The sequence below is a fragment of the Paraburkholderia megapolitana genome, from assembly GCF_007556815.1.
In the GTDB taxonomy this organism is placed as follows: domain Bacteria; phylum Pseudomonadota; class Gammaproteobacteria; order Burkholderiales; family Burkholderiaceae; genus Paraburkholderia; species Paraburkholderia megapolitana.
This window is the reverse complement of the sequence record NZ_CP041743.1, coordinates 288358-346028: the sequence shown is the minus strand read 5'-3', so window position 1 is coordinate 346028 and position 57671 is coordinate 288358. Positions and strand designations below refer to the sequence as shown.

The window sequence follows — 57671 nt, the reverse complement described above, 5'->3', positions numbered from 1 at the left end:
CAGCGAAGTCGCTTCCCTGTCCACCTCGACATCGGCGGGACTCGACTCGTTGACGACCGCCCTGAGCAACACCAGTAACGATGTCGCTGCGCTGTCGAAGAATCTTTCCAGTAACAACGAGAAGCTCGGCAATTCGACAGGAGCGAACAGCAGCACGCTCGGGCAGAACTCCGTTGCCTCGGCGCCCAATAGCACGGCGCTCGGTGAAAGCGCAAAGGCAACCGGGGCTAACAGCACGGCGATTGGTCAGAATTCGTCCGTATCGGCTAACGATGGAACCGCGATCGGCACAAACTCGTCGGTGACAGCACCAAACGCTGTCGCGTTGGGAAGTGGCTCGGTTGCCGATCAAGCCAATACCGTCTCGGTGGGGGCCCCAGGCAACGAGCGACGGGTCGCGAACGTTGCGCCTGGCGTCAATCGAACCGATGCCGTCAACATGGGGCAATTGAACGCCGTGCAGGACCACGTGAATGGCGTCGCGCGTAAAGCGTATTCGGGTGTCGCCGCCGCGACTGCGCTGGCGATGATCCCAGGAGTAGACCCAGGAAAGACGGTGTCTGTGGGAGTCGGGACCGGTGTCTACCAGGGCTACGCTGCGCTTGCCATCGGATTTACTGCTCGCGTCACGGGCAACATTAACGTGAGAGGTGGCGTGAGTTCGGGCGCAGCAGGAAGCGTGTACGGAGCAGGCGCTTCCTATCAGTGGTAAATGGCACTGCGTACATGAGCTAGGTGAGTCATGTACGCACGTATCGAAATAGCCGGAGCGGATGATGGAAAAACTGGTTGAATTGAAGCTCGAATTGAAAAAGATCGAGTTTGAAATAGATCTGGCAAGAGAACAGGAGGCAAGGTTAATTGCTGAACGTGTCGTGGCGTTGCTGGCGGAGTACGGCATCACCATCGACAACAAAACCGATGCCCCGCGACGCGCACGACGTACAGGAACCCGCGTGGCCCCGAAATACTGGAACCCAGCGACGGGTGCGACCTGGTCTGGTCGCGGGCGCGCTCCGCTCTGGATCAGCGGGGAAGACAGGAGTCAGTTCCTGCTCCCGGATGCGCAAAAACCGGAATGAACGGCGTTCGCGCCACGCAGCAGGTAAAACGACGATGAACCGATTAAATTTGCAGCCACGGTCCGCGCACCAATGAACAATCCGCCGACAAGTCCAATTGCCCCCGCTCGCGAACCGAACCTCGTGATCAACACCGCACCGCCCTATGCACTCGTGCGATCGCGCCACGGGTTCATGCTGGCTAACCGCAACGACATTTACATCGGTCAGGCGCTGATCCGCTACGGCGAATATGGTGAGATCGAGACTCAATTTCTGTCGCAGATGGTCAGAGATGCGGGTGTCGTTGTCGAAGTCGGCGCGAACATCGGATCGCACACGGTGCCGCTGGCAAAACTCGCTGCGGCTGCTGGCGCCGAGGTGATTGCATTTGAACCTCAGCCGTTTGTCTTCCAGAATCTGTGCGCCAACCTGGCATTGAACAGTATCGGCAATGTGCGTGCGTGGCCGGTCGCATGTGGCCTCGAAGCCGGAACAGTCTGGTTTCCGAGCCAGACTTACACGCAGCCAGGCAACTTCGGCGGTGTGTCGATGCAGTCCGAAGCAACATCGCCCGATCTCATGGCAGTTCCGTGCGTCCGGCTTGATGACGTGCTCGGCGACAGGGACGTTTCCCTGATCAAGCTCGACGTCGAAGGCTTTGAACTGGCAGCGCTGCAGGGTGCATGTCAGATATTGAAGCGATCCCGACCGGCGCTGTACCTCGAAAACGATCGCGTAGAGAAATCGCAAGCACTGATCGAATGGCTATGGGCGCAAGAATACCGGTTGTGGTGGCACGTATCCCCGCTATTCAATCCGAAGAATTTCCTTGGCGAGGACGAGAACGTCTATCGCAATCTGTCTTCCTTCAATATGCTCGCACTGCCTCGTGAGTCGGATATCGTCGTACAGGGATGCACGGAAGTTACTGACGCCGGGCATCATCCGCTGCGCGAGGATTAACGCGTCGTTGTAAGCAGGACCCGCATGTAAAAACACCCCTTCGAAAAGGGGTGTTCATTTCAACTACCCGCCCCACACCAGCAGGACAGACAGCGCAGCCGAGTCATCACTTGTACGTCGCGCTCAGCTTCGTAAAGTCCAGGCTGCCGAAGCCCGTGTCGTCATCCCAACCAGCCTTCGCGGCATAACCCTTGCCACCGTAACCGTTGTTACCCGAAGTCACGTCATGAGTGTTCGACGCGTCCTTCACGAAGGTCTGATAGAAACCCGACGTAGGCAAGCCCAGGCTGTTCTGGTGAGCCGATTCGACCCGCGCCCATCCCCCGACGAAAATCGGCGACGCCAGGCTCGTGCCGCCAACCTGTTGTCCCGCCTGACCGTTGATGACAATCAAGGCACCCGTCCCGGAAGCAGCATCGAACGCGACGTCCGGCACTACGCGCTTGGTGACCGTCTTGCCCAATGCGGTGGTTTGCCACGTCGGCGCCGTTTCATACTGGCTCACACCGCCGCCTGTCGCCCAGATCCGCACGGAGTCGTCCACCGGGTCGCCGAACTGGTCGGTATCGGCAAATGCCCAGCCTTCGTTCCACACGGTTTCGCCAGCCCACGTGGTCTTGTTCGTGGTCGACAGCGTCGTGCCGCCGACTGCAACCACATACGGCGAACTGGCCGGCGACGACACGCTGTACTTCGACAGATTGATGGTTGTTTTCACCGTGCTGCCATCGCTGCTGGTGCCGATGTAGCCGGGCGCGCCCTGCGGCGAAGTCGACCACTGATACACACCCGCATCTCCCGACGACACCGAGAAGATCTGACCTTGTGCAACAGCCTGCTTGAAGACCGCGTCGTCGGCGGCGAGCGAGCCGTCCGAATTCGCCGACGCTTCATCGAGCCCGAGCGAGACGTTGATAACCTTGGCCAGATTGTCGGTCACCGCCTTGTTGTAAGCGTCCGTCAACGTTGCATCGGTCAGGCCGCTATCCTGGCTGTCGCCGTTGATCGCCGAATAGAAGATCAGTTGCTTGACGCCGCCGGATGTCCCGATGATGTCCTGGCTGTCCAGATCCCATTCGCTCGGGTCGCCGTCATCAGCCAGCGTGCCTTTGCCACCTGCGACCACCTTGGTGTTGACGGTCGCCAGCTTCGCGCTCGTCGTGAAGGTTTTCAGATCGGCGATCGTCTGGGTCAGATCGCCCCAGGTGATGATGCCCACCGTGGTGTTGGTCGCAGCCGGCAGACCGGCCGCATCGTAAATCTTGGCGAAGTCGGTCGGCTGGTGCGCGACCTGACTGCCCGCAGCCGCTTTGGCCTCGGTATTCACCTCAGCATTTGCGCTCGCAAGCGCAGCATTAGCCGGCACAAAACGGCGAATCAACCGATGCGGCACGCCTGCGTTCTGCAAGCCGAGCACCGACTCCACGCTTGAACTCAACGAGGACGGAACCAGTGCCGCCGAGTCGTTGGCGAAAACCTGTTTGCCGCGGTAGTTAAAGCGCTTCAGATTCGTGTGAAAGCCGCTCTGTGCGTTATTGGCGTTGCCGTCCGCAGAAATCAGCTTGTTATTCTCGGACACCGAGATGTTCGTGAAACCGCTTGCCTTCAGATGTTCGACGACTGCCTGGACCTGAGCGTCAGTCGGCGCGTAGCGGGCCTTGAACTGCTCCGGCGTCAGATACTGCCGGTAATTCGGGCTACCGGGCTGGTTGACCTCGCGCAGGAACGTATCGAGCTGGCTGTCATTGCGGCCCTTCAGGACGACCGTAACGTGCAGGGGTTGGCTGATTTCGAGCGGCGTCACCAGAGTATTGGTGAGTTCGTTCGCTGCATCGCCGAGTGCATAACCGGTGGCCGCAGATGTGGTGCGGGCTTCCGATTGCGCTACCGCGCCGGCGGGATGTGCCGCGGGCAACAGGAAAGCACCGGTGCGGGTCGCCACCCAGCTATCCGCTGCGTGCGCGGACATCGGCACGAGGGTTGCGGCAATGGCGAGCGGCAGCAGCGCTTTGGCGAAATTTCCGGAAAATGCACTATTGATACGCACAGCTTTCTTCATTGTTTCAACTCCACGATGGTTGACGAAGAATCGACGTGCCGATCCACGGCTACGATGACGTAACGCGCATAAAAGGCATGGGAAGTACTCAATCTCAGGAATAGCAACGACAAATACCCGGCGCCTCAACTCGACATAGGCGTTCTCTCCTGTTGAATATCGATTGCGAGTTAAGAGATAAATCCTCTGATTATCAGGGTAGTGAAAAGCAATTCACTTATGCTTATATCGATTAATTTTCGTTTATCAAATTCAGATTTGCATATGCACAATGACGGGCTTGATGGGTAATCAGGTCAATGCGCAAATCAACGCGCAAGCCAATGCGAAAAGCTTTCCCGAATACCGTCTATCCGATGGCGATTCTTAATGCATTGTTCTGTGTGCAAGCCTCGCCAGCAAGTGCGGCGATTAATAAACGGATGACCGATGAAATTTGAGTGATTAAAAGATATAAGGCGAGAAACTTACTGTCAAACTTTTTTTGATGTAATTTGTAATTTGTTGAAGTTTGATGTGCATTAAATGGAAAGCATTTTGTAATTAATGCGAAATCGCTGAAATGGATATCAGGAAAGCAGGTGAATTTGTTAAATCCGTGCCGAAATGATATGCCCTGGTAATTTTGCCGGAGCTAGACAATCACCACACCGCGCGGATTCATCTCCCGCTTGAGCCAGAAGTTCGCGCCCGACACTTTCGTGTACAGATCGGGCGGGATGCAAGGCGCCCGGTCGTGATGCGCGACCTTCTGCCGGACTTTGTGCATGCCAGGCATGCCGAGTAGGGCGTCGTAATCGGGTTCGTCGTAGACGACGTTATCGAAATCGTGCGTGAAGTCCGGCTCGCCGAGTGCTTCATAGAGGCGTTGCATGGTTCTACCGGGTTCGCGCGACAGATGTTCATACGGCACGACGATCAGCCGCTTCGCATCGTTACCGAACCACGCCTCGCGCAGATTGCTCCAGGCAAGACCGATCAGACCGTTATCGGGATTCATCAGCACGTCCGAGCGCGCATAGACCGAGGCGCCAGGTTGAAGCCGGAATATCCGCGATAGCTGCAGCGGATTTTTCGCCAGCATCTGCTCGATGCTGTCGATAATCCAGGCTACGTCGCGCACGCAGCAGATCACACGCGACTGCGGATACAGCTCGCCGAGCAACGGCAAGCGACCGGTCCAGGTGCGATTGGTGTCGAATACAACCTGGTCGGACGGACTGTCAGCGTAGTAGCTGTCGAACACGCCGCGCAGCATGCGGGCGCGTTTTTCGGCGTCGAAGAAGGCACCGAACTCGGGGTCGCACATCTTTTGATGCATCGCGCCGCACAGCATGGCCACCGGGCTCGTCATGGCCGCCGTATAGCGAGGGTTCTGTCGCAGCAGCGCGCATAACAGCGTCGAGCCCGAACGCGGCAAGCCTGAGATCAGATGCAGATGCTTGACCATGACACTCTCTTCGAGACGACAACCTGACGACGCTAAACCGAGAACGCAGTCGGACCCGCGAGCACCGTATACACGTTGTCGAAGAAATAGAACACGTTGTACTGCCCGGGGGTAGACCTGCGGTCAACAGCACGGCCGAACCCACACCGCGTGGAGCGTTCGTACGCAGCAGTTCGTTGCCTGCACCCGGCATATCCGTTGCCTTGAACACACCGAACCAGTTCAACGGCCGGTGATTCCACGGCGGCGTCACGTAGTCCACCCGGAGCGTGCCGGCTGCGACAGGCTGCAACGCAAACGATGGTTTGAACAATGCCGGATTGCCGTTAGCAGGATCGGTCCTGAGCGCACCCGATTGCGCCTGCACGCCTCCAGCCACGCGCCTCAACCACGCAGTGTCGCCGGCTACACGAATGCTGACGTCATACCAGCCCGAAGAGATCGTGCTGCCATTGAGCGTGTCCGACGAACCGAGCCACGTCACCGATTGTTCAGCCCCTGCAGCGACCGTTATCGCGACTGGCTTGTTCTGGTAATAGGCGTTGTCCGTCAACTGGAAGACGCAGGCCACGGTGCTGTTGCGGTTATCGAGTGTGATCTGCAGATTGGCTCCAGCGACGTCGTAACAGACCGCGACCTCGGGCGCCTGCGCAAGTTGTCTCACGTTGTTCACGTTGCCGCGGAACTCACGCAGAAAACCGTTCGGACCATGCACGGCCCAGTCGTACACACCATCGCTGCCGATCGACACCGGTGTGGCATTGAGCGACTTGCCGGCTTCGATCGTGTAGTGATACGTGGTTTGCGCATCCGCCATCGGCATCCAGTACGCGATGAACGCGGCGCCGACTGATCCGGTATTGGCGAACGTCAACGAGAACTGTCCGCTTGCCACCTGCGCGTGGACGAAGAACTCGTAGCCGAGCCGGCATGCGGTTTGTGTCGGCGGTCCAGGCAGTGCGGGAAAGGTCTGCGGCACCGGCACGGCGGCGCTCACGGTGCCGTTCTTGAACGTCGTCGTGGTATTGAGCGTGCCCGTCGCGGCCGGTTGACTGAAGTCGAACGCCTCGGTCAGATCGCCGCACACAGCGCGGCGCCAGTCCGAGATCAACGCGCACTTGCTCGCATCCGCGGACGCCAGGCCCTTCGCCGTCAGCCATTGTTCGAGAAAGCGCAGCACGGAGCTGTGATCGGAAGTTTGCGAGCTGACCTTGCCGCCCTTCGTCCATGGCGAGACGATCAGCATCGGCACACGCGGTCCAAGGCCGACCGGAACTGAAGACATGTTTTCGGCGGCGCCCGCATCGGCCAGCGTCATCTGTCCGTAGTGCGCGCTGATCGGCGGAACGGGGGGAGGGACGTGATCGAAGTAACCGTCGTTCTCGTCGTACATCAACATGAACACGGTCTTCGAGAAAACGTCCGGGTTCTCGTTGACGAGGATGTTCAGCAGCCGCGCCGTGAACGACTCGCCATCGCCTGGTGACGCGCTTGGATGCTCCGAGAATTTCGTCGGCGCCACGATCCACGAAACGCGCGGCAGACCTGGCTTGATCGTGCCTGGAGCGGGGTTGTCGGGCTCCATACCCGCCGCGACGTCGCGTGCAAACTCTGCGACTAAAGCATCTCCAACGTTAGCCGTCGATGCCGCGAAAACGCGCCCGCGTTGATAAAGTGTCTGGAAATAGGGATCTTTCGACTTGTCGATAGTCGTCCCGGTGTTATCGATGCGGAAGTTCTTGAAGTACTGGAGATAGTTGTCGCCGAAGTTCTCGTCTTCCTGATAGAGCTTCCACGTGATGCCGCTGTCCGACAATGTTTCGGCATAGGTTTGCCAGTCCGCCACACCTGCCGCCACCGCGGTCGCTCGCGCGGCGGGGCTTTGTCCATACATGGCGGGCGTGATCTTGCTGTTGTTGTCGTCGGCGATGTCGGCGAAATAGCCACCGCTCTCGACGTTGTAGCTGTCCGGAAAGTTCATCGGCGGCGGACACGTGCCCGACCACAGATAAAACCGGTTCGGATCCGTCGCGGAAAATACCGAACAATGGTAGTCGTCGAAAATCGAGAACGCATTGGCGAGCGGGTAGTAAAAGGGCAACTCGTTGGCGGTCAGAAAGCCCATCGATTGCCGGCTTTTCGTCGGTACCCATGTGTCCCAGTTCTTCCACGTGTCCTGCGATTGCTTCCAGCTGTGATTCAGGTCGTTCATATACTGGAAGGCGACATTGCCCGTCTTGTTCAACGCGAACGGCAACACGTATTCGCTGGACTGTATGGTGCGGTTGGTCTGATACCAACCCGAAGGGGTCGTCCACAGCGACACATCGACATGGGCCGAGAACGACAGCGAGCCCGGATTGGTTCCTTCCGCCTGGTACCACACATAGTTGCCGCTCGGAATCGACGTGGGGCGTGGATCGCCATAGCCACGCACCCCTTTCATCGCGCCGTAGTAGTGGTCGAACGAGCGGTTCTCCTGCATGAAGATGACAACGTGCTCGATGTCGGCGAGACCCGGCGTTCCGGTCGGATTGCTGGCCGGGACTGCCAGAGCATTCTCGATCAGTCGAGGCCAGAACGAACCCGCTGCAACCGAACCCAGCGTGGCGGCACCGAGGCGAAGGAAGTTGCGTCTGTCTTTAGAGGTCATCGCTGTCGTCAGGTAAGAGGTGTCATGACTGCCGGCAGGACACGCCGGCAGCCGTCATGCCGTGCGCCGCCGATGCGCTACGCGGCAGCGGGATCGCTGCTCAGTTCGCTGCCGCTTTCCAGGCGTCCGGCGAAGCGGCGCAGGAACGTGGGCTGTACGTCGACCGTGACGCTGAAGTCGTACCAGTTCTGGCTTGCCGAAACGGGCCAGTCGGTACCCGCGGTGCTGCCGGCGGCCACCGTGAAAGTCCATGGTCCATCGGTGCGATACGCGTTCGATGTGACGGTGAACGTGCAGGGTCCCTGGCCGCTGTTCATCAGCGTCAGATACACGGCGCTATTGGCCACGTCGTAGCAGACGCGGATCTCGGGGTTCGCCGCGTTCACCGCGGCAGTCGCCGCCACGTCGCCGGCAAACGCACGCAGGAAGCCGTTCGCGCCGTGCAAGGCGATGCCGTACTTCGTGCCGGTCAGTGCGGTACCGCTCCAGCTATCGGAAAGCTGTGCGCCGGCATCGACTGCATAGCGACGCGGCGGATTGGTCGGCGTCGCGAGGTCGTATGCCGAGAATGCTGCTCCAACGCTGCCGCCGTTGGCGACGATCAACCAGAACGTCGAACTTGCCGGGTCGACACGTGCGCTTGCGTGGAACTCATACGGCAATGCACGTGAAGGACGTGTGCCCGGTTCCTGTCTCGGCATCGACTGGACTGTCGGCACCGTGGGGTAGGGCAGCGTGCTGCATTGCAGGTTGGCCTGCGCGACGTACTCGCTGGTATCCGGAATCGATGCTTTGGGCCACACCGCATCCGGATTCTTGAAGTTGAAGGCCGAGGTCAGATCGCCGCAGATCGCGCGACGCCACGGGCTGATGTTGGGACAGTGAACGCCGAAGCGCTGCTCGATAAACTGGATCACCGAGGTGTGATCGAATACCTGCGAACAGACATACCCGCCTTTCGACCACGGCGAGATCATCATCATCGGCACGCGGAAGCCGAGGCCGATCGGTTTGCCGGCATAGAGTTCGCCCGTCGTGGACATCGTCGCCTGTGCGGCCGATGCGGGTGGCGTGGGCGGCGGATCGTGATCGAAGAAACCGCCTTGTTCGTCGTAGTTCAGCAGGAAGACGGTTTTCGACCACACGTCCGGGTTGGAGACGAGTGCGGTCAACAGGCGCGCGGTGAGATCTTCGCCGGCTGCGGGGTGATAGTCGGGATGCTCCGACAGCGCGGCCGGCGCGACGATCCACGACACTTGCGGCAACGTACCGGCGGCAACGTCTGCCGCGAGCGCCTGGGCGAGATCGTTCACGACGGCGATGCCCTTCTGGTACAGCGGGCTCGTGGTCGGCGCCGTCTTGAAGCTCTGGAACCAGGCGAAGCCGTTATCGTCGAAGTTGTCCGACTGCTGGTACACCTTCCAGCTGATATTCGCCGCCTCGAGTGTTTCGGCAACCGTGGGCCAACTGAAGCCGGGCGTCGGCTCGGTGTTGTCGAGCGTCGGGTGCTGACCGACGGACAACCCATTGCTGCCGCTAAACAGATGCAGACGGTTCGGATTGGTCTGCGTGAGCGTTGAACAGTGATACTGATCGCAGATCGTGAATGCATCGGCGAGCGAGTAGTAGAACGGCAAGTCAGCGCGCGTGTAGTAGCTCATTCCGAGCACCGGGCTGCGCGCGGTATTCCACGCGTTATACAGCCCGTTGTTCCACATCGCGATGTCGGTGGGGTAGTCCATCGTCGCGGCTTCTTCGCAGGTCGCGCTGGTGGTCGACGTGTCGACATGAAACGGCAACATGTAGCCGCCGTTGCTCGTCGGTTGCTTCCACACCGGGTCGCCGTTCGGCAGCGTGATCGCCATCCGGTCGTTGAAGCCACGCACACCGCGCAACGAGCCGTAGTAATGATCGAACGCGCGGTTCTCCTGCATGAACACGATGATGTGCTGCACGTCGTTGAGCGTGCCGGTCGTGTTCGATGCGGGTGTCGCCAACGCGTCACGGATCACGGCGGGCATCATCGAAGCCGCGGCTGTCGCGCCGAGCGAGCCTGCGGCGAACTTCAGAAAGTTACGTCTTGGATTCGAAACCATCGGAGCACCTTGTGGGGTTCGGGTATGGCGAATTGCTCTGGGTTGTCCAGTTCTCGACTCGCGGCTTACGGCTTACGGCGCGCAGTGAAGTACGGCCTTCGTATTGGCCGGTGTCGACGCGCCCGAAGGGGCCGATCCGCCCGCCGGCGTCGATGCACCCTGAGCGGGCGGTGTCTGTGCCGACGATCCAGGACCCGTGCTTCCAGATGTCGACTTCGAATCGCCGCCGCACGCGCTGAGCAGCACCGCCGACGCACAGAGCACCGCTCCCAGCAAAACAGCAGAGCGCGCACGCGTGATAGTCATTGAATAGAAAGCGTTCATCAGTTCCCTCCGGATCCGGGTACGAGCGTCGACAGCGAATGCGTCGAAGCGCCGAGCGATAGAACCTGTGCCGAGGTCAGCACCTTGTTCCACATCGCGATGTCGTTGAAGGTCATCGTGCCGAGGTTGCCGCCGCTGTCGGTGGTTCGCGTGTAGTAGTTGCCCGTCGCGTCCTCGTTAAAGCCGATGGTCGAATAGACGCCGGCAATCTTGCTCATGTTGAAACCGCTCATGCTGAGCGTGGCGGACTCCATGCCGTACGTCGGGTCGTAGATGTAGCCAACTGCGGTTTGCGCGGTCGTGTCGACGGTCATGGCGACGTAGACCCACGCGTTCTTCGTGAAATTGAGCGCTGCATCGGAGCGGCTGGAGCCGTCGGAGATATTGAATTTCAACTGGCTGCCGCTTTCTTCTGCGATGTTGAAACCGGGGTTGCCGCCCGACCACCAGTTCTTGTTGCTGATTACCGGCGAGTCGCTCTGACCGTCGTTCGAGTAGAACCAGAAGCCAAACGAGAACTGCGGTTTGTTGCTGACGTCGTCGGTGAGCTTCATGCCGTTCCCTGCGTTCGGCGTGCTGATTAGCGATGCAACCTGCAACGCGTTGAAGCCGAAACTGTCGGGAACGAACGAGGCTGTCGTCGTCGATGTCGCGTTGAATTGCGCGAGCGCCACGCCCGGAGCGATCGCGTCCGCGAGCCCCTTGTCGAACGAGAAGAAGTGGATCAGGCCCGAACCGAGCGTCGGGTCGAGTACTACCGACTGCACGTAGTTGATCTGCGCGAGCGTGGAGACGGCCGCGCCGTCCGCGGCCAGCGTGTAGTTGAACGAGTAGGCGCCACTGGTCGTTTTACCGAGCTGAGTGTCGGCATACGACTGCGTGTTCCCCGACAACGTTGCGAGCAATGTGCCGTCGCGGTACAGCAAGAGCTGTGAAGGTGTGACGGGCGGCAGGGCCCACGACAGATTCAGGCTGGCCTGATCGCTGCCCGGCGTTGCCTGCAGCAGGCGAGGGCCGATCTTGCCGATGAGCGACGTGCCGTCGATCGCGTAGAGCGCGGGGTTTGCTACTGCACCGAACCAGCTCAATACGGTTGGTGTGATATCGGCCTGCGTTGCGCCCGCCTGCAATTGCGCGAGTGTCGGCTTCGCAGCGATTGTGCCTGTCGACGCAGTGGTCGAGCCTACCGTCAAAGGCTGATTCGACGCGATGAAGGCCGTCTCGTTCGACAGCAACGGAAGGCCGCTTTCCGAGCCGGTAGCGTCGAGCCCTTCATCGGTTGTCACGATGACGAGCCAGTTTTCGTTGACGCCGTTCTGCTTCTGACGCGCGGCGATCGCAGTCTGTAGTTGGCCGATTTCCTGATCTGCCGTGGCAAGCGCGCTCACATAACCAGCCTGTAGACCGGCGCTCTGCGCGGCGACTGCCGGTCCGCTCAGATTGGCGAAAATCAGATCGTCGTTGCCGGTCAAAATCGCCGCAGTCGCGGCCTTGACGACACAGCTATCGACCCCCGCGCAATCGACCGATGCATCCGCATCGCCGGACAGCAACGCATCGAGCGTGCTCCAGCTCGCGATTTCAGCAGTGCCTTGCGCGTTGGCCAGCTTCGCGAGCTTGAAGACGGTATCGGCTGCGATGGTCTGCGTCGCATCGTCCTGGCGCACGCCGTGCCGGTTGGCCCATGTGCCGGTCAATACGGTGGCCCAGCCGGGCGCCGCGAGCGTGGCCTGTTGCGTGGGCGTTCCCGCGATGCCACCTGCGAGCGCCGGCACGATGGCCATCTGCGCGAGATTAGGCGCCTGGTGCTGGGCGAGCGCCTGTTGCAGCGCGCTGTACTGCACGCCCGACACACCAATCACGAGCGCTTTCTGACGTGCCTGGCCCGTGGGTTGCGAGGTCGAAGTACCGCCTGCCGGCGGTGTCGTCGTCGATGCACCGCCGGGCGCAGCCTGACCGACCTGACCTGACGGTGCCGATGCGCCAATGTCTCCACCACAACCGCCGAGCAGGACAGCGCACGACAGCGGTCCTAAACTCGTGATTATCCAGATAAAAACTTTTTGTAAGTGCCGGGACATCAAACGCTCCGCTACGTTGTTCGCCGGTGATGGATCGTCCCGACGCGAGAACCGGGACAAGCGAAAACATACACACTCGTTGCAACAAATCACCACAAAATGCACAAAAACAACACAGATTTTGGCGACATGACAATGTCACGGTCGGTGATGTAAGGATCGGTAGGCGCTTGAGCGAGCCGCGGACATACCGGATGACGGGGCTTATGAAGACCGGCGCAACGCACAGGGAGACGCGATGTCGATAGAAGATGGATACGGCGACGACTGGATTGCGGCGGCAACCCATGTCCGCGATTTTTCGTGCGATGCGGTGTTCCTCATCGACGACGGCCGTTTCGTCGTCTCCGGCGGCGATTTGTCCGACGATGAGCGCGAGCGTCTGAGCGAACCGCTGCGCGAATTCGGCCTGGCGTCGCCGGCGCACACACATCTATCGACCGGCGATCTGCTGGGTCGCGAAAGCCATCTCGCGCGCTATTACGAACAACTGATCGCCATTGCCAGTGCGCACGGAAAGGCACGAGAGGTACAGACGGGGGGATTTCCTCACTTCGCGGTGAAGCCGGCGTTCATTGCCGCGGGACAGGACCTGACGAGCTTTGTCTGGATCGATTGGATCGCGGAGACGGCGGAGGCTCTGGAGGCACTGGCAGCGTCTCGCGGTCTCGTGCAGCGGGAAGTGTGGGACTACCTCGATCAGGGATGGGCTGTGCGCATCGTGTCTCGCGGCGAGATGACTTACCTGCTCGAGTGGAACTGGGAGGACGATGAAGACAAGCTGGCAGGCTACGGCTTCGCCACGGACGAACTTGCCCGCCAGGCCGCGGCCGCGCTCGAACGTCTGTCGATCATCCATCGACGGTTGATCGAATTGATGGGCCACGATTACTGGACCTATATACGGCCGCCTGCTGAAACGCGCGCGAGGGTTACGCCATCGGCATTCGGCAGGAAGGTGCTTTCGTTGATCAGGCTCCCGCATGCGAAGCGGCGGAGCCGCTGAACCACGAATAAGCTTGCCGGGTTGACTGCACCCATCAATACACCGTGCGAAACTACCGCTCGCTCCCACCACAAAACCAGTAGCCACCATGTCCGTCGACCTGAGTCTGATTGAGCGCAGCGCGTGCGAAGTCGTCGATCTCTTACGCGAAGAAACAGTGAGTCCGCATGACCTGCTCGATACGCTGGCCGCGCAGATTGCGCGCGTCGAGCCGCAGGTCAATGCGCTGCCCACGCTGTGTTTCGAGCGCGCGCACGCGCATGCCGATGCGTTGCTCAAGAAGCCGGTTAGCGAGCGCGGTTTGCTGTGCGGCTTACCGGTACCGATCAAGGACTTGACCGATGTGGCCGGTGTGCGCACGACGCGTGGCTCGCGGGTCTATCGTGAGCGCGTTCCGGAGACCTCGGATGCCGGTGTGACGCTACTCGAAGCGCGCGGCGGCGTGGTCTACGCAAAGTCCAACACGCCTGAGTTCGGCTCGGGCGGACATACCTATAACAGCGTGTTCGGTATTACGCGTAATCCGTGGGACTTGTCGCGCTCGGCGGGCGGGTCGTCCGGCGGTGCAGCTGCGGCGCTGGCATCGGGCACGGCCTGGATCGCGCAGGGTTCGGATCTCGCGGGCTCGCTGCGTACGCCTTCTTCGTTTTGCGGCGTAGTGGGCTTGCGTCCGACGGCCGGGCGCGTCGCATACGGCCCGGCTGCCAATCCTTTCGACACGCTCGGTATTCACGGGCCGATGGCGCGCAACGTCACGGATGCAGCGCTGCTGCTCGACGCGATGTGTGGCGAAGTAGTCTCCGCACCGTTGTCGTTGAGCGAGCCGACGACCTCGTTTCTCGAACACGCACGCCAGCCGCAGCGTCCAGCGCGCGTCGCGTTTAGCGAAGGACTTGGAATTGCTACCGCCGAGCCGGAAATTCTCGCAATCTGTCGCCAGGCGATGGATCGATTGACCAACGCAGGCATCGGCGTGGAGCAGAGCGACATCGATCTGAGCGCGGCGACGCACGCGTTCCACGCACTGCGTGGTGTGGCCTACGCGGCGAACTACGAGGATGTGCTCGCCCAGCATCGCGATGTGTTGAACCCGAACGTGATCTGGAACATCGAGTTCGGCTTGCAGGTGGATAACCGCGCGATGGTCTCGGCACACCGCACACGTGGCGAGCTGTTCCACAAGATGAATGCGTTGCTGCAACACTACGATGTGCTGATCTGTCCGGCTGCGATCGTGCTGCCGTTTCCAGTCGAAGCTCGCGATATCCGCGACGCGGCCGGCAAGCACTTCGAGACGTATATCGACTGGCTCGCAATCAGTTATGCGGTCACGCTCACCGGCATGCCGGTCATCGCGATTCCATGCGGAATGAGCGCGAGCGGGTTGCCCGTTGGCATTCAGATCGTGGGGAAGGTGCGCGGGGAGGCAGCGCTGCTGTCGGCGGCGCGGGCGATTGAGGAGGTGATTGGTACGTGGGCTGTCGGGAAACCGGAAACGGCCTGAACAGGTTCCGGGCGCGCGAGCCTAAAAAAGCTCCCGCACCCGGTGATACAACATCCCAATCTCAAGCGCCGGCCCCCGCAACGCCGGCCCACCCGGAAAGCGCGCATGCCGGAGCGCGGCGAACAGATCGAACGCAGCGCTGTCACCCGCGATCGCCTGAGCAACGACACATCCCGCGATACCGGTCAGCGCGACACCATGCCCTGAAAACCCCTGCACATAGAAGTAATTCGGATCGATCATGCCGAAGTCGGGCGCGCGGTTCCGCGTGACATCGACGAACCCGCCCCACGCGTATGCCGTACGCACATCGGCGAGTTGCGGAAAGACCGCGAGCATCCGTTGACGGATCGCCTCGGTGAGTTGCGCCGGCGACGCGCCAGTCGAACTCGCACGACCGCCAAACAGCACCCGATGATCGGCGGACAAGCGAAAGTAATCGAGAAAGAAATTGTTGTCGCAGATCGCTTCACGCCCTGCGATCAACGCATTCGCGCGCGCTTCGCCGAGCGGTTCGGTGGCAACGATATACGACGCGATCGGCGCGATGCGCGCCGCGACCGCCGCCGGCAGCACACCGCCGAGCGTCGCATTGCCGCAAGCCGCGACAAAGCGACAGCGCACTTCGCCGGCCGAGGTACGCACGCGCGGTTGCGCGCCGCGCACGACTTCGAGCACCGGTGAATGCGCAAATAGCTGAGCACCTTCGCGCCGCGCGGCATCGGCGAGACCGAGACAGTATTTGAGCGGATGCAGATGCCCGGAGAGCGGATCGTAGACGCCGGCCAGATAGCGCTGCGATGCCACGCGCGCGCGGATCGCATCGGTATCGAGCCAGCTGAGCTGCGTATAGCCCCAACGCTGCGTGGCAGCGTCCATCCATGCACGCAGGTCCGGCACACGCTTGGGCCGCGTCGCGACAGTCAGATAGCCGGGCGTGAAATCGCAGTCGATACCATAGCGCTCGATGCGCTCGCGCACGAGCCGCACACCTTCGACCGACAGCGCCCAGGCAGCGCGCGCACCGTCGAGCCCCAACTGCCGTTCGATCACCTCGTCCTTGGCAAAACCGACCAGCGTCTGGCCGCCGTTACGCCCCGACGCACCCCAGCCGGGCCGGTGCGCATCGAGCACGATCACCGACAGCCCGCGCGCACGGCATTCGAGCGCCACCGACAAACCCGCATAACCCGCACCGATCACGCATACGTCGGCGTCATGCGCGCCTTGTAACGACGGATCGTCGGTAGCGGGGCGCGGGGCGCTGGCTTCGTACCAGGAGTTGCGGATCAACGCGTCCGCACGCAGATCGAGACTGTCAGCCATCAAAGCAGATCCTTCATTCGATACCAGGCCATCGCGAGCACGAGAGCCGGGGTGCGCAGTGTAGCGCCGCCCGGAAAATCGCGGTGGCGAATCTTGCCGAACAGATCGAAGCGCGACGCCTGGCCGTCGATCGCTTCCGCGATCAGCTTACCGGCGAGCCCGGTCGTATTGACACCGTGCCCCGAGAAGCCCTGGGCGAAATAGATGGTAGGTTCGATGCGGCCGAAGTGCGGCGCACGATTCATCGTGATGTCGACGAGACCGCCCCATGCGTAATCGATCTTCACGTCGGCGAGTTGCGGAAACGTCTTCAGCATGTCGCGGCGCATCGCTTCGCCGAGATCGCGCGGCGCACGCGTCGAGTAGCTGACCTTGCCGCCCCACAGCACGCGACCATCGGGAGAGGGGCGGAAGTAGTCGAGTACGAAGCGCGTGTCGCAGATCGCGGCCTGCGCGGGCATCAATGCCTGTGCTCGCGCCTCACCGAGCGGTTCGGTTGCAACCACGTAGGTGCCGACCGGCATGATCTTGCGCGCGACGGCCGGTGCAAGCGTATTGAGGTAGGTGTTGCAGGCGAGCACGACGAACTGGGCGTGTACGGTACCGCGCTCCGTCTGCACAACATGGTGGCCGTTTTCGCGGCGCAGCGCGGTGACACAGCTATCTTCGAAAATGCGCGCCCCTGCAGCACTCGCGGCGCGTGCGAGACCGAGTGTGTAGTTGAGTGGATGCAGATGGCCGCTATCGGGATCGAACAGGCCGCCGAGGTAGCGCGACGACTGCACGTATTGCTCGAGCGCGTCGCGTTCGACATAACGCAGCCGGTCGTAGCCAAAGCGCGTCGCGGCATCGTCGCGTGCGCGGCGCAATTCGTCGACGTCGCGAGGCTTGTTCGCGGCCGTGAGGTAGCCCGAGGTCAGATCGCAGTCGATGCGGTGCTTCTCGACGCGCATACGAACGATATCGAGCGTCTCCTGGCCCATCGCCCAGATGCGCTGCACGTCTTCTTCGGGCAGGTACTGCGCGAACGCGTCGATACCGCATGCGAAACCGGCAATCAATTGCCCGCCGTTACGTCCGCTCGCGGCCCAGCCTACTTTCGATGCTTCGAGTACCGCAACCGAATGGCCGCGCTCGGCGAGATTCAGTGCGGTGGAGATACCGGTCAAGCCACCGCCGATCACGCAGATATCGACGGCAATCGTGCTGTCGAGCGGCGCATGGCGGGTCGTGTCGTTAATGGTTGCCGCGTAGTACGACGCGACATGGGGTTGCTGCGAAAAACCAGTCATAGGCAAGAAAAACCAGAGAGGCCGAAACGCGCTGCGATGCAATCATGCGCTGCCTGCACCACAGCACGCCTCGGCCCGAACCATTAGAACGCGTAGATCAACTGCGTGCCGAGCAGATCGTTGGACTTCGCATACGAGCCGTCGTTGCGCAGGAACACCTGCTTGTTGGCCCAGTCGTGCCGGTATTCGACCTTCACCGTGAGCTGTTGAGTCGGATAGAACAGCAGATCGAGCGCGACGTCCTGATGGATGGCACCCTTGCACTCGAAACCGAGGCCACCACCGGCCTTCGAACTGGCCAGGCAATCCGCGCCGATGCCGAAGCCATCCGCCGTATCCATACCGTTCGCGTTCAGCGCGACACCGCCACCACCGCCGCCGTTCTTGCTGTCGACGAGTGCGTCATAGCGCGCGGTCACGCCCATGCGTCCCACCACCGGCATCGAGAACTTGCGGTGGGCGAGCAGCGAGATGCCATACCACTGTGCCTGGCCGCCGTTGTACGCCGCGTTCTGCTGCTGGCCGTAATCGAGTTCGGCGTTGTACTGCACGTCGGCCTGCGTATAGGTCGCGTCGGCTTCACCGAAGAAGAACGCGCCGAACGCATTACGCGACTGCCCACCGACACCGTAGACGAACGAGCCAGGAACCGGCTGGCCGTTGGCATCGGTTGCCTGCGCCGATGCCAGCGTCTGGCGGCCGATATTGAACGAACCGCCGATATCGAGCGCACTCGACCACGTGTAGTCGACGCGCGCAGTGAAGGTCGGGATCTTGTTGCTGCTGGTGATCGGGTCGCCGAGCGAATTGGTGCCGACCTGTACCACCGAGCCATAGGTCCGGTATTGTTCGTTGCCGAGCATGAACTTCCACGCCCACGGGCTGCCGTCGCCGGTGTAGTTCAAGCCGACGCCGATATAGCTGCCCGGGTCGGAGAAGTCATACAGCAGATTGTGCGTGAGCGTCAGCATCTGGTTCGACTGCTGCACTTCATAGCCACCGAAGCTCGGCATCAAACCCGCCACGACGGTCGTCGTCGCCGTGACCGGCACGGTAATGACAGCGGTGTTCAGCAGGTTGTTGCCGATGTTGCCGTGCTCGTTCTGCAACAGCGTGATGCCGTTGCCGCGGTTCGGCATCAAGGTAATTTCGGCGGACGGCGCCATTGGCCCGACACCGAAGGTCTTCTTGATGTCGAGGTACAGATCGCCGAACGTGCTGTTGAAGTAGTTGTAGCTGCTTTCGTGATTCGCGAACAGGAACGACGAGCTGCTTGCCGCGCGGTTATAGATGTACGTCGGATCGATGTAGCCGGTGACCGACAGACCCGCAAGCGGTCCGGTATTGGCCGCGTCGACGAGCGAATCCACCTTCAACTGCTGATTCGCGATCTGCTGTTTCATCGAGCCGACTTCGTCGTTGGTCAACGTGGCCCGAGCCTTGCCGTAATCGGGCGACGAGACGTCGACCGGCGCGACCGCTACCTCGGGTGCGGCGGCTCCGCCTCCCGTCGCTACCGCAGGCGTGCCAGGAGCCGCCTTCTTCCCCGCGACCTGCGCACGCAGTTCCTTGACTTCTTTTTGCAGCGCATGCAACTCGGCCTGCATCGCCTTGATCTGATCGCTGGTCGAGTCCGCGAACGCGACGCCTGGCAAGGCCCCCGCGACCAGCAGACAGATAAGTTTCTTCTTCATCTATTTTCTCCTTGTTAGTCGTATTGCAAGGCACTGCTGCTTATGCGCGGGCCGCGTCGAGCGGTTTCCTGACGGCGGCGGGTTGAGGAACGTGAGCGTCGGCGTCGCTGGCCATTGCAGCGGCGAATGCCATCTGCGTGTCGCGGGTGCGTTTGCGATCGCGTGCGAGGATCCACTGGTTGGCAGCGATCACACCGATCGTGACGATCGTGATGAAGATCGTTGCGAGTGCATTCATTTCCGGATTCAGGCCGAGACGCACACGCGAGAACACCACGAGCGGTAGCGTCGTCGAACCGGGACCGGAGAGGAACGCGGACAGCACGAGATCGTCGATGGAGAGCGTGAACGACAGCAACCAGCCGGCCATCAGCGCTTGCGAGATCAGCGGCAGCGTGATCAGGAAGAACACCTTGAGCGGCGTTGCGCCGAGATCGAGCGCGGCTTCTTCAAGCGATTTGTTCAGCTCCTTCACGCGCGACTGCACGATGATCGCGACGTACGACACGCACAGCATCACGTGGCCGATCCAGATCGTGAAGATGCCGCGGCCCTTCGGCCAGCCGAGCATCTGTTCGAGCGCAACGAAGAGCAGTAGCAGCGAGATGCCCTGGATCACCTCGGGAATCACGAGCGGCGCGTTGATCATTCCGGCGAACAGCGTGAAGCCGCGAAACCGCCCGAAGCGCGCAAGCACAAAGCCGGCCCACGTACCGATCACTACTGACGCACACGCGGTCAGCAAACCGATCTTCAGCGACAGCCACGCCGCGGTCAGCAACTCGTCGTCCTGCAACAGCGCGCTGTACCACTTGAACGAGAAACCGGACCACACCGTGACGAGCTTCGACTCGTTGAACGAGAACACGACGAGGCTGATGATCGGAATGTAGAGAAACAGGAAACCGAGCGTCAGCACGCCGGCAGACAGGGATTTGTTCGGCCGGATCATTTCGCGCCCTCCAGTTCCTTGACCTGGTAGTACTGGAATACGGCCATCGGCACGAGTAGCAGCAAGACCATCGCGACCGTGACGGCGGATGCCATCGGCCAGTCCATGTTGTTGAAGAACTCATCCCACATCACCCGGCCGATCATCAATGTGTCGGCACCGCCAAGCAGTTCCGGAATCACGTACTCGCCGACCGCCGGAATGAACACCAGCAGGCTGCCCGCGATGATGCCGTTCTTCGACAGCGGCAGCGTGATACGCGTGAATGCGGTCCACGGTTTGGCGCCGAGATCGTAGGCGGCTTCGAGCAGCGTCAGGTCCATCTTCACGAGGTGTGCGTAGAGCGGCATCACCATGAACGGCAGGTACGAATAGACCATGCCGATATAGACACCGATGTCGGTGTGATAGAGGCGAAACGGCGAGTGAATGACGCCGAGCGCCATCAGCGTGTGATTGAGCAGGCCGTCGTCCTTCAGGATGCCGATCCACGCATACACACGGATCAGGAACGACGTCCAGAACGGCAGCATCACGCCCATCATCAATATGTTGCGCGTGGCGGGCTCGGCGCGCGCGATGTAGTAGGCGATCGGATAGCCGATCAGCAGGCAACAGATCGTCGACACACCGGCCATTTTTAGCGAGCTGATGTAGGTCGCCACATACAGGTCGTCCTGCAGCAGGAACAGATAGTGTCCTAGCTGCAGCGCGAAATGCACGACGCCGTCTTTTACCGTCAGCAGTTCGGTGTACGGTGGAATGCCGAGGCGCAGGTCGGCAAAGCTGATCTTCAGCACCAGCACGAACGGCAGCGCGAAAAACAGCGTGAGCCAGATGAACGGCACGCCGATTACGGTGGTGCGACCCGACGGCAACAGGCGGCGAAACCACGCACCGATCGACGTGGACGAAGCGTGCGCGCCAGGGGCGAGCACGGTAGTGGAGGAGGGAGTGGTGGTTTTCATTGTGTGAGCACCACGCCGCTATTAGGCGACCAGTAGACGAACACATCGTCGTTGTAGTCCGGCGCGCCTTCGTTCATCAGATGCGAGCTAGACAGGTTCGATACGACGATCTTGCCGCTCGGCAGACGCACGTGATACAGCGAGTAGCTGCCCATGTAGGCAACGTCGGACACCACGCCGCGTGCCCAGTTATGCGGCGAGGACGGCCGCTCGCGCGAGACCTTGATACGTTCCGGCCGCACCGAAATGCCGACCGGCATGCCGAGCGGCCCGGTAATCCCGTGGCTCACGTACATGCGCGTTTCGAGGTCTTCGCTCTCGACGAAGATGTGATCCGGCTCGTCCTCGACGACGTGACCCTCGAACATATTTGTCGTGCCGATGAATTCCGCCGAAAAACGGCTGTTCGGAAATTCGTAGACCTGCGTCGGCGAGCCGATCTGCACGATGCGGCCTTCGCTCATCACGGCGAGGCGGCCGGCCATGGTCATCGCTTCTTCCTGATCGTGCGTCACCATCACGCAGGTCACGTCGACTTTCTCGATGATGTTGACGAGTTCGAGCTGGGTCTTCTGACGGATCTTTTTGTCGAGCGCGGACATCGGCTCGTCGAGCAGCAGCAGCTTGGGCCGCTTCACCAGCGAGCGCGCCAGCGCCACACGCTGCTGCTGGCCGCCCGACAACTGATGCGGTTTGCGCTGCGTGTACTTGCTCATCTGTACGAGGTTCAGAACGTCTGCGACGCGCTCTTTAATCTCGTTCTTCGGTGTGCCTTCCTGCTTGAGGCCGAACGCGACGTTCGCCTCGACGCTCATATGCGGAAAGAGCGCATACGACTGGAACATCATGTTCACCGGACGGCGATACGGCGGCAGCGCAGCGAGATCTTCGCCGTCGACGAAGATGCGCCCCGAGGTGGCTGTTTCCAGTCCCGCGAGCATTCGCAGCAGGGTAGATTTCCCGCACCCTGAGCTACCGAGCAACGCAAACAGTTCATTCTTCGCGATACTCAAATTGACATTGTCGACAGCAATACTGTCGCCGAACTTCTTCACGACGTTTTCGATCCGGACGAATTCATCCGATTTCGTTTTTGTCGCAACCGTTTGACCGGCCGCCTGAGCGGCTTGAATAGGAGGCGTCGATATCATGGTGTAACCATTCGTTGCGGATCGCGGGCGCGACTCCCCCTGCGCAAGACGCAACAGCGGCTCGCAAGGTGCCATAAAGATGCCTACGACCTGGAAAACATGGGACTGCGCGTTGGTCGCGCAGGCTAACTGCCTGTTGCCTGTTTCGAACGACACAGGGATCGAGCGACCCCTGTGTCGCGGTTATCGTCAGCGTTCAAGCACGTTCGTGGAAAAACCGTTGGCCACCGCTCTCTCAGTGGCCTGTCTTCAATTGCGCCCACAGGCGGTTCTGCAGCCGCAGGATGTCCGTCGGCATCGGCCGCATCAAGGTCATCTTGCTCAGCACTTCGTCGCCCGGATAGACGGTGGTGTCCCCCGACACGCCCGGCGTCACAAACTGGCGCGCGGACTTGTTGGCAGTCGGATAGAACACTTCGTTGGTGATCGCGGCGTTGACCTTCGGGTCCTCGATGTAGTTGATCCACTTCATCGCGGCTTCCGCGTGCGGCGCATCCTTCGGCACGACCATCACGTCGAACCACAGCAGGCCGCCTTCCTTCGCGTTCGAGAACTTGATCTCATACGAGCGCTTCGCTTCCTGGGTGCGGCGGCGCGCGATACCGACGTCGCCGGACCAGCCGAGTGCAACGCAGATGTCGTTGTTGGCGAGGTCGTTGATGTAGCCCGATGAGTTGAATTGCGTGATGTAGGGGCGGACCTTCTTCAGCACTTCGAACGCGGCCTGATAGTCGGCGGGGTTCGTGCTGTTCGGGTCTTTATGCATGTACTGGAGCGTTGCAGCAAACACGTCGACCGCCTGGTCGAGGAACGATACGCCGCAGCCCTTTAGTTTGGACAGGTTGGCCGGATCGAGGACCAGCGCCCAGCTGTCCACCGGTGCATTCGCGCCGAGCGCTTTCTGCACGGCCTGTACGTTATAGCCGACGCCATCGGTGCCGTAAGCCCACGGCACGCCGTACTGATTGCCGGGATCGGCATCGGCGATCATCTTCATCAGGACGGGATCGAGATTCTTCAGGTTCGGCATCTGCGCCTTGTCGAGCTTCTGATAGACGCCCGCCTGAATCTGCTTGGCCATGTAGTTCGACGTCGGCACCACGATGTCATAGCCGGAACTGCCTGCCAGTAGCTTTGCTTGCAGCGTGTCGTCGCTGTCGTAGTTGTCGTACTTCACATGGATGCCGGTCTCTTTTTCGAAGTTCGGAATCGTGTCCTTCGCGATGTAGTCGGACCAGTTGTAGACGTTCAGTTCGGTATCGGCGGCGCGGGCCGGTGGCGGCAGCACGGTGCAAAGCCCGGCAATAACAGCCAGCGCGGCCCCCGCGACCGCAAGACGAGGAGGACGTCCAGATTGACTAGCGCTCATGGTTTTTCCTTTGAAGGTAAGGACCCGGCAGAGCGCGTGTCGCGTGTGGGGTGTGGCGCGCGCATGCCGGGACGGACTGCCGTTACGAAACACCTACTTGCTGTGCGGTTGAGTCGAGAGCCTTCTTCGCCGTCGACACGATCTCGTCGATTTCCTGCTTCGTGATGACGAGCGGCGGCGACAGCAGCATCCGGTCGCCGGTCGCGCGCATGATGAGGTTGCCGTTGAAGCAGAAGTCGCGGCAGATCGTGCCGACCTCGCCGCCGTTGGCAAAACGCTTTCTCGTCTTCGGCTCCTGCGCGAGTTGCAGACCTGCGACGAGTCCGACACCGGAAATGTCGCCGACGATCGGATGTTGCGCGAAGGTTTCGCGCAGCAGCTTCTGGAAGTAAGGACCGGTGTCGGTCTTCACGCGCTCGACGATCTTCTCGTCGCGCAGCAGCTTCAGGTTGGCGACCGCGACCGCGGCCGCGACCGGGTGCCCGGAGTAGGTGAGGCCGTGATTGAACTCGCCGTGCTCGATGATCGCCTTCGCGATGCGGTCGTGCAGGCCGACGGCGCCCATCGGCACGTAGCCGCTGGTCAGCCCTTTCGCGAGCGTGATCAGGTCGGGCTCGAAGCCGAAGTGCTGATGCGAGAACCATTCGCCGGTGCGCCCGAACCCGCCGATCACTTCATCGGCGACGAGCAGGATGTCGTACTTGCGGCAGATGCGCTGGATTTCCGGCCAGTAGGTAGACGGCGGGAAGATCACGCCGCCCGCCCCCTGGAAAGGCTCACCGATAAACGCGGCGACGTTCTCCGCGCCGAGTTCGAGAATCTTCGCTTCGAGCTGCTGCGCCCGCGCAAGGCCGAACTCTTCCGGCGTGAGATTGCCTTCGGCCTCGCCGAAGAAATACGGCTGGTCGATATGGACGATGTGCTCGACCTTCGACGGCATCTGCTCATGCATGTAACCCATGCCACCGAGCGTGCCGCCCGCGATCGTCGAGCCGTGATAGCCGTTGCGCCGCGAGATCACGTACTTTTTCGACTGCTTGCCTTGCGTGACCCAGTATTGATGGACGATGCGCAGTACCGTGTCGTTGCCTTCCGAACCGCTGTTGCAATAGAAGAAGTGATTGAACGGCTCGGGCGTGAGTTCGGCGAGCAGCGCCGACAGCTCGATCACCGGCGGATGCGTGGTCTTGAAGAACGTGTTGTAGAACGGCAGTTCCATCATCTGCCCATACGCGGCTTCGGCGAGTTCCTTGCGGCCGTAGCCGACGTTCACGCACCACAGGCCGGCCATGCCGTCGATGATCTTGTTGCCGTCCGAATCCCACAGGTACACACCCTTCGCCTTGACGATCACGCGGCTGCCCGCGCGGTTCAGCGCACCCATGTCGGAGAACGGGTGAATGTGATGCGCGGCATCGAGCGCGCGGTATTCGGCGGTGCTGCGCGAGGGCAGTGTCTGGCCGCCCGCGGGTTGCGCGGGCAGGATATACGCGGAATCTTCGATTCTGTAACTCATGTTGCCTCCATTTCTTTGAGCGCTATACGTCGGTCGGTCAGACGTGCAGCAGCAGATGCCGGCGTTCCCACGAACTGATCACGCGGAAGAACGCACCGTATTCGGTTTCCTTCAAGGCGAGGTACGCCTTGACGAACGGTTCGCCGAGAATGCCGGCCATTGGTTCGCAGGCGCCCATCAAGGTCAGTCCCTCTTCGAGATTGCGCGGCAACTGGTAAGGCTGTTCGTAGCCGTCGGTGGTGAGCGGTTCGGTGGGCTTGAGCTTCTGGGTCATGCCGAGATAACCGGCCGCCAGCGTGGCGGCGATCGCGAGGTACGGATTGCAGTCCACGCCAGGAATGCGGTTCTCGACACGGCGCGCGGCCGGTCCCGAATGCGGAATGCGGAAGCCGACCGTGCGGTTGTCGTAACCCCACTGCACGTTGATCGGCGCGGCCATAAAGCGCGACAGCCGGCGATACGAGTTGATGTACGGCGCGAAGATCGGCATCAACGCGGGGGTGTATTTCTGCAGCCCGGCGATGTAGCTGTGGAACAGCTCGGTCGGTTTGCCGTCCGGGCCGGTGAAGACGCTCTGACCGGTTTCCTCGTCGACGAGGCTCTGGTGGATGTGCATGGCCGAGCCGGGTTCGTTTTCCATCGGCTTTGCCATGAACGTCGCGTACATGTGATGCCGCAGCGCCGCCTCGCGCACCGTGCGCTTGAACAGGAACACGCGGTCGGCGAGATTGAGCGGATCGCCGTGCATGAAGTTGATTTCCATCTGCGCGGCGCCCACTTCGTGGATCAGCGTGTCGACTTCCAGTTCCTGAACGTCGCAGTACTCGTAGATGTCTTCGAAGAGCGGATCGAACTCGTTGACCGCTTCGATCGAATACGCCTGGCGTCCGGTTTCCGGACGACCGGTACGGCCGATCGGCGGTTGTAGCGGCAGGTCCGGGTCCTTGTTCATGTCGACGAGATAAAACTCGAGCTCCGGTGCGACGACCGGCTTCCAGCCCTTCGCCTTGTACAACTCGAGCACGCGGCGCAGCACGCGGCGCGGCGAGATTTCGACCGGCGTACCGTCGAAGTGAACACAATCGTGAATGACCTGTGCGGTAGGATCGACGGCCCACGGGATGATGCGGATAGTGGATGGATCGGGGACGCACACCATGTCGGGATCGGTGACGCCGGTGAGCGTGCCGTCTTCCGGATAGTCGCCGGTAACGGTCTGGATCATCACGGCCTGGGGCAGGCGCATCGATTCTCCGGATTCGAACTTGCTGCGCGGAATGATCTTGCCGCGCGCGATACCCGCCATGTCGGGGATGATCGCTTCGATCTCGGTGATGCGATGCTTCTTCAGGAATTCGTCGATCTCATGCATGATTTATCTCTCTAGGTTTTCTCGGGCCGGTTGACCGCAAGGCTGGCAGCAGCGGATGCTGCACTCAGCCTGCGCTCAGGGCTCCGGCCCTGTTCCGTATTCGAGCCCGGCAAGCATCGCCGAACGCGCGGAATATCGCTGTGGAAAGCGGGTCGGCAGCAAACTTCCATTCCGGATGCCACTGCACACCGAGCGCAAAGGCGCGCGCGCCCTCGACGCTCACCGCTTCAATCAGACCGTCCGGCGCCACGGCTTCGGTCACGAGACCGGCGCCGAGCCGCTCGATACCCTGGCCATGCAGCGAATTGACGCGCACCTGCGCGGCACCCGCTGCGAGCTGCTGCAGCACGCCGCCAGGCGTCAACTGCAGCGAATGGGACGGTCCGTACTGCGTGTCCAGCGTGTCCTCCTTGTTTTCACGGTGGTCGTGGAGACCTTCCACCGTGTGGACGATTTGATGCAGCGTGCCGCCGAACACCACGTTCATTTCCTGAACCCCCCTGCAGATCGCCAGTACCGGCACGCCCGCCGCGATCGCTGCGCGCATCAGCGGCAGCGTTGTTGCGTCGCGGGCGGGATCGTGCAACGTGCCGGGTGCGCTTGCGTGACCGCCGTAACGCTGCGGCTCGACGTTCGAATAGCTGCCGGTAAACAGCAGCCCGTCGACCGCCTGCAGGATGTCGGCGCTGGCCTGCCGGTCGCCGAGCGCGGGCAGCAGCAGCGCAAGGGCCTGCGAACCGTCGACGATCGCAGCGATGTACTTTTCGCCGGTCATGTGCGACGGGTGCACACCCATCATGTTTCTGTCGGCGCTGATACCGACGACTGGTCTGGTTTGCATGGCGCGTTGCAGTATCTGGATTGAACGCGGTGCGGCTTGCGCTGCACCGTATGCGCGGCACGATTCCGCTGCCGTGCGCAATACGCAAGGCCACCGGAAGAGGCGGGCGGAGGTCGTCAGCGGACCGCGCCGCGCGTGATAAACAGATGAGCCGTTCGCTTCGTTCGAGTGCGTCGCACAGACTGCACAGGCGGCACGTAACCGCGTGCTAACACAGGCGTAAAAAACGCACAGCGCGCTGACGCAGACGAACGAGGCGAACGGCTAAAAAAGAAAGGCGCTACGGCAGCAGCGACGCGACTTCGTCGGTGCGCACAGCGATAAACGCGCGCGCAGAAATAGCGTTGTGACGGCGAACGGAGCGACGGGAAAGGATCGTGAAGACGGACAGAAACCGGCGAAACGCAAGCCTGCCGTTGCTGCCGTCGGCGATGGTGCGGTCAGCGCGAAGACATCTCGCCGGCTGACTACGATCCCACCTTACCAAAGGGCCTCGGACTCTCACGATTACACTCGACTTGGCGTTGACAGTGTTGAACGTCTCGCTCGATACAACGCACAGGGCGTTTAAAGAAACGTGACGCCGGTCTTGCCGTACATGTACTGGCCCGGCAGTTTCGCTGCACCGCAAAAGCTTTGCAGGGAGGCGCTGATGACCGTATGACGACGACCTGTAGTTCAGGATATACGAGTCAAAAATGCCGTCAAATGCTTTTTGCGAAACCATCATCAGGGCTTACCCGAGGCATTCTACCTGACTATGCAGGATGGGAACGGCGCTTGCGCGAGCGATTATTTCGCTTGGCTTTCGGGGTTTTCCCAGGCAGCGCGTGCAATAAAGTGATTAGAATATTCAACACTCGCGTGCCGCATTTCGCGCACGGCCCCCTTGTTCTACGAGCGTATCGATGTCCATCGAAGTAGCGACCCGTCTGCAGTACATCCGCAAGAAGCATGGTCTGTCGCAGCGCGAGCTGGCCAAACGCGCGGGCGTGACGAACGGAACGATCTCGCTGATCGAGCAGAATCGTGTGAGCCCGTCGGTGGGCTCGCTGAAGAAACTGCTCGAGTCGATTCCGATGAGCCTCGCCGAATTCTTTACGTTCGAAGTGGAGGCTAGTCGCGGTGTCGTGTCGCGCCGCGTGGACATGCCGAATCTCGGCAATGAGTCGATCGAGTTCTATCTCGCGGGCTCCGGTATGAAGGACCGCAACATGTGCATCATGCGCGAGGTGTATCAGCCGCTTTCCGATACCGGCCCGGAGATGCTGCAACACGCGGGGCACGAAGGCGGCGTCGTGGTGAGCGGCCAGCTCGAGCTGACCGTCAACGAAACGACGTGGCTGCTCGACCCCGGCGACAGCTATTACTTCGAGAGCCGTTTTCCGCACCGCTTTCGCAATCCCAGCGCGGAGCAGGTCTGCGAGGTCGTGTCGGCGAATTCGCCACCGACCTTCTAGGCCGCGCCAACGCGTTCGTTGTACTCACAACATTGAGGCATCCCGATGGACAAGAACTCACTGGCTTACTGGCAGGACAAGGCCGCTACGCTTTCGATCGAAGGCCGCGCGTTTATCGATGGTGCGTATCGCGATGCACAGAGCGGGCGCACGTTCGACTGCGTGAGCCCGATCGACGGCAAGTTGCTTGCGAAGGTGGCCGATAGCGGTGCCGCGGATGTCGATGCCGCAGTCGCCGCTGCGCGTCGCGCATTCGATGCGCGCGTGTGGTCAGGCCTCAATCCGCGCAAGCGCAAGTCGGTGCTGCTGCGCTGGGCCAAGCTGATGCGCGAGCATCGCGACGAACTATCGTTGCTCGAAACACTCGATGCCGGTAAGCCGATCGCCGACACGACGAGTGTCGACGTGCCGGGTGCGGCCTATTGCGTCGAGTGGTACGCCGAAGCGATCGATAAGGTGGGCGGCGAGGTGGTGCCGTCCGATCATCATCTGGTCGGTCTCGTCACACGTGAGCCGATCGGTGTCGTTGCAGCAGTTGTGCCATGGAATTTTCCGCTGCTGATGGCCGCGTGGAAATTCGGCCCGGCGCTTGCGGCCGGCAACAGTGTCGTGCTCAAGCCGTCGGAGAAGTCGCCGCTCACCGCGATCCGCGTCGCCCAGCTCGCGCTCGACGCAGGCATTCCGGCCGGCGTCTTTAACGTCGTGCCGGGCGGCGGCGAGCCGGGCAAGCTGCTCGCGCTGCATGCGGATGTCGATTGCCTCGCGTTCACCGGATCGACGAATGTCGGCAAGCTGATCATGCAGTACGCAGGGCAATCGAATCTGAAGCGCGTCTGGCTCGAACTGGGCGGCAAGTCGCCGAACATCGTGCTGCCCGATTGTCCGGATCTCGATCGCGCGGCTAACGCGGCAGCGGGCGCGATTTTCTACAACATGGGCGAGATGTGTACGGCGGGTTCGCGGCTGCTCGTGCATCGCGACATCAAGGATGCGTTTCTTGAACGGCTCGCTGTGGCCGCGCGTGGGTATACGCCGGGCAACCCGCTCGATCCGCAGACGTCGATGGGGGCGATCGTCGATCAGGTGCAGCTCGATCGAGTGCTTGGTTATATCGAGGCTGGTCGGGCCGAAGCGAAATTGCTGCTGGGCGGCTCGCGTGTGAAGCAGGAGAGCGGTGGCTTTTACATCGAGCCGACCGTGTTCGATGTGAAGCCCGATGCGAAGATCGCGCGTGAGGAAATTTTCGGACCGGTGCTGTCGGTGATCACGTTCGATACCGTTGAAGAGGCGGTACGCATCGCGAACGATAGCGACTACGGTCTCGCCGCCGCCGTATGGACGGGAAACCTGACCACCGCGCACGAAGTTGCACGCAGCCTGCGGGCCGGCACCGTGTGGGTCAACTGCTACGACGAAGGGGGCGATATGAACTTCCCGTTCGGCGGCTACAAGCAATCGGGTAACGGCCGCGACAAGTCGTTGCACGCACTGGAGAAGTACACCGAGCTGAAGTCCACGCTCGTGCGGTTGCGCTAAAGGATTCGCGCGCCAGCGCGGCGGTATGCGCCATGTGATGCGTGCACCGCCGCGTTCCCAATGAATCCGTCGCCGGCCGGTATGCTCACTAAGAAGCAACGCATACCGCCGGCCTGTTCCTGCAGGTTCACTCCATGACCGAACTGCTCTATGGCGACGGCGCAATACGCCGTCCGTCCCTTTACGGCTCCTCGATCGAAAACACTTATGCGGGCGTGCTGTCGTTCATGCGACGACGCTATACGCGCGACCTCGACGGCGTCGATGCCGTCGTGTCCGGCGTACCGCTCGACCTCGCCACTACCTTTCGCTCGGGTGCGCGCCTTGGGCCCGCGGCGGTGCGGGCGGCGAGCGTGCAACTCTCGGAGCTGCATCCGTACCCATGGGGTTTCAATCCGTTCGACGACCTCGCCGTGACCGACTACGGCGATTGCTGGTTCGACGCGCACAACCCGCTGACGATCAAACCCGCCATCGTCGAACACGCACGCACGATCCTGCGTTCGAACGCGAAGATGCTGACGTTCGGCGGCGATCACTACATCACGTATCCGCTGCTGATCGCGCATGCGGAGAAGTACGGCAAGCCGCTATCGCTGATTCACTTCGACGCGCACTGCGATACGTGGGCCGACGACAGTCCCGATAGCCTCAATCATGGGTCGATGTTCTACAAGGCGGTGAAGGATGGATTGATCGATCCGGCTACGTCGGTACAGATCGGTATCCGTACATGGAACGACGATTTTCTGGGCATCAATATTCTTGATGCTGCCTGGGTGCACGAGCATGGTGTGCGTGCCGCGGTGGAGCGTATTGTGTCGATCGTCGGTATGCGGCCGGCGTATCTGACTTTCGATATCGATTGCCTCGATCCGGCTTTCGCGCCGGGTACCGGTACGCCGGTGGCGGGCGGGTTGTCGTCGGCGCAGGGGCTGGCGATCGTGCGTGGACTTGGGGCGCTGAATCTGGTCGGTGCCGATGTTGTGGAGGTCGCACCCGCGTACGATCAGAGCGAGATCACCGCGCTCGCGGCTGCGCATATTGCTTGCGATGTGTTGTGCTTGTGGCGGCAGCAGAAAGTTGGGGCGCGCTAACGTTTCCCCTGTTTTAGAACCGGCTCAGCCCGACGAAGACGAACTTCCGGGCTGACTCCGGTCTTCATGTAGTCCGAGCGCATAAGCAGTCAGCGCGCCGCTTAGCATAGCGAACGGTCACCTCGGTATATCGCTACCTGGCGCTTTCATCGCGATGCCGGCAAGCAGCGACCCCACAATTGAACCGGCGGTAAATGCAATCGATACCCGCCGCACATTGAGACTGAGTGCTGCCGTACCGCTGTGCGCAAGCGCATAACATCCCGGCCTCAGAGACGCGTCGTGCATGCCACCGGGCAGCACGACGTTTGCCACGTCGGCGCATATGAGTGCATTGAGCGGATGTCATTCACCGGATCGAGGCAATGTCGGTTGCGTCGTCACGGCACCAGTTTTTTGCGTGATGCAATCAAGCACCTTTCCAGTGTTCTCACGCGGCTTATTTTCCGCTTTCTGACGTGCCCTCTTCGCTTGGCCAATTTTATTGATGCTCCCCGTTATCAGAGCAGTCCTATAGATGCCTGCTAACCGGGTGGCTAGCATGTGCCACTGGTTGGGTTGGGATCAACAAAGCGCTTCCTCACCACCATCGAAGTTTTCGATCTCAGCTTAAAAATCCTCCCCTGGTCGCTATATCGGCCGGATGGGCGGCGCCGTGCGATGAGTAACCTCGCGGTATTACACATGAATCGAATATGGACTGATGCGTTGATTGAATTTTTTGTTATTAAATGAATAAGGACTTTATGAAAAATAACCTGATTTATACGTTGTTTGCAAGTGGGCTCATGGCGATGTTGGCGGGTTGTGCGGGAAATAATCCTGCTGGCTCATTTCCAGACGTGAAATCGGCAACCATGGCCGAAGGAATATTTGTCAATGTGGATAATCTCCGGAATGTTGGCGCCGGTTTGTCAAAGGATCAGGTTTATAACCTGATTGGTGCACCTCATTTTAATGAAAGCGTCTTCGGGGTGCGTACCTGGAATTATTTGTTCAATTTTCGATCTGCAGATCAGGTGGTCAGTTGTCAGTATCAGGTGGCGTTCGGCGAGGATAAAAAAGTCAGCGGTGTTCAATGGCGCGATCCGTCGTGTGCTGATTTTCTGCATACCTCATCCACGCCCATTACACCAAAGATAGAAAAGCAGGTCGAGGTTGAGAATGTCGAGCAGCTCACCATGCGTAGCGATGCGTTATTTCCGTTCGGAAAATCGGATCTTGACGACATGCAACCCGACGGCCTCGAAGCACTGGACAACCTGGTTACCCACATAGGGAAATATAACAAGCTGGTTCGGGTCCATATTGTTGGTCATACCGACCGTATCGGTTCTCTGTCGTCGAATTACAAACTTTCACTTGCTCGGGCGACCGCGGTTCGTAACTTTCTCGTCTCGAAAGGGGTAAACCGGCATCTTGTCAGCGTAGCAGGCGTGGGCTCCAGTCAACCTGTATCGCACTGCGGGCCGGGAAATGGCTCCTCCGCGATCGCCTGTCTTGCGCCTGATCGAAGGGTTTCGGTTTCTATTACTGGTGTTATGTGATCTCGATGACCGGAAATATCTACGTCTAACGTACCCGGGCGAATCATCGTCCTGACTATTTAGTGAATGTTGTCACAGTATCCGATGGAAGCATAAAAGAACTGCTTCGCCTTGGGTGGGATTTTCTGCGGGCACGCGTTTCGCCTCATAAAGACGGGTTTTGTGAAAAACATTCACCGATGTATTTCGCCGAATTTTTATTTATTTGAATATATATTCGCATCTTGTTTGGATTTTAACGTCTGTTAAATTTATTCGAGATGTGAATTCTATGGATTTTATGTAGATATGAACAGAATTTATAAAACTGCCTGGAATAAGGCTTCGTGCTCTTTTGTTGCGGTATCTGAACTGGATCGTGCGCCTTCGTCGGGGAGCATATCCATATCGGATCGTATCTCGATGAGTGGTCCCTTCCCAACGTCGATCGAATGTGATCACGTCGGCGGTATGTCGGTGAAAATTATTCCGTTATTGTTAAGTGCGTCAACGATACTCGCGTTGGGAGGTTTTTCTTCATCTGTAATGGCAGTGAATTGTAGATCTGAACTTGTGGATCCGGGCCCATTTGGCGGCGGACTATTTCCATCTCCTAGAGACTTGGTGACTGGGGGCTCGGTAGGCGCCGCACTCGACTGCGTAGAGAGGGATATACAGGGAGCAGTAAATGTCCAGAATACAGCGAACGCCGCACAGAATACGGCGAACGCTGCACAGAATACGGCGAACGCTGCACAGAATACGGCGAACGCTGCACAGAATACGGCGAACGCTGCACAGAATACGGCGAGCACTGCACAGAATACGGCGAGCACTGCACGGGATACAGCGAACAGTGCACGGGATACAGCGAACAGTGCACGGGATACAGCGAGCACTGCACGGGATACAGCGAACAGTGCACGGGATACAGCGAACACTGCACGGGATACGGCCAACACTGCACGGAATACGGCCAATACTGCGCGGGATACGGCTAATAATGCACAGAGCTTGGCCAATCAGGTTCAAAATGATCTGACGAGAACTCAAAATCAGGTCAATGATATCCAGAGAAATCTTGATGGGGCAATCAGGGAGAATAGTCCTGAAGTCACTAATTTGAGCCCGGGTTCAGTTATACAAGATAGCCCACAAGTAACTAATATCGGCGCGAACAGGATTGACGCGAGCCCTATTGGCACTGTCGTCGGCGGCGAGAATGAGGTCAAGGAGAGCCCGAACGCCGATGTTCTGGGTAACGGTAACGACCTGAGCACGAGTGCGGGCAGCAACATCCACGGTGACGGGAACACACTGGTTGATAGCGCGAATGCGGGTGTCGTGGGTAACCAGAACAACCTTGACAAGAGTGGTGGCGGCAACCTCGTTGGTGACGAAAACAAGGTTGTGGAGAGCCCGAATGCTGACGTTCTGGGTAACGGCAACAACCTGAGCCAGAGTGCGGGCAGCAACATCCACGGTGACGGGAACACACTGGCTGATAGCGCGAATGCGGGTGTCGTGGGTAACCAGAACAACCTTGACAAGAGTGGTGGCGGCAACCTCGTTGGTGACGAAAACAAGGTTGTGGAGAGCCCGAATGCCGACGTTCTGGGTAATGGCAACGACCTGAGCGGAAGTGCCGACAGCAACGTCCACGGTGATGGAAACACGCTGGCTGACAGTGCGAATGCGGGCGTTGTGGGTAACCAGAACAACCTGGACAAGAGTGGTGGCAGCAACCTCGTTGGCGACGAAAACAAGGTTGTGGAGAGCCCGAATGCCGACGTTCTGGGGAATGGCAACGACCTGAACAAGAGTGCTGACAGCAACGTTCACGGTGACGGGAACACGCTGGCTGATAGCGCGAATGCGGGTGTCGTGGGTAACCAGAACGCTCTGGACAAGAGTGGTGGCAGCAACCTCGTTGGTGACGAAAACAAGGTTGTGGAGAGCCCGAATGCCGACGTTCTGGGGAATGGCAACGACCTGAACAAGAGTGCTGACAGCAATGTCCACGGTGACGGGAATACGCTGGCTGATAGCGCGAATGCCGGTGTGCTGGGTAACCAGAACGACCTGGACAAGAGTGCCGACAGCAAGGTGGTTGGCGATGGCAACAAGCTCGTGGAGAGCGCGCGCGCCGACGTTCTGGGTAACGGAAACGACCTGAACAAGAGTGGGGACAGCAACGTCCACGGTGATGGCAACACGCTGGCTGACAGCACGAGTGCGGGTGTCGTGGGTAACCAGAACAACCTGGACAAGAGCGCAGACAGCAAGGTGATTGGCGATGGCAACAAGCTCGTGGAGAGCGAGAGGGCTGATGTTCTGGGTAATGGCAACGATCTGAGCAAGAGTGTCGACAGCAATGTCCACGGTGACGGGAACACGCTGGCTGACAGCGCGAACGCTGGCGTCGTGGGTAACCAGAACAACCTGGACAAGAGTGGTGGCAGCAACCTCGTTGGCGATGGCAACAAGCTCGTGGAGAGCGAGAGGGCTGATGTTCTGGGTAATGGCAACGATCTGAGCAAGAGTGCCGACAGCAACGTCCACGGTGACGGGAACACGCTGGCTGACAGCGCGAACGCTGGCGTCGTGGGTAACCAGAACAACCTGGACAAGAGTGGTGGCAGCAACCTCGTTGGCGATGAAAACAAGGTTGTGGAAAGCCCGAATGCCGATGTTCTGGGCAACGGCAACGACCTGAGCACGAGCGCTGACAGCAATGTTCATGGTGATGGCAACACGCTGGCTGACAGCGCGAATACGGGCGTCGTGGGTAACCAGAACAACCTGGACAAGAGTGGTGGCAGCAACCTCGTTGGCGATGAAAACAAGGTTGTAGAAAGCCCGAATGCCGACGTTCTGGGTAATGACAACGACCTGAGTACGAGTGCCGACAGCAACGTCCACGGTGACGGCAACACGCTGGCTGACAGTGCAAATGCGGGTGTCGTGGGTAACCAGAACGCTCTGGACAAGAGTGCCGACAGCAACGTGGTTGGTGATGGCAACAAGCTCGTGGAGAGCGAGAGGGCCGATGTACTGGGTAACAACAACGACCTGAGCACGAGCGCCGACAGCAACGTCCACGGTGGTGGAAACACGCTGTCTGATAGCGCGAATGCGGGCGTCATGGGTAACCAGAATGCTCTGGACAAGAGTGCTGACAGCAACGTGGTTGGCGACGGCAACAAGCTCGTGGAGAGCGAGAGGGCTGATGTTCTGGGTAATGGCAACGACCTGAACAAGAGTGCTGACAGCAACGTCCACGGTGACGGGAACACGCTGACTGACAGCGCGAATGCGGGCGTCGTCGGTAACGACAACGACCTGGACAAGAGCGCAGACAGCAAGGTGATTGGCGACGGCAACAAACTCGTGGAGAGCGAGAGGGCCGATGTACTGGGTAATGGCAACGACCTGAGCAAGAGTGCCGACAGCAATGTCCACGGTGACGGGAACACGCTGGCTGACAGCGCAAATGCAGGTGTCGTGGGTAACCAGAACGCTCTGGACAAGAGTGCGGACAGCAACGTGGTTGGCGACGGCAACAAGCTCGTGGAGAGCGAGAGGGTTGATGTACTGGGTAATGGCAACGACCTGAGCAAGAGTGCTGACAGCAACGTCCAAGGTGACGGCAACACGCTGGTGGAGAGCGCGCGCGCCGATGTTCTGGGTAACGGAAACGACCTGAGCACGAGTGCCGACAGCAACGTCCACGGTGATGGCAACACGCTGGCCGACAGTGCGAATGCGGGTGTGGTGGGTAACCAGAACAACCTGGACAAGAGTGCTGAGAGCATGGTGGTTGGCGATGGCAACAAGCTCGTGGAGAGCGCGCGCGCCGACGTTCTGGGTAACGGCAACGACCTGAACAGGAGTGCCGACAGCAATGTCCATGGTGACGGCAATACGCTGGCTGATAGCGCGAATGCAGGCGTCGTTGGTAACGACAACAACCTGGACAAGAGTGCTGACAGCAAGGTGATTGGTGATGGCAACAAGCTCGTGGAGAGCGAGAGAGCCGATATTCTGGGTAACGGCAACGACCTGAGCAAGAGTGCGGACAGCAACGTCCACGGTGACGGGAACACGCTGGCCGACAGTGCGAATGCGGGCGTGGTGGGTAACCAGAACAACCTGGACAAGAGTGCTGACAGCAAGGTATCTGGCGACGGCAACCGGATTGTGGAGAGTGAGAGGGCCGATGTTCTGGGTAACAACAATGACCTGAACAGAAGCGCAGACAGCAACGTCCACGGTGACGGCAACAGGCTGACTGACAGCGCGAATGCGGGCGTCGTGGGTAACGAGAACCAGGCCGACAAGAGTGCTGACAGCAAGGTGGTTGGCGACGGCAACCGGATTGTGGAGAGTGAGAGGGCCGATGTTCTGGGTAACAACAATGACCTGAACAGAAGCGCAGACAGCAACGTCCATGGTGACCGCAACCAGCTTGAAGACAGTGCCGACGCCGCGGTCATGGGGAATAACAGCAAGCTGAAAGATAGCGCGCGCGCCAATGTTCACGGCAACGATGCAACGCTTGAAAATAGCGACGGCGCTGTGGTTCTGGGCAACAACGGAACGCTAAAAGATAGCGCCAACTCGACGAGTGTGGGTAACGGAAACACGATTGATCAAAGCAGCAATGCCAACAATCAGGGAAATGGAAACACCTTCACAAAAAGTGCGGATGTCGTAAATCTTGGGAGCGGCAATACGTTCAATGAGAGCGGCAACAACTCCAGTCAGGGCAACAACAACAACTTCACCAGCAGCACCGGTAACGTGAATCACGGGAGTGGCAACGTCTTCGAAGGCGACAATAACGCCGTTCTCGGCAATGCCAACAAGGTCAAGGGAAGCGATAACTCGATGCTTGGTCATCAAAGCACCGTCGATGGTGATGGTGTGAGCAGTCAGGGTTCCAACGCGGTGATTAGCGGTAGCTACTCGACCAACCAGGGTAACAACGGTACGGTCACGGGCGACTTCTCGATCAACCAGGGCTACAACGGTACGGTCATTGGTTACCGGTCGACCAACCAGGGTTCGGACGGTATGGTGCGAGGAGATGACTCATCGAACGTCGGTGTGAGAGGTGAGATTATCGGTAATAGCTCGACCAATCTCGGCGCGAAGAGCGCTGTACGTGGCGACAACTCGACCAATGTCGGCGCCAACTCGGCTGTCACTGGAGAGAGCTCGACCGTGGTCGGCGCTAATTCGGCTATCACTGGAGATCGTTCGACTATCGTCGGTGCGAATGCACGAGTTACCGGCAGCGATTCTCATGCAATCGGCTTCGGAGCGGAGGTAACGGGTGACAGATCATCGGCTAATGGCTTGATGTCGTCTGTTACTGGTGACAGGTCCGTCGCGTCAGGTTTCCAGGCGACAGTGCGCGGCGACGATTCAGTTGCTCTCGGAGCAAATGCGCAAGCCGTCGGCCCCAAAGCTACAGCGCTCGGTGCCAACACTCAGGCGGTCGCAAACGCTGTTGCTCTTGGGGCAGGTTCTATCGCTGATGAACCCAATACGGTTTCGCTCGGTACGCCAGGTTCCGAACGCAGGTTGACGAATGTTTCACGAGGTGTGAATGGGACCGATGCCGTGAATGTCTCGCAACTCAGGGACACCCGGAGGGAGGTCAAGCGTTATGCAGAGTCTGCCGCCGCAGCTGCGATCGCCGTAGCGGGGTTGCCACAGGCGTACACGCCAGGTCGCAGTATGGTGGCCGCCTCCGGAGGTACGTATCAGGGGCAATCGGCAATGGCCTTCGGCTTGTCGACTATCTCTGCAAATGGGCGCTGGGTGTACAAGGCCGCAGCCACCGTCACCCAGCGTGGCACGATCGGCGCTACGGTCGGAGGAGGCTATCAGTGGTAAAACATTGATGTGAATGAAAGCGGTCGGTATCGGTTAATCCTGATACCGACCGCTTTCTGTTTTTACGCAGGTGAACTCAGGTGTCGTTATGGGAAACGCATGTTTGGTTAGCAGACTCTCGAACTCAACGCGCTTGCAGAAACGCATATCGCGTGCCACGTGTCGTGCATGTAGTGCGAGCAGAAGATGGGCAGATGCCGACGTTTGCCGGCTTTAAAACCCGCATTAGCTTATTGAAGACGATCTCCCAGGCTGACGCCGGCCTTCATGCAAACCGATTGCATAGGCGGTTAGCGCACCGCTCAGAATGGCGAGCTGCCACATCAGCATGTCGCTGCCGAGCGCCTTCATGGCGACGCCGGCAAGCAGCGGCCCCACGATCGAACCAGCAGTAAACGCAATCGATACCCTACGCACATTGAAACTGAGTGCCGCCGTACCACTGCGGGCGACCGCATAACACCCGAGCGTCAGAAACGCGCTATGCATGCCTCCGAGCAGCACCGCACTCGCCATGAGCAACCACGACGACGGCGCTGCCAGCGAGAAAGTGAAGATCGCGAGCGTACTAGTCGCAGCACAGACGATGACTGCGGCGCCGAGCCCCGCACGATCGGCAAACCAGCCGACCGGAAACTGGCATGCCATTGCACCGATTCCGAAGAACGTCAGCAACGTGGCTGTCTGCGCGCCGTTCATACCGCGTCCGTCGGCAAACAGTGGAAACAGGCCGTAGAGCGCGCCGTCGCTGAGACCGCCGATTGCCGCGACCACCATGCCGAGACAAACGAGCGCATCGAATGGCGCATGCGGTTTCGCGGATTGACGGGCGGCTGGCTGCGTCGTGATGCCATCGGCTTTGCTCGATGCGGTCATGCATAGCGGCACGGCTGCGGCAAGCGTGAACGCAGCGCCGGCCATGAACGTGATGTGCCCATCGACGTTGCACCATACCGCCAGTGCAGGGCCGATCACACCGGCTGTCGCGACCAGCGCTTCGTGAATGCCGACGACGCGTCCACTCGATTGCGTCGGGACCAGTTGATACAGCCAGGTTTCGTTGGCGATCCAGCGCAAGCCGATGCCGAAGCCGATCAGTGCGCCGGGTACGATCCATAGCGGCCACGACAGCGCACCCATGATTGCAAACGCAACCGTCGATGCCACGAGACCGAGCAGCACGGTCCACCTTGCGCCGATCCGGTTCATGAGCGCAGGTGTGACCAGCAGGCCAGCGAGCAATCCCGTCCACTGTGCAGCCGAGAACAGACCCGCGCGCGGCGCATCGAGCCCACGATGCGCGAGCCAGACCGGCAGCACCATGAAGCCGATGCCGAACTGACCGATCTGCGACAACGCCGACACCGCATTGAGCGCGGCAATCGCGTTCCAGCGGACGGGGGAGGTACTCACGATGCGCTCCGTTCCGGCATCGGCAGTCCTTGTTCGCGACACTCGACGGGGCAGCCCGCCTTCAAACACGGACCGTCGTCGCAAAAGCGGCACAGTTGCATCGCGTGCGCCGGGTCTCGCGTTTCCTCCCAGAGAATCTTGATCAGCAAGTCTTCGAACGCAACGCGTTCGTGATCGTCGAGACGCCCGACGATGCGCTTCAGCATACGATCGCGAGCCGACCGCACACGATTCATCTCGCGCTTGCCGGCAGCGGTGAGTACGAGGGCGACTGAGCGCCTGTCATCGCCGGTTTTCTTTTCGACGAGTCCCGCATCGACGAGCCCCGCTACCGCGCGAACCGCGGCTGGGTGCGACAGGTCGACCGCTTCGCGCAGCACCTCGATCGACGAATCCGGGTACTGGCCGATTGCGTTCAGCATGGCGCGCGCCGTGGCGCCGGCGAGGGCGGGCGGCGTATCCTGGCCGTTCATTTCGTCCGTTACCAGTACGGCTAGTACGCCGAGCAGGTTTTCCGTGCGCTGGGTCATAGGGGTACCTCATTGTGTGCAACGTGCATATATGCACGTTGCACACAATGAATGGAGAATGCAAGGGCGACGTACCCCGATGCTATGGACTTACTTACTCTTCGTCGCGAGCGGCAGTATGCCCGTCGTGGTCGCACACACGCCTACCTGCAATTGCTGCGCCATCGTAATCAGCTTTTGCGCAGCCAGCGTACTCGCATAGTTATTGACGCACGACATGTATTCCGTCCCAAGCAGGCCAGGATTGAGCCGGCAGACGTTGGCCCGCGCCACGATGCTGGCGCCGGTGATCGCCCCACCGGCCGCAACAGCAGGCACGCCGGTGTCGCAAGCCGGCAGCAACCCTCCCGAAATCAGGCCGCCCCCAAGCACACCGTTAGCGGTATTGCGCGTCCAGCCGATGTCTTTGAGCGCCGCAGGGGTAAGGTCCAGCTTCAGGTTTGCCATCTGGCCGCTCTGAGCCACCGGTTCCATCAACGTATGCGGCTGCATCGTCAGATCCCAGTGCGACAGGCTGGAGCCAGGCTGTACGACGGGAGGTGCGTACAACATGCCTCGGCCCTGGTTGTCGGCACCCTGGTACATGCCTGCTATGGTCGCCAGCGTCACACTGACACCCGGGATACTGCCCTGCAGTTTCGTACCATCGGCCTGGGCGAGGCTGACCGTCGGGATCGCATTGTTGGTATAGCCATCCGTGAGGTAGGGCGCAGGCCCCGGCTGGTTGCTCACGATGATGATGCCAGTAGCACCCGCGAGCTGGGCCTGAAAGGCTTTGGTACCGCTGTTACAGCCACCTGCGACGGCGAGTGCGATCAAGCCTGCAAGTGGGCCACCATCGCCGCCGCTACCGGTGTTGATCAACGTCCCACAACCTTGCGAAGGATTGGCGCTGCCGTCGCTGACCACCGAGACCTGACCGACAAAATTGCTGGCGTTGGCTGGAGGTCCGAAGTTAGCCATACCGATCGAGTAGCTCGTGGTCGATGCGCCCATCCTGGCGTTGAGCGACAACCGGTTCAGCAGTACCAGTGGAATTTCCTGCGTCACGGTAGGCCCGCCGAACACCAACCCCTGACCGACGATTGAAGCTTTGCGCTGAGCTGTCGTCATCGCATTCCAGTTCAGGCCGGAAACGTGATCGAAGATCGGCGTCGAAAAGACATCACCCATATTGTTCAGCAATGCACCTGTGCTGACGTTGGTCGTGCTGGCGAAGCCTAGGCCATGGGCGATTTCGTGCATGACGGTGTCGATGAAATCGGTGGTGCCTGCTGGTGCGTTGTCGTCGAGCCCGTAATACCAGGTCGTGCCTGCAAGGCAATTGGGTTGCCCGATATTGGCATTGAAGCTACTGACGATAGCCGCACCGCCGCTTAGCAGATCAGCACCGTTTACCGCATTGGCCAACGCTGCGGGGTACCAGATATTGGGGATCGCGCTGGCATTGAAGTTATAGAGAACATAGGCGCTACGCGCCGAACCTAATACAGCGGTTGTAGCGGTGCATGCCAGCGCTGCAAAACTCGCCTGAACCTTGATCGGGACCGTGCTGTTTATCACGCTTCCCCATGCATCGGCGGCGTACTGATAGGCGATCGTTCGTTGTTGACCGAGCGTCGTGCCGGGGTTGCCGCCTACCGGTTGTACGACAGTAGGATCGTTGAGGCCCAGACCGGCCTGATCCACATTGACGATGACCATCTGGGTCGCTTGAGCCGCGCCGGCTAGCGCTAACAGGACCGCTGCAGCAAGACCATTTTTAAGCATGCTCATGGCTGTTCTCCCAGCGGGCTGACTAGCGATTCAGGCATGCGCATGATGTAGCCGCCGTGAGGGAGCGGGCGCAGGGTGGTGAGCGCCTCAGCTTCATTGCGCGGCAGCAGTGCGCCGTTCGCGAACGTTCTGGGCTGCGCGACGGATGTTTTGAGTTGATTGATTTCGTCCGCTGTAGCCGGTCGCAATTTGTGAGTAACGGGATCGAGTGTGACGATTTCGCTATTACCCACTTCCTGACTTGAAGATAATGGAGCGTTCCTTGTTGAAGTTTGTGCAAGAACCGAACCGCTGATGAGTAGTGCCATTCCCAAGACCCATCGAGCTCCCTTGTAGCACCGTTGATAGCCACTCATATCGTTCTCCTGTGATCGAACGTTAAGTGCGCATCTCCAACTGCTGGAGCAGCGTGCCGAATCGCTTCGGTAAAAATATGATAGGTCTGATATTTAGGGGGAAATGGGTTTAATGATCTCCGGATTGATTCAAATATTCATCTGGCATATGTGTGTTAATGCTTCACTCAATCCGGCAGAATCGCCACCGCCCGCGTCCAGCCGGCACTGGCGTTCCGAATCTTCGCGGGAAAGCAGACCACGGTAAAACCATCGGCCGGCAGGCTCTCCAGGTTGTGCAGTTTTTCGATCTGACAGTAGCCCGCTTCGCGCCCGGCCTTGTGGCCTTCCCAGATCAGGCTGGCGTCGCCCGTTTCCGCATAGCGCCGCGCAGTGTGAGAAAACGGCGCGTCCCAGCTCCAGCCATCGGTGCCGACTACCCGCACGCCAAACGACGTGAGATGCAGTGTCGCGTCACGACCCATGCCGCAGCCGCTATGGATGTAGTCGGCTTCGCCGTAACGCTCGCCGGCTCGCGTGTTGACGACCACGATTTCGAGTGGCTTCAGCGTGTGGCCGATACGCGCCAGCTCCGCGTCGATTTCCGCAGGCGTCACTACATGACCGTCGGGCAGATGACGGAAATCGAGCTTCACGCCGGGCTGCATGAACCATTCGAGCGGCACTTCGTCGATTGCGATCGCGCGCGCGCCGCCGTCCATCGTCGGGTGGTAGTGCCAGGGGGCGTCGATATGCGTGCCGTTATGTGTCGATAACGTGACCGTTTCGACGGCCCAGCCCATCCGGTCCGGCAATTGATCGACGGTCATACCGGGAAACGACGCGATCAGATCGACGGCCGATGCTTCGTGTGTCGTGTAGCCGATCGAAGGTCGCATGAACGGCGGGTCGGAGAGCGTGTCGTTATCGAGGGCAATGGAAATGTCGATCAGTCTTGTCATGGAATGCTCCGTATTGAGGGAGGTGTAATACGCGTCACGCGACAATCCGGCCGACACACGAACCGAAGCCGATCGTGACGAAGCCGGCACGCTGGCAGCGTCCGTGGAAGGTGATTTCGTCGCCGTCCTGCAGGAACGCGCGCTGTTCGCCATTGGGCAGCGTGACCGGCTGCGTGCCGCCGAACGTCAGTTCAAGCAGGCTGCTCAACTGGTCGCGTGTCGGCCCGGAAATCGTTCCGGTACCGATCAGGTCGCCGGGCAACAGATCGCAACCGCCCGACGTGTGATGCGCAAGCATCTGCGCGGGCGTCCAGTACAGGTACTGCGCGTTCGAATGGATGATCTGCGCCGCCGGCGTGCCCGCTGCGCGCATCGCTTCGGTCGACAGCTTCACGCTGAGATCGACGTCGATGCCACCGTGGCGCTGATCGACCGGGTCGTGCAGATAGGGGAGCGGCTGCGGGTCGGACGCAGGGCGTTCCATGGCCGGCATGCGGAACGGAGCGAGCGCATCGGCGGTCACGACCCACGGCGAGACGGACGTGCCGAAGTTCTTGCTGAGGAACGGGCCGAGCGGAAACATCTCCCAGCGCTGCACGTCGCGCGCGGACCAGTCGTTGAGCAGGCTGAAGCCGACGATATGATCGCCGGCTTGCGCCACCGGAACCGGCTCGCCGAGCGCGTTGCCCGCGCCGACATAGAAGCCCATTTCGAGTTCGAAATCGAGCCGCTGCGACGGACCGAAGACCGGTGGACGATCGGCCGTGCCGCCACGCTGGCCATGCGGCCGGCGGATCTGCGTACCGGACGGACGCACCGATGAAGCGCGGCCGTGGTAGGCAATCGGTACCCACTTGTAGTTCGCGGGCAATGGGTTATCGGGCGTCAGTAGCGAACCGGCCGCGATCGCGTGATGAATGCCCGAGTAAAAATCGGTGTAGTTGCCAACCGCGGTCGGCAGGTGCAGCTCGCAGGCGGAAGCGGGATACAGCAGTTGCTCGTGCAGCGCGCGTGCGCGTGCACCTTCTGCGCTCTTGTCGTCGAGTAGTGCCGAAACCTGTTTGCGCAATTCACGTGACGGCGCGCGGCCTTGTGCGAACAAGGCGTTCAGCGTACCTGTGCTCGCCAGATCGGCAGCTTGCGCGGCCAGTCCTTCTAGCAGTCCGAGCTGCCGCGCACGCGTCACGTCGAATACGCTCGCGCCGATCGCAATGCCGAAGTGGCGCGATACGGTGGGCGTGACCAGGTCGCTGCTAAAGATGCCAAACGGCAGATTCTGGATCGGGAAATCGGTGTCGGGCGCGTTGGCGCTATCGACCCAGCTAGTCCGTTTGGGGTCATGTGTGGCGTCGAGTTCGATCATGATGCGAGGGACCTCCAGTAACGATAATAAAACGCGGCGAGACGCGCGTATGTCCGTGATTTGTGGGTCATTTGAACGCGGCTTCGGCGTTCGTGCTGGCGCTGTGCGCGGCGTCGGGCCGGCGCACCAGAAAACAGAACAGCATCGAAACAAACGATGCCGCGGCAAGCGCGGTCCACGCGTTTGTATATCCGTAGTGGGTGGCAACCCAGCCGTAGAGGGCCGGCAGCGTAACGCCGCCGAGCGCGACGATCGTCAGCATCAATCCACATGCGGTCGGTATGTCGGACAGTTCGATTTCGTCGCGGTACAGCCCAGGCATGGCGATCCACGGGACGAAGGCGAGAATGCCCATTCCGCCGATCGCGGCAGCGGCAATCTGCAGGCCGGCGGCGCCGAGATACGGAATCAGCAGGAGCGCGACGGATTCGATGATCAACGCGCCGACCATAGTCGGTATAACGCCAAACACTTTGTCCGCGAGCCAGCCGCCCACCGTGCCTCCGACCGCGCCGCTCGTCAGCAGCATGACACCGAGCGAATTCGCCGCAGCGGGTCCGAGCTGCAGATGCGCAACGCCATAGGCTGGCAACAGTTGGGCAGCGGTGAAATAGCTGCCGTAAGCGCCGAGAAAGCTCAAGCCGAGAAACCACAGGTTGCGATTGCCAAACGTGCGTCGTAACGCGGCGAGGTTGAGATGATTGCCCGCGACGCCGCGAGCACTATCGCTGCCGCGTGTCTCGAACGGCACGGGGAACACCCACAGGAGCGCGGCGAATGTGATCGCCCCCGCAGCGGCACCGAATAGCAACGCTGCGCGCCAGCCGAGTGCCGCGACGATATCGGTCCACAGATACAACCCGAGCGACGCGCCGACCGTAAACGCCACACCGGTGACGAGGCCGTTGGCCGTCGCGAGTTCGTGGTCGCGGAACCAGGCCGCTGTCAAACCAATGGCGCTGCCGATATAGACCGAACCACCCACACCGCAGATAAACCGCGCGACCAGCAACACGTCATAGCGGTGCGCCACGGCCGACAAAACTGTGCCGATTGTTTCGACCGCGATACCGAAGAGCATCGCGAAGCGCATGCCGAACGCTTCGGCGAGCATTCCACCCGGAATATGTGCAAGCCCGTAACCGGCGATAAACATGCCGATCACGACGCCCACTTGCGGCAGCGATAGATGCAGGTCTGCGATCAGGCCACCGAACGCCGGCACGATGTTGAACCAGTTGAGTGTGAACTGCAAAAACGATACGAAGATGATCGCGAGCGCGACCCAGCGGCTGTTCATTCGCATGATCGGTCTCCGCGAGCGATGTCACGCGTGCGCTGATTGCACGACAGCGCGCCGGAGTTCCAGCAGATGGCCATACAATGTCTCCTGATCGAGCACCCGATCTTGTTTGTATGAGTGAAGTTTGCACGAGTGTACAATATTTTATTCGTGCGTGTGTAAACGCACATGCGTGTCAACAGACCCAGATCGATTCATGGCAAATAGACCTCGACTTCAAGCCGACACCGCGACACGGCGCAAGCCGCCGGCTCGCAAACCGTCCGCGGGCGCGAAGCCTCATCGTTCCGTCATCCCCGCAGAAGAAGCGTCACGCCCCGACCGGCGCGCCGAGATTCTGCGCAGCGCGGAAATCCTGGTTGCGCAGCATGGCTATCATGCCGTGTCGGTGCGCGACATTGCCGCGCATGCCGGTGTGCCGTTTGCGCTCGTCGGTTATTACTTCGGCAAGAAAAACGAATTGCTCAAGACGATGTTCGAGCATCGCAAGCCGTATATCACCGAGCGGATGACGCGCATGCGGGAAGTGGACACGTCGCGTGACAATCCGCAAGCGGTGGAGGACATCGTTCGCGCGTGGGCGGAGCCGGTGGTCGCGTTGCGCGCGGACGAGGACGGCGAGTCTTTTTCCGTGCTGGTGGCGCGCACCATGTGGGAGCCGGGCGAAGAGGCGAGTGCGATCCAGCAGGAGTATTACGATCCGCTCGCGACGCTCTTCATCGATGTGATGTGCAAGGCGCTGCCGGGCACGAAGCGGGACACCGTGGTGTGGGGCTACGAGTTTGCGCTGGGCGCGTTGCTGATGCTGGTGGCCGACCGGCGCGTCGAACGGCTGTCGAAGCACGGTGCGACTTGGGGCGACCCGAAGCAGTGCGAGCGGCTGATCCGCTTTCTCACTGAAGGCTTTCTGTCGATGGCAAAAAAATAGCGGCGCGAAAAACGGTGCGGCCGCTGCGCAGAATACACAGCGGCCGCACGGGTGCCTCTATCAGACCAAATCAGACCAAATCAGAACAGATGCTGGATACCGGCGTACACACCCGACTGGCTATGACCGACGATCGGGTTGTCGCTCGACACCGTATCGCCCGCGCTATTCGCATTCAGGCCGAAATTCGCCGTCTTGCTGTTCTGCACCGTCGCGATCTGCATGTCGAGCAGCGTCCGCTTGGACAGGTTGTAGGTACCGCCGACCGTATAGATCGTCGCGTTACCCGCCCCCTTGTTTGCATTGACGTGATACACGGCGGCGATCAGCGACGCGGCCGGCGTTGCCTGCCACGTCACGCCACCCCATTCGTGATCGAGCGTGGTCGGCGCGACGCCCGCCGTTGCATCGCCACCCGACGTGCGGATCGCCTGGTACGCACCTTGAATCTTGAACTTGCCGAGGAACACGTTGACTGCCGCCGTATATTCACGCGATGCGGTGAACGGATCGGTTAGCTGACCGTTTTGCGCATTGCGGATTTCGTCGTAGATACCGCGTACCTGGAAGAGCGGCGACGTATAGGTGAGCTGCAGCCCGGCCCAGCGTCCCTGTGGCGTCGTGCCATTACCGTTCCAGCTGGTGGAGTTCGACAACGCGTATTGTCCGAACGCGTCGAACCCGCCGATGGTCGGCGACTGGTACGAAATGTTGTTGCTCGAGTGCAGCCAGTTGCGTCCACGTACCAGCGACGCCGACGACCAGTTCGATTGCCCGAACGGATCGAAGTCCCACACACCGTTCGAGATGAACAGCTCACGTCCGAGCAGCAACGTACCAAACTGGCTACTCGCGATACCGACCGTCGCATAGCGATCGAACAGACCGTCGCTGCTGCCCTGACCGTTCATCGTGTTGAACGCGCCTTCCAGATGGAATACGGCTGCGTAACCGCCGCCCAGATCTTCGGTGCCTTTCAAACCCCACAGGCTCGTACCCCAGTCGCCGCTCTCGGCGCGAAAGCGGCTGGCGCTGCCGGTGGCAGGACTGTTCGGACCCGCACCGGTCGGTGCGCCCGACATGTACTCCACACCTGCATCCACGCGTCCATACAAGGTGACGCTGCTCTGCGCCTGTGCACCCGCCGCTGTGGCCAGCAAGGCGGCCATCAGCGCTGTCTTCCTCTTTCTCATCTTTTTCTCCGTGTGATGTAGCGGACCGACCGCGTCCGCACCGGCTCAAGGTTGTTTGTCTATCGAGAGGCTACGTTGGTGATCGGCTGCCGGCGCGATGCGTGCCGTGAGTCGCTTCGAACTGCGAATGCTCACTATGTGGGCGCATCGAGTTGCGCCGGCGTTTGAACACCGGCAGACACTATAGGGAGGTTTGTCGGCGCTGCAGTGGCCCCGACAGGCGTTGCGAATATGTGGGAAAGGGGGTGTGCAAGCGGGTAAAGCACTGCGTTCGTTGCCCCGGGATCGGAAATTGCTGAAGCAACGGCATCCATCACTTCCGGTACCGATCATGCGTCACAAGCTGATTCTTTCGCTACTCGCCTCACTCACGATGGCGGGCGTCGCCTATACCGCGCACGCCGCATCGCGCGACGAGCAAACCAAAGCCTGCAAGGCTGATGCAATGCATTTCTGCGCGTCCGACATTCCGAACAAGCAGAAAATCACTGCATGCATGAAGACGCATTACGACGAGCTGAGCCCCGGCTGCAAGACGATGTTCCACAAGCCGGCGGATGGGGGATCGAAGCAGCCGGTCAATCGGTAGACGATCGCTGCGCGTTACTCCAGTGCGGCGAACGCATCCTCGATCGACGTGCTGTCGGTGGGTCGCACGACGCGCGCAACTTCGCGGCCATCGTGCAGAAAGATCAGTGTCGGCCATAGCTTGACCTTGAACGAGCGGCCGAGCGGTCGGCCGGGACCGTCTTCGATCTTCAGATGCCGCGCGGCCGGGTGGCGTGCCAGACCCTCTTCGATCAGCGGCCTTGCGCCCTGGCAATAGCCGCACCAGTCGGTGCCGAAATCGAGAACCACTACGCCGGCAAATGCATCAACTTCGGCGCGGGTGGGGGCGGTCTGCGAGTAGGGTTGATCTGCTGCCATCGTTGCTCCGTGAACGGGTAGTCGTATCGGCATTCAATGTAGCGGAAAACGCGCGATGTGGCAGCGTGCGTCGCGAACCCCGCGTTTCGAAGTCATTGCGCCTTCAGCGTACGCCGCGCGCCCGGTAATGCTCGAGCACGAAGTCGACAAAGCGGCTCGCCGCGCCGTTGCTGGCCGTGTCGTCTTTAAGGGCATCTGGGTAACCAAAATGCAGCGGCGCAGTCAGCGCAGGGGGCTTTTTCAACCGGCAATAGACGACACCCACCTGGCTGTAGCGCTGCATCGAAGCAGGCACCAGGGTCACACCGAGCCCCGCGGCCACGAGCCGGATGCCGAGCAACATGCGCGGCACCTCGCGAGCGATATTCGGCGAGAAACCCGCTTGCCGGCATGCCGCGAGGATGTCGGCATACATGCCCGGCGCACCGGGACGGCGGACCAGAATGAAATCTTCGTTGGCGAGCGTGTCGAGTGCCACCTCCGGCGGCGTGCCGCGACGACGTTTGAGCAGCGGATGACCGTCCGGCAGCACCACCACCATCGGCTCTTCGTCGAGCATCGCGAACGATAGTCCGGTTGGCCGCTCGACCGGCTTGCGCAGAAACGCAACGTGGACGAGACCGGTGATGAGCCGCTCGTTGACTTCGGCGGCGTTGAGATCGGTGAGATCGACCGCGACATCGGGATGTAGACGCCGGAATTCGCGAATCGCTTCGGTCGTGAGCGGATGAAACCCTGCTGAACTCGTTAGACCGATTGCCACCGTGCCGATCTCGCCGCGTGCAATTCGCTTCGCGCGTTCGGCGGCCTGTTGCAGACCTTCGATGAGCCGCTGCGCGTCTTGCGCAAACGCCTCGCCTGCCGGTGTCAGCACGACGCCGCGCGGCAGGCGCATGAACAGATCGAAGCCCAATTCTTCTTCGAGCAGACGGACCTGCTGCGATAGCGGCGGCTGTTGCATCGCGAGACGTTCGGCGGCGCGGGTGAACTGGCCTTCTTCGGCAACGGCCAGAAAGTAACGCAGATGACGCAGTTCCATGTTGCCGGCTCCTCAGTGACCGATTGCTTGCCATATTCTATATGTATGGATATGGCATTGATTGTGTATTTTACATTTACCACGCTCCCTCCTACGATCGTGCCCAACGCATCGCTGCACCAGCCGATGCGCACAAAAACAATCGACAGGAGACAGCACAATGAAAAAGCACTGCCTTGCCGCGAGCGTCGCGGCGGTTACCGGGGTGGCCTGCGTACCGGCTCACGCGCAGTCGTCGGTCACGTTGTACGGGGTGATCGACACCAACATCGAGTTCCTCAACCATGCGGGCGCGAATGGCGGTAGCCTGGTACGCGAGAACTCGGGCGGTCTCAGCAATTCGCGCTTCGGCTTTCGCGGCGTAGAGGACCTGGGCGGCGGCAACCATGCGTTCTTCGTGCTCGAGGCTGGGATCAACAGCAATGACGGCACCAATGCGACGGCCGGCACGCTGTTCAACCGGACTGCGGCGGTGGGGTTGTCGAATGCGTTCGGTTCGCTGTCGGCGGGGTTGCAGTACACGGCGATGTACGACGTGCTCGAGCGTTATGATCCGATGGGCTATGCGCCGCAGTACACGTGGTTTCCGACCACCGGTTCGTCGGACGATCTCGCGTACAAGGCGCGCTTGAACAATTCGGTCAAATACGTTGGGCACTTTGGCGGCTTGACGACGATTGCGGACTACAGCTTCGGCGGCGATGCAGCATCGTTCCAGAGCAGTGCGGCATATGGCGGTGGACTCGAATACGACATCGGTGGGTTCTCGGCGGCGCTGGCCTACGACTACCGGAACGGTGCGATCAATTCGACTGGCCTGTGGTCGAAGACGCGCAACTGGAGCGCGTCGTTTCGCGACGATGTGAACGGTGCGCTCTCGGTGATGGGAGGCTACGAGCACTATCTGCTCAATCCGACGAAGGGCGCGACAGTCTCCGCGGCGTTATGGTTCGGTGGGGTGCGCTATCTGTTTGCACCGGTGTTTCGGCTGACCGCTGCGACCTACTATCAGTCGAACAAGACGCACAATGTATCGAATGCGTGGATGGGTGTGTTGAGTGCCGATTACCTGCTTTCGAAGCGCACCGATCTATACGCAACGGTCGCGTATGCGGCTGCGACACGCTATGCGAATGGCAGCTACACGCCGGTCGGTGTAACCGATGAAACCGCATTCGCGTCGAACCAGACCGGCGTGACGCTGGGTATTCGTCACCGGTTCTGAACGATACATGCGGACAGGAGCAGACAGGATGAGTAGCAATCGATCGCGAAAGATGCGCCGCTGCGTGGCGGCGCTGTACGCGGCGCTGGCGATAACAGTCACGCCCGCATTTGCGCAGCACGAGTACCGGCCGAACCTGCATCCGGTCGGAACCATCGCCGATGCGCGTCTTGCGATCGACACGCCGCAGGGACAGGCGCAGTTCCCGCTCTACCTGTCTGCGGACTGGAACGTGCCGCAACCGCAGATCGAGCGCGCGGTGATCGTGATTCACGGCAAGCTGCGCAATGCGGACGTGTACTTCCACACGGCAGAGAAAGCCCGCGAGCGCTCGGGCACCGACGCCGGTAAGACGTTGCTTATAGCGCCGCAGTTTCTCGCCACGGTCGACACGCAAGTCCGCTCGCTGCCCGCCGATCTACTGCGTTGGAAAGACAATGCATGGATGGGCGGCGAGGCGGCCGAGGGTAGTGCGCCGGTCAGCTCGTACGCGGTACTCGATGCGATCGTCGCGCGGCTTGCTGACCGGCATCTGTTTCCGAACCTGAAGTACGTCGTATTCGCCGGTCACTCGGGCGGCGCGCAGGTCGTGCAGCGATATGCGGTCGCCGCACACGATCTGCAGGCCCTCGCGGACGAAGGCATCGACGTTCGCTACGTCGTATCGAGCCCGTCGTCGTATGCGTACTTCGATGCCCGTCGTCCGAATGCGCAAGGCACGTTCGAGCCTTTCGACGCCGCCACCTGTCCGTCGTTCGATGCATGGAAATACGGCATGCAGGAACGGCCGCCGTACGTAAACGACCGCACACCCGAGGCGCTCGAAGCAGCCTATGCGAAGCGCTACGTCGACTACCTCGTCGGCGGCCAGGACGACGATCCGATGCATCCCGCGCTCGACAAAAGCTGCGCCGCCGAATCACAAGGTTCGCAACGCCTCGCGCGCGCCACGGCATACTTCGCCTATATGCAGGCCCGTCACCCGGACGGGCTGAACCAGCACTTCCACGTCGTGCCCGGTGTCGGCCACAACGGCGCGCGGATGCTGACTTCGCCGTGCGCACTCGCAGCGATGTTCGGAACGGGACAATGCACGCAATGAACGATCTGTCTATCCACCCGCAGGACGGCAAGCAAGACGAGGCGGTCGCTCAGCCGGCGCTAAGCCGCTCGATGGTGCGCCGCGCGATCTTCGCATCGGTGCTCGGCAACGGGCTCGAATGGTTCGATTTTCTGATCTACGGTTACTTTTCGAAGATCATCGCGCAGGTGTTCTTTCCTGGCGACAACGCGTTCGTGTCGATCGCGCTGACGCTCGCTACTTTCGCGATCGGTTTCTTCGTGCGACCGCTCGGCGGCATTCTGCTCGGCCTCTACGCGGACCGCGTGGGGCGCCGCCGTGCGCTGTCGCTGCTGATCGTATCGATGGCTGCGAGCACGCTGCTGATGGGCCTGACGCCGTCGTACGCGACGATCGGTATCGCTGCGCCGTTACTCGTCGTGCTTGCGCGATTGCTGCAGGGGCTGTCGGTGGGCGGTCAGTTTGCGACCGCGTCGGCGATGCTGGTCGAATACGCACCGCCCGGCAAGAAGATGTTCTACGGCAGCTTCAACATGTCGTCGCAGGCGTTCGCGCTGTTGTTGTCCTCGGGCGTGGGCTGGCTGTTGACGACCCAGCTCTCGCACGCGCAGCTCGTGTCGTGGGGATGGCGGTTGCCGTTCCTGATGGGCTCGCTCGCGGGACCGATGGGTTTCTACATCCGTCACCGTGTGGCCGAGTCACCGGAGTTCGAAGCGTTGCGCGGTCACGACGGCGATGCCGCGCCGCGCCAGTCGTTGCGCGAATTCTTCCGCGCTAACAGCGATGCGGTGATCTGCGCGATGGGTGTGATCATCGTTGGTGCGGCGACCAACTATGTCTGGCATTCGTACCTGTCGTTGTATGTCGAGCGGCAACTGCATCTGCCGCTGTCGAGCGCGCTGCTCGGTGCGTTCGTATCGGGCGCGCTGAATCTGTTCCTGTTCCCGGTGTCGGGCAAGCTCGCCGATCGTTACGGGCCGTACCGCTGCTTCTATCCGGTCGTGATTGCCTGGGTGATCTGCGCGTACCCGCTGTTCCATTTCGTCATCACGCAGCCCACGCCGCTGCATCTGTTCATCGCGCAGATGATCGCGACCGTGTTTCTTGCGGCGATGTCCGGCGCGCATCCCGGCATGCTTGCGACGCTTTTTCCGGTGCGCAACCGCTCGACCGGCGTCGCGCTGTCGTACAACATCGCGGTGACGCTGTTCGGCGGCCTGGCACCGCTGACGATCACCTGGCTCACGCATCTATCTGGCAGCAGCCTCACGCCGGCGTTCTATCTGATCTTCGCCGGTCTGCTTTCGCTGGCGATGGTGTTTTTCACGAAGTCCGGACGCGAACCGGGAGTTTCGTCCGCTTCAGCCGATGTGTGCTGAAGCGCCGGGCCGTCATCCTTATGAGTGTTCCCGCATGACCCAGATTTTTCATCCCGACGACGAACGCGCACCGAACGAGCGCCCGGTGAAGGTCGTGGCACCTCAGCGTATTGCAGTGAAGACCGCGGCGGGCGAGGGCATCGTCCCGCTCTTCGCGACCGATGCATGGGACGCGCCGCAATCGAGTGTGCGACACGTCGTGATCATGATGCACGGCCGCCTGCGCAACGCCGATACCTACTTTCGTCTCGTGCAGCAGGCGCGCGACGCAGCAGGCCAGGATGCATCCGAAACGCTGTTGATCGTGCCGCAATTCCTCGCTACCGCCGACGTGGAGGCACATCGCCTCGCGCCCACCACGTTGCACTGGGACTGGACCGGCTGGATGGGCGGCGGTGCGGCAACGAACGCCGCACCGATCAGCTCGTTCGATGTGCTCGACGCGATCCTGCGCCGCCTTGCGCAGCGCGACAGTTTTCCTGCGCTGGAGACGGTCGTGATTGCCGGTCATTCGGGTGGCGGCCAGGTCGCGCAGCGCTATGCGGTGGTGGCGCGCGGCGAGGCGCAACTCACTGACTGTGGCATCGCAGTGCGCTACGTGATCGCGAATCCTTCGTCGTATGTGTACTTCGACACGCTGCGGCCGGGTGCGGACGGCTCCACGTTCACGACCTTCGACGACGCGCGTTGCCCCGGCTTCAACGACTGGAAGTACGGCCTGGACCGGCTACCGGCCTATGCACTCGAGACGATGCGCGGCGGTTGCGCCGCTACGCTCGAAGCCGCGTATGCGCATCGCGACGTCGTGCTGCTGCTCGGTGGCGACGATAGCGACCCGGCGCACCCGGCACTCGACACTTCCTGCGCGGCACGCGCGCAGGGTGCGCACCGGCTGGAGCGCGGCCGCGCGTATGCGCGCTATATGCGTATGCGTCATCCCGGAGAACTGAACCATTGCTTGTTCGAAGTGCCGGGCATAGCTCACGACGGCGCGGGAATGTTCACCTCTCCTGCGGGGCTCGCGGCGTTATTCGGTCGCTAGCGCCTCTGCACCAGGCCGGCCGCTTTCGCTCGCCGTCGACGGCCACGACGCCGCTTCAGGATTGGTCCGGCAGGGAGATGATTCAGGTTCGGCGTGCGGGCGCGTCGGTTGTTGCCTTGCCGCGTGCCGCCGCTTTCGCAGTACCTTTCGACGCGGTTGCAGACGCTGTCGCCTCAGGCACCGCCAGCGCCGCTTCGGCCTGCTCGAGCCGGACCATCGCTTCCCCCACCTCATGACGGAATTGCCGCAGTGCCGCATGCGGCGCATCGGGCGGCTGCAAGGCCGACCACAGCACGTCGATCAGTTGCTCGGCGGTCGCTTCGATGTCGGCGGGCCGCTGGCCGAGCGTCGCGTCCCACAGCACGTGCTCCATCGGACCGAACACCAGCGAACGCAGCAGCCGCAGCGGCATGTCGGCGCGCACCTGGCCGCTTTCCTGCCCGCGCGCGAGCACGACCATCAACGGCGCCGTGTAGCGCCGCTGATGGTCGGTGAGCGCAACGCTTAGGTCGTGATGCTGCGCGCGGCCCTCGGAGAGCACGAGCGCGCATAGCCCGGTGCCATTCACCAGCATCAACCGCAAATGCATGCGTACGATGAAAGCGAACTGTTGCCGCACGGTGCCGTCCTGCGGCAGGCCGGCTTCGATCGCTCCGATGATTTCGTCGTACCAGTCGCCGATCACATGCGCGCACAGTTCGCGTTTGCCGCGGAAATAACTGAACACCGTTGCCTCGGATACGCCGAGTCGCTGCGCGATTTCCGCGGTGGTAGCGCGCTCGTAGCCTTTTTCCGAAAACACATCTCGACCGGCTTGCAGGATTTCCTTCACGCGCTGCTGCGACTTGCGGCCAGCCGGCTGGCGCCGTGTAGCGGGCAGGTCGGGGCGACCGGCAGCGACAGTGGCCGAGGGTGGGACGGAGCCCCGGCCATGCGCCGGGGCTGTTTTCGGTGTGGTCATCGTATGAGTATTAGTCAGTTTCCAGCGCTAGGAAAACCGCGAGGAATGGCCTTGATCGCCGGATTACAGCACTTTCAGCCATTTCATGCATATCTGAGTATTACTCAAAAATTCCAAAAAATCTATTGACGCATACGTCAATCTAGCGTGAAATTCGCGTTGCACGGACAGCGGTGCGGCAACAGGCCTGGCACGCGGTCCGAATCCCGAATCATGGAGACACAGATGAGCAATCTGCCCGGTTTGCAATTCCCGCTTGGTGAAGAGATCGAAATGCTGCGCGACACGGTCGCGTCGTTCGCGGCGAAGGAAATTGCGCCGCGCGCCGGCGAGATCGATCGCACCGACCAGTTCCCGATGGACCTGTGGCGCAAGTTCGGCGACCTCGGCGTGCTCGGCATGACGGTCGCGGAAGAATACGGCGGCGCGAATATGGGCTACACCGCGCACATGGTGGCGATGGAGGAGATTTCGCGTGCGTCGGCATCGGTCGGTTTGTCGTACGGCGCGCACTCCAACCTGTGCGTGAACCAGATTCACCGCAACGGCACAGCGGCGCAGAAACAGAAGTACCTGCCGAAGCTCGTCTCCGGTGAGCACGTCGGTGCGCTCGCCATGAGCGAGCCGAACGCCGGTTCCGATGTGGTCAGCATGAAGCTGCGCGCGGAAAAGAAGGGCGACCGTTACGTGCTGAACGGCACGAAGATGTGGATCACCAACGGCCCCGACTGCGACACGCTGGTCGTGTATGCGAAGACCGACCCGGAAGCGAACTCGCGCGGCATTACCGCGTTCATCGTCGAAAAAGGCATGAAGGGTTTCTCGGTTGCGCAGAAGCTCGACAAGCTCGGCATGCGCGGCTCGCACACCGGCGAACTGGTGTTCCAGGACGTCGAGGTGCCGGAAGAAAATATCCTCGGTCAGCTTAACGGCGGCGTGAAAGTGCTGATGAGCGGGCTCGACTACGAGCGCGCCGTGCTCGCGGGCGGCCCGACCGGCATCATGGTCGC

Annotated in this window: 44 protein-coding genes and 1 pseudogene (2 of these 45 only partly in view); 17 read left to right on the top strand and 28 right to left on the bottom strand. The window is 60.7% G+C overall.

The features are described 5' to 3' along the window. The 3 genes from FNZ07_RS01415 to FNZ07_RS01405 all read left to right on the top strand — a co-directional run. On the top strand, positions 1-712 hold the 3' portion of the coding sequence (locus FNZ07_RS01415; RefSeq protein WP_407670577.1) for a YadA-like family protein. The gene continues 3695 nt to the left of window position 1, outside the view; 712 of the gene's 4407 nt are visible here — the last part of the coding sequence; its start codon lies beyond the left edge, outside the window; the stop codon is at positions 710-712. A gap of 64 nt (positions 713-776) precedes the next feature. Continuing rightward, positions 777-1082, top strand: a complete 306-nt coding sequence (locus tag FNZ07_RS01410) for an H-NS histone family protein (protein WP_091008830.1) — start codon at positions 777-779, stop codon at positions 1080-1082. 72 nt (positions 1083-1154) lie between these two features. Next, complete coding sequence (locus FNZ07_RS01405; protein ID WP_211367847.1) at positions 1155-2027, top strand: FkbM family methyltransferase; 873 nt, start codon at positions 1155-1157, stop codon at positions 2025-2027. Between the two features lie 106 nt (positions 2028-2133). On the opposite strand, the gene FNZ07_RS01400 is transcribed toward FNZ07_RS01405, so the two are convergent. From FNZ07_RS01400 to FNZ07_RS01375, 6 genes and pseudogenes are all read right to left on the bottom strand, one after another. Further along, complete coding sequence (locus FNZ07_RS01400; RefSeq protein ID WP_091007412.1) at positions 2134-4086, bottom strand: S53 family peptidase; 1953 nt, start codon at positions 4084-4086, stop codon at positions 2134-2136. Between the two features lie 634 nt (positions 4087-4720). Next, positions 4721-5536: a sulfotransferase family protein gene (locus FNZ07_RS01395; RefSeq protein ID WP_091007410.1), complete on the bottom strand. Its 816-nt coding sequence runs from the start codon at positions 5534-5536 to the stop codon at positions 4721-4723. 340 nt (positions 5537-5876) lie between these two features. Further along, positions 5877-8189, bottom strand: a pseudogene (locus FNZ07_RS01390) (phosphocholine-specific phospholipase C); the annotation flags it as partial. A gap of 77 nt (positions 8190-8266) precedes the next feature. After that, a complete protein-coding gene (locus FNZ07_RS01385; RefSeq protein ID WP_091007404.1) occupies positions 8267-10285 on the bottom strand; it encodes a phosphocholine-specific phospholipase C in 2019 nt (672 codons plus the stop codon). A gap of 72 nt (positions 10286-10357) precedes the next feature. Then, a complete protein-coding gene (locus FNZ07_RS01380) occupies positions 10358-10609 on the bottom strand; it encodes a hypothetical protein (RefSeq protein ID WP_091007401.1) in 252 nt (83 codons plus the stop codon). Next, positions 10609-12690, bottom strand: a complete 2082-nt coding sequence (locus tag FNZ07_RS01375; RefSeq protein WP_091007397.1) for a hypothetical protein — start codon at positions 12688-12690, stop codon at positions 10609-10611. The genes FNZ07_RS01380 and FNZ07_RS01375 overlap by 1 nt, the downstream gene beginning before the upstream one ends. 238 nt (positions 12691-12928) lie before the next feature. Here FNZ07_RS01375 and FNZ07_RS01370 point away from each other — a divergent pair, with 238 nt between their 5' ends. Beyond that, positions 12929-13696 carry a hypothetical protein gene (locus FNZ07_RS01370; protein WP_091007394.1) on the top strand — a complete coding sequence of 256 codons (768 nt, stop codon included), beginning with the start codon at positions 12929-12931 and terminating at the stop codon, positions 13694-13696. 88 nt (positions 13697-13784) lie between these two features. After that, a complete protein-coding gene (locus tag FNZ07_RS01365) occupies positions 13785-15200 on the top strand; it encodes an amidase (RefSeq protein WP_091007391.1) in 1416 nt (471 codons plus the stop codon). A gap of 21 nt (positions 15201-15221) precedes the next feature. Here the strand turns inward: FNZ07_RS01365 and FNZ07_RS01360 are convergent, their stop codons facing one another. The 11 genes from FNZ07_RS01360 to FNZ07_RS33935 all read right to left on the bottom strand — a co-directional run bounded on the left by FNZ07_RS01360 (position 15222) and on the right by FNZ07_RS33935 (position 28186). Beyond that, on the bottom strand, positions 15222-16526 hold the full coding sequence (locus tag FNZ07_RS01360) for an NAD(P)/FAD-dependent oxidoreductase (RefSeq protein ID WP_091007388.1): 1305 nt from the start codon (positions 16524-16526) through the stop codon (positions 15222-15224). After that, positions 16526-17818: an NAD(P)/FAD-dependent oxidoreductase gene (locus FNZ07_RS01355; RefSeq protein ID WP_091007385.1), complete on the bottom strand. Its 1293-nt coding sequence runs from the start codon at positions 17816-17818 to the stop codon at positions 16526-16528. The genes FNZ07_RS01360 and FNZ07_RS01355 overlap by 1 nt, the downstream gene beginning before the upstream one ends. An 83-nt stretch (positions 17819-17901) precedes the next feature. Then, complete coding sequence (locus FNZ07_RS01350) at positions 17902-19512, bottom strand: DUF3138 family protein (protein WP_091007382.1); 1611 nt, start codon at positions 19510-19512, stop codon at positions 17902-17904. A 40-nt stretch (positions 19513-19552) separates the two neighbouring features. Next, complete coding sequence (locus tag FNZ07_RS01345) at positions 19553-20464, bottom strand: ABC transporter permease subunit (protein WP_091007379.1); 912 nt, start codon at positions 20462-20464, stop codon at positions 19553-19555. Beyond that, positions 20461-21432, bottom strand: coding sequence for an ABC transporter permease subunit (locus tag FNZ07_RS01340; protein WP_091007376.1), 972 nt, complete (start codon positions 21430-21432; stop codon positions 20461-20463). The genes FNZ07_RS01345 and FNZ07_RS01340 overlap by 4 nt, the downstream gene beginning before the upstream one ends. Next, positions 21429-22583: an ABC transporter ATP-binding protein gene (locus tag FNZ07_RS01335; protein ID WP_091007374.1), complete on the bottom strand. Its 1155-nt coding sequence runs from the start codon at positions 22581-22583 to the stop codon at positions 21429-21431. The genes FNZ07_RS01340 and FNZ07_RS01335 overlap by 4 nt, the downstream gene beginning before the upstream one ends. Positions 22584-22818: 235 nt before the next feature. Beyond that, on the bottom strand, positions 22819-23952 hold the full coding sequence (locus FNZ07_RS01330; RefSeq protein ID WP_091007370.1) for a polyamine ABC transporter substrate-binding protein: 1134 nt from the start codon (positions 23950-23952) through the stop codon (positions 22819-22821). An 82-nt stretch (positions 23953-24034) separates the two neighbouring features. Beyond that, entirely contained in the window at positions 24035-25468 is a 1434-nt protein-coding gene (locus FNZ07_RS01325) for an aspartate aminotransferase family protein (protein ID WP_091007368.1), read from the bottom strand. A gap of 37 nt (positions 25469-25505) precedes the next feature. Next, positions 25506-26840, bottom strand: a complete 1335-nt coding sequence (locus FNZ07_RS01320; RefSeq protein WP_091007365.1) for a glutamine synthetase family protein — start codon at positions 26838-26840, stop codon at positions 25506-25508. A gap of 64 nt (positions 26841-26904) precedes the next feature. Next, positions 26905-27681 carry a gamma-glutamyl-gamma-aminobutyrate hydrolase family protein gene (locus tag FNZ07_RS01315; protein ID WP_091008825.1) on the bottom strand — a complete coding sequence of 259 codons (777 nt, stop codon included), beginning with the start codon at positions 27679-27681 and terminating at the stop codon, positions 26905-26907. A gap of 280 nt (positions 27682-27961) precedes the next feature. Next, complete coding sequence (locus tag FNZ07_RS33935; RefSeq protein ID WP_245811386.1) at positions 27962-28186, bottom strand: hypothetical protein; 225 nt, start codon at positions 28184-28186, stop codon at positions 27962-27964. A 403-nt stretch (positions 28187-28589) separates the two neighbouring features. Here FNZ07_RS33935 and FNZ07_RS01305 point away from each other — a divergent pair, with 403 nt between their 5' ends. From FNZ07_RS01305 to FNZ07_RS01285, 5 genes are all read left to right on the top strand, one after another. Beyond that, complete coding sequence (locus FNZ07_RS01305; RefSeq protein WP_091007358.1) at positions 28590-29141, top strand: cupin domain-containing protein; 552 nt, start codon at positions 28590-28592, stop codon at positions 29139-29141. Between the two features lie 45 nt (positions 29142-29186). After that, positions 29187-30677, top strand: coding sequence for an aldehyde dehydrogenase (locus tag FNZ07_RS01300; protein ID WP_091007355.1), 1491 nt, complete (start codon positions 29187-29189; stop codon positions 30675-30677). Between the two features lie 134 nt (positions 30678-30811). Continuing rightward, the gene (gene speB, locus FNZ07_RS01295; protein ID WP_091007352.1) at positions 30812-31774 is read left to right on the top strand and encodes an agmatinase; all 963 of its coding nucleotides are present in this window, start codon (positions 30812-30814) and stop codon (positions 31772-31774) included. Between the two features lie 746 nt (positions 31775-32520). After that, positions 32521-33321: an OmpA family protein gene (locus FNZ07_RS01290; RefSeq protein WP_091008822.1), complete on the top strand. Its 801-nt coding sequence runs from the start codon at positions 32521-32523 to the stop codon at positions 33319-33321. A gap of 993 nt (positions 33322-34314) precedes the next feature. Next, a complete protein-coding gene (locus FNZ07_RS01285; protein ID WP_245811336.1) occupies positions 34315-39204 on the top strand; it encodes a beta strand repeat-containing protein in 4890 nt (1629 codons plus the stop codon). Between the two features lie 225 nt (positions 39205-39429). Here FNZ07_RS01285 and FNZ07_RS01280 read toward each other — a convergent pair whose 3' ends face one another. The 7 genes from FNZ07_RS01280 to FNZ07_RS01250 all read right to left on the bottom strand — a co-directional run bounded on the left by FNZ07_RS01280 (position 39430) and on the right by FNZ07_RS01250 (position 46889). Next, complete coding sequence (locus FNZ07_RS01280; protein ID WP_245811334.1) at positions 39430-40617, bottom strand: MFS transporter; 1188 nt, start codon at positions 40615-40617, stop codon at positions 39430-39432. Beyond that, positions 40614-41147 carry a MarR family winged helix-turn-helix transcriptional regulator gene (locus FNZ07_RS01275; protein ID WP_091007347.1) on the bottom strand — a complete coding sequence of 178 codons (534 nt, stop codon included), beginning with the start codon at positions 41145-41147 and terminating at the stop codon, positions 40614-40616. Before FNZ07_RS01275 ends, FNZ07_RS01280 begins: the two co-directional genes overlap by 4 nt. 90 nt (positions 41148-41237) lie before the next feature. Continuing rightward, positions 41238-42923 carry a PA domain-containing protein gene (locus tag FNZ07_RS01270; protein ID WP_091007344.1) on the bottom strand — a complete coding sequence of 562 codons (1686 nt, stop codon included), beginning with the start codon at positions 42921-42923 and terminating at the stop codon, positions 41238-41240. Beyond that, positions 42920-43231, bottom strand: coding sequence for a hypothetical protein (locus FNZ07_RS01265; RefSeq protein ID WP_143098015.1), 312 nt, complete (start codon positions 43229-43231; stop codon positions 42920-42922). The genes FNZ07_RS01270 and FNZ07_RS01265 overlap by 4 nt, the downstream gene beginning before the upstream one ends. A 215-nt stretch (positions 43232-43446) precedes the next feature. Further along, entirely contained in the window at positions 43447-44220 is a 774-nt protein-coding gene (locus FNZ07_RS01260) for a cyclase family protein (RefSeq protein ID WP_091007338.1), read from the bottom strand. Positions 44221-44254: 34 nt separating this feature from the next. Then, positions 44255-45583: a fumarylacetoacetase gene (gene fahA / locus FNZ07_RS01255; RefSeq protein WP_177228239.1), complete on the bottom strand. Its 1329-nt coding sequence runs from the start codon at positions 45581-45583 to the stop codon at positions 44255-44257. A gap of 67 nt (positions 45584-45650) precedes the next feature. Next, positions 45651-46889, bottom strand: a complete 1239-nt coding sequence (locus tag FNZ07_RS01250; protein ID WP_091007336.1) for an MFS transporter — start codon at positions 46887-46889, stop codon at positions 45651-45653. 193 nt (positions 46890-47082) lie between these two features. On the opposite strand from FNZ07_RS01250, the gene FNZ07_RS01245 reads away from it, so the two are divergent. Next, entirely contained in the window at positions 47083-47814 is a 732-nt protein-coding gene (locus tag FNZ07_RS01245) for a TetR/AcrR family transcriptional regulator (RefSeq protein WP_091007333.1), read from the top strand. An 80-nt stretch (positions 47815-47894) separates the two neighbouring features. On the opposite strand, the gene FNZ07_RS01240 is transcribed toward FNZ07_RS01245, so the two are convergent. Further along, positions 47895-49007 (bottom strand): porin, encoded by a 1113-nt coding sequence (locus FNZ07_RS01240; RefSeq protein WP_091007330.1) that lies wholly within the window; start codon positions 49005-49007, stop codon positions 47895-47897. Between the two features lie 331 nt (positions 49008-49338). Here FNZ07_RS01240 and FNZ07_RS01235 point away from each other — a divergent pair, with 331 nt between their 5' ends. Then, on the top strand, positions 49339-49596 hold the full coding sequence (locus tag FNZ07_RS01235; protein ID WP_091007327.1) for a hypothetical protein: 258 nt from the start codon (positions 49339-49341) through the stop codon (positions 49594-49596). Between the two features lie 14 nt (positions 49597-49610). Here the strand turns inward: FNZ07_RS01235 and FNZ07_RS01230 are convergent, their stop codons facing one another. Together FNZ07_RS01230 and FNZ07_RS01225 are read right to left on the bottom strand one after the other, a co-directional pair. Then, positions 49611-49934, bottom strand: a complete 324-nt coding sequence (locus FNZ07_RS01230; protein ID WP_091007324.1) for a thioredoxin family protein — start codon at positions 49932-49934, stop codon at positions 49611-49613. A gap of 103 nt (positions 49935-50037) precedes the next feature. Further along, positions 50038-50973, bottom strand: a complete 936-nt coding sequence (locus tag FNZ07_RS01225; protein ID WP_091007321.1) for a LysR family transcriptional regulator — start codon at positions 50971-50973, stop codon at positions 50038-50040. A 160-nt stretch (positions 50974-51133) separates the two neighbouring features. Here FNZ07_RS01225 and FNZ07_RS01220 point away from each other — a divergent pair, with 160 nt between their 5' ends. Genes FNZ07_RS01220 through FNZ07_RS01205 form a run of 4 tightly spaced genes read left to right on the top strand, consistent with a single transcriptional unit; the run spans position 51134 to position 55700 of the window. Then, on the top strand, positions 51134-52198 hold the full coding sequence (locus FNZ07_RS01220) for a porin (protein ID WP_091007318.1): 1065 nt from the start codon (positions 51134-51136) through the stop codon (positions 52196-52198). Positions 52199-52226: 28 nt separating this feature from the next. Next, positions 52227-53300: a hypothetical protein gene (locus FNZ07_RS01215; protein ID WP_091007315.1), complete on the top strand. Its 1074-nt coding sequence runs from the start codon at positions 52227-52229 to the stop codon at positions 53298-53300. Continuing rightward, positions 53288-54658, top strand: a complete 1371-nt coding sequence (locus FNZ07_RS01210) for an MFS transporter (protein ID WP_407670576.1) — start codon at positions 53288-53290, stop codon at positions 54656-54658. The genes FNZ07_RS01215 and FNZ07_RS01210 overlap by 13 nt, the downstream gene beginning before the upstream one ends. A 34-nt stretch (positions 54659-54692) precedes the next feature. After that, positions 54693-55700: a hypothetical protein gene (locus FNZ07_RS01205; protein ID WP_091007312.1), complete on the top strand. Its 1008-nt coding sequence runs from the start codon at positions 54693-54695 to the stop codon at positions 55698-55700. 82 nt (positions 55701-55782) lie between these two features. On the opposite strand, the gene FNZ07_RS01200 is transcribed toward FNZ07_RS01205, so the two are convergent. Continuing rightward, a complete protein-coding gene (locus FNZ07_RS01200) occupies positions 55783-56661 on the bottom strand; it encodes a TetR/AcrR family transcriptional regulator (RefSeq protein ID WP_091007309.1) in 879 nt (292 codons plus the stop codon). 225 nt (positions 56662-56886) lie between these two features. Here FNZ07_RS01200 and FNZ07_RS01195 point away from each other — a divergent pair, with 225 nt between their 5' ends. Then, positions 56887-57671: the 5' portion of an isovaleryl-CoA dehydrogenase gene (locus FNZ07_RS01195; protein WP_091007306.1), read on the top strand. The gene runs 397 nt beyond the window's last position; the window shows 785 of its 1182 coding nt (coding positions 1-785); its start codon is at positions 56887-56889; the stop codon falls past the right edge of the window.

Excerpts from the sequence above, each read along its gene's own strand:
- FNZ07_RS01410 (WP_091008830.1), top strand. The coding sequence starts at position 777 with ATGGAAAAACTGGTTGAATTGAAGCTCGAATTGAAAAAGATCGAGTTT.
- FNZ07_RS01405 (WP_211367847.1), top strand. The coding sequence starts at position 1,155 with ATGAACAATCCGCCGACAAGTCCAATTGCCCCCGCTCGCGAACCGAAC.
- FNZ07_RS01400 (WP_091007412.1), bottom strand. The coding sequence starts at position 4,086 with ATGAAGAAAGCTGTGCGTATCAATAGTGCATTTTCCGGAAATTTCGCC.
- FNZ07_RS01395 (WP_091007410.1), bottom strand. The coding sequence starts at position 5,536 with ATGGTCAAGCATCTGCATCTGATCTCAGGCTTGCCGCGTTCGGGCTCG.
- FNZ07_RS01385 (WP_091007404.1), bottom strand. The coding sequence starts at position 10,285 with ATGGTTTCGAATCCAAGACGTAACTTTCTGAAGTTCGCCGCAGGCTCG.
- FNZ07_RS01380 (WP_091007401.1), bottom strand. The coding sequence starts at position 10,609 with ATGAACGCTTTCTATTCAATGACTATCACGCGTGCGCGCTCTGCTGTT.
- FNZ07_RS01375 (WP_091007397.1), bottom strand. The coding sequence starts at position 12,690 with ATGTCCCGGCACTTACAAAAAGTTTTTATCTGGATAATCACGAGTTTA.
- FNZ07_RS01370 (WP_091007394.1), top strand. The coding sequence starts at position 12,929 with ATGTCGATAGAAGATGGATACGGCGACGACTGGATTGCGGCGGCAACC.
- FNZ07_RS01365 (WP_091007391.1), top strand. The coding sequence starts at position 13,785 with ATGTCCGTCGACCTGAGTCTGATTGAGCGCAGCGCGTGCGAAGTCGTC.
- FNZ07_RS01360 (WP_091007388.1), bottom strand. The coding sequence starts at position 16,526 with ATGGCTGACAGTCTCGATCTGCGTGCGGACGCGTTGATCCGCAACTCC.
- FNZ07_RS01355 (WP_091007385.1), bottom strand. The coding sequence starts at position 17,818 with ATGACTGGTTTTTCGCAGCAACCCCATGTCGCGTCGTACTACGCGGCA.
- FNZ07_RS01350 (WP_091007382.1), bottom strand. The coding sequence starts at position 19,512 with ATGAAGAAGAAACTTATCTGTCTGCTGGTCGCGGGGGCCTTGCCAGGC.
- FNZ07_RS01345 (WP_091007379.1), bottom strand. The coding sequence starts at position 20,464 with ATGATCCGGCCGAACAAATCCCTGTCTGCCGGCGTGCTGACGCTCGGT.
- FNZ07_RS01340 (WP_091007376.1), bottom strand. The coding sequence starts at position 21,432 with ATGAAAACCACCACTCCCTCCTCCACTACCGTGCTCGCCCCTGGCGCG.
- FNZ07_RS01335 (WP_091007374.1), bottom strand. The coding sequence starts at position 22,583 with ATGATATCGACGCCTCCTATTCAAGCCGCTCAGGCGGCCGGTCAAACG.
- FNZ07_RS01330 (WP_091007370.1), bottom strand. The coding sequence starts at position 23,952 with ATGAGCGCTAGTCAATCTGGACGTCCTCCTCGTCTTGCGGTCGCGGGG.
- FNZ07_RS01325 (WP_091007368.1), bottom strand. The coding sequence starts at position 25,468 with ATGAGTTACAGAATCGAAGATTCCGCGTATATCCTGCCCGCGCAACCC.
- FNZ07_RS01320 (WP_091007365.1), bottom strand. The coding sequence starts at position 26,840 with ATGCATGAGATCGACGAATTCCTGAAGAAGCATCGCATCACCGAGATC.
- FNZ07_RS01315 (WP_091008825.1), bottom strand. The coding sequence starts at position 27,681 with ATGCAAACCAGACCAGTCGTCGGTATCAGCGCCGACAGAAACATGATG.
- FNZ07_RS01305 (WP_091007358.1), top strand. The coding sequence starts at position 28,590 with ATGTCCATCGAAGTAGCGACCCGTCTGCAGTACATCCGCAAGAAGCAT.
- FNZ07_RS01300 (WP_091007355.1), top strand. The coding sequence starts at position 29,187 with ATGGACAAGAACTCACTGGCTTACTGGCAGGACAAGGCCGCTACGCTT.
- speB (WP_091007352.1), top strand. The coding sequence starts at position 30,812 with ATGACCGAACTGCTCTATGGCGACGGCGCAATACGCCGTCCGTCCCTT.
- FNZ07_RS01290 (WP_091008822.1), top strand. The coding sequence starts at position 32,521 with ATGAAAAATAACCTGATTTATACGTTGTTTGCAAGTGGGCTCATGGCG.
- FNZ07_RS01275 (WP_091007347.1), bottom strand. The coding sequence starts at position 41,147 with ATGACCCAGCGCACGGAAAACCTGCTCGGCGTACTAGCCGTACTGGTA.
- FNZ07_RS01270 (WP_091007344.1), bottom strand. The coding sequence starts at position 42,923 with ATGAGCATGCTTAAAAATGGTCTTGCTGCAGCGGTCCTGTTAGCGCTA.
- FNZ07_RS01265 (WP_143098015.1), bottom strand. The coding sequence starts at position 43,231 with ATGGCACTACTCATCAGCGGTTCGGTTCTTGCACAAACTTCAACAAGG.
- FNZ07_RS01260 (WP_091007338.1), bottom strand. The coding sequence starts at position 44,220 with ATGACAAGACTGATCGACATTTCCATTGCCCTCGATAACGACACGCTC.
- fahA (WP_177228239.1), bottom strand. The coding sequence starts at position 45,583 with ATGATCGAACTCGACGCCACACATGACCCCAAACGGACTAGCTGGGTC.
- FNZ07_RS01250 (WP_091007336.1), bottom strand. The coding sequence starts at position 46,889 with ATGCGAATGAACAGCCGCTGGGTCGCGCTCGCGATCATCTTCGTATCG.
- FNZ07_RS01245 (WP_091007333.1), top strand. The coding sequence starts at position 47,083 with ATGGCAAATAGACCTCGACTTCAAGCCGACACCGCGACACGGCGCAAG.
- FNZ07_RS01240 (WP_091007330.1), bottom strand. The coding sequence starts at position 49,007 with ATGAGAAAGAGGAAGACAGCGCTGATGGCCGCCTTGCTGGCCACAGCG.
- FNZ07_RS01235 (WP_091007327.1), top strand. The coding sequence starts at position 49,339 with ATGCGTCACAAGCTGATTCTTTCGCTACTCGCCTCACTCACGATGGCG.
- FNZ07_RS01230 (WP_091007324.1), bottom strand. The coding sequence starts at position 49,934 with ATGGCAGCAGATCAACCCTACTCGCAGACCGCCCCCACCCGCGCCGAA.
- FNZ07_RS01225 (WP_091007321.1), bottom strand. The coding sequence starts at position 50,973 with ATGGAACTGCGTCATCTGCGTTACTTTCTGGCCGTTGCCGAAGAAGGC.
- FNZ07_RS01220 (WP_091007318.1), top strand. The coding sequence starts at position 51,134 with ATGAAAAAGCACTGCCTTGCCGCGAGCGTCGCGGCGGTTACCGGGGTG.
- FNZ07_RS01215 (WP_091007315.1), top strand. The coding sequence starts at position 52,227 with ATGAGTAGCAATCGATCGCGAAAGATGCGCCGCTGCGTGGCGGCGCTG.
- FNZ07_RS01210 (WP_407670576.1), top strand. The coding sequence starts at position 53,288 with ATGCACGCAATGAACGATCTGTCTATCCACCCGCAGGACGGCAAGCAA.
- FNZ07_RS01205 (WP_091007312.1), top strand. The coding sequence starts at position 54,693 with ATGACCCAGATTTTTCATCCCGACGACGAACGCGCACCGAACGAGCGC.
- FNZ07_RS01200 (WP_091007309.1), bottom strand. The coding sequence starts at position 56,661 with ATGACCACACCGAAAACAGCCCCGGCGCATGGCCGGGGCTCCGTCCCA.